A 53,527-nucleotide genomic window follows, 5' to 3' on the forward strand; every position below is an offset into this window, starting at 1 on the left:
CAGCTCGGGTTGCTCAGCTCTCCACCTGCGCGCACCAGCGGGGCGATCTCCGCGTCCAGCGCCTCGAGCTGGGCGCGCAAGGCCAGTGCGCGCGCGTGCAGCTCGCTCTCGGGGATGTCGGTGCGCGGGCCGTAGTGGTCGCGGCGCCGCTGCAGCTCGAGCCGCACCTGCGCGGCCTCCGCCTCCAGCCGCTCCTTCTGCTCCATCTTCTCCGCGATGCGCTGCTCGGTCGCGCGGAAGGCCGCGATGCTGCGCACCTCGTCCTCCAGCTCGCGCACGATCAGCGCCGTGCGCCAGCGCAGCACGTTCTTCGTCACGTGCACGTCGCCGAACATGTGGTCGCCCACGTAGAGGATCTCGTCCCCGCTCAGGCCGAGGGTGCGCTCGATCTCCACCGCGCTGCCGCCCAGGTACGGCACGCCGCTCTTGAGCGGCCCCTGGTGCGGGCGCAGGAGCCCCTCCTCCGTGGCCACCTCGAAGAGCGGCGAGCGCGTGGTGAAGAACTCCGGCTTGCGCGCGCTCACGATGACCACGTCGAACAGGTCCCTCCAGGTCATCCCCTTGGGCAGGAAGCGGTCGAAGCTGTAGCGCATCATCGGCGCGGTGTAGGCCCACTCGCTGTTGGTGATGAGCAGCAGCTTCTTGCCCGCGTGCTTCTGGTCCAGCAGCGCGAGCGGCACGTCCGGGTCCAGCAGCACGAAGCGGTCCGGGTCCGCGACGATCTCCGCCTTCAGCGCCCCCGCCATGTGCGTGGCGTCCAGGCTGCGGCGCACGTGCTCGTAGAGGTCCGCGTAGCCCATGGGGCTGCCAGGGAGCTTCCCCGCGTCCAGCAGCTCCACCAGCTGCGCGTAGAGGCAGCCCTCGGAGAGGCTGAACAGCGTGTTGAGGAACACCCAGCGCCGCTCCGCGAGGTCGATGAGCGTGCGCGAGTACTCCGTGCGCTGGCGCTCGAACTCCAGGGGCTTCGTCCCGTGCAGCGCGCGCTTCACGAAGCCGAAGCGGTTCGCCTTGAGCAGGTTGCCCTTGAGCGTGTCGATGATGAGCCCGCGCATCGCGAGCCCCGGGTCGAACTGCAGATGCCCCACGGGCCAGCCCTTGGCCACGAGCTGCTCGCGCATGTGCTCGTACGCGCGCTGCTCCCACGCCTCCACCCGGTAGTGGATGAGCGTGTAGTCCATGTCGTAGCCCACGGCCTTGATGGCCCGCATGTTGAGGGTGCGGTTGCAGAAGAGGCCGCGCTCGGGCGGAGGTGCGCTCGGGAGAGTCATGGGCTCTACCTGCCCATTCCCGCGCGCCCTGTCCACGCCCTCGTGCGGCTACAGGTCCAGCTCCAGGCGGCGCGAGCGCGCCCGGCTCACGCACACCAGGATGTTGCGAGAACGTTGCCCTGCCTCCAGGAAGCAGTCCCGGTGGTCCGGCTCGCCGCCCAGCAGCCCCGTGAGGCAGGTGCCGCAGCTGCCCGACTCGCAGTCGCTGGGCACCTGCACGCCGTGGGTGCGCAGCACGTTGAGGATGCTCATCCCCGGCGGCACGTGGAGCACGCGGTTGCTGCGCTTGAGCGCCACCTCGAAGGTGCCGTCCCCGGGGCGCTGGGTGAGCACGTTCGTGCCCTCCGCCGTGAACGCCTCGAAGTGCACCGTCTCCTGCGGCCAGCCGCCCACCTCCGCCGCGTCGCGCACGGCGCCCATCAGCGGCGCGGGGCCGCAGCAGTACAGGTGCGCGCCGCCGGGGCGCTCGGCGAGCAGCGCGCGCACGTCCAGCCCGCGTGCAGGGTCTCCGCCGTCGTGGTGCAGGTGCACCCGGCCGCGGAAGCGCGGCTCGCTCAGGCGCACGCGGAAGGCCGTGCGCGCGGGGCTGCGCGTGCAGTAGTGCAGCGCGAAGGGGGCGCCGGTGCGCGCGAGCTGCTCCGCCATGGCGAGCAGCGGCGTGATGCCGATGCCTCCCGCGACCAGCAGCGTGAAGGGCGCGGGCACCAGCGGGAACTGGTTGCGCGGGAGGCTGGTGAGCAGCGTGTCGTCCACCTGCACCCGCTCGTGCATCGCGCGCGAGCCGCCGCGGCCGTGGTGCTCGCGCTGCACCGCGATGACGTAGCGGTGCGTCTCCTGCGGGTCGTTGCACAGCGAGTACTGGCGCAAGGGGCCACCGGGCACGCGCACCTCCAGGTGCGCCCCGGCCTCGAAGGGCGGAAGGCGTGCAGTGGGAGGCGGCACCAGCTCGTAGGTGCGGATGTCCTCCGTCTCCGACTCGATGCGGCTGACCCGCAGGCGAAGTGTGTCCGAGAGCACGGCATGCCCCTCCTGGCGAAGGCGTGCACGCAGGCACGCCAGGTGGTCAGGGAAGGATGCGGTTGCACCTGCGTACCGGTGAGTGGGTCCGGCGCCGTGCATCCGTGGAGCGGGCGCGACACTCCCACACGACCCGGGGGCACGCGGGAGCCTGGCCGCCTGCACACCGGCCGGACGAGGCCCGCGCACCGCATGCTGGTCGCGCGTGCAGGCTGCGGCGCGCGGGTGGGCAAGGCACAGTGGTCCTGAACCCGGGCCAGACACAGGTGACAGGCGCACCATGAGCGAGAGGGCGACCGCGGACGCAGTGGAGACGTGGGTGCAGTGGCAGGGCGGAAGGGCCGCGCTGCTCAACGGAGACGACGCGCCGTGCCTCAGCACGGGGCTCGGGAACGGCGGCGGCCAGTGGCGCCCCGAGGAGCTGCTCATCGGCGCGGTGGAGCTGGGCGTGATGCTGCGCTTCCTCGCGCTCGCGGACCGGGACGGGCTGCGGCCCCTCTCCTACCAGAGCAGCGCATTGGGCCGCTTTCGCGGCCACGCCGAGGAGGGCTGCCAGCTCATCGACCTCATCGTGCGCCCGCGCGTGGGCGTCGCGCAGCCCGAGGAGATACCGCGCGCCGAGGCGCTGTTCGCGCAGCTCTCCCGCGAGCCGCCCGATGCCGGGCTGCTGCGCGTGACGCCGCGCGTGCAGCCCAGCGTGCAGTGGGAGAGCCTCGAGCCGCTCACGGCGCATTGAGGAAATGTCCCCTCTCCCAGGGGGAGAGGGAAGACTAGTGGCAGCGGCCCTTTGTGACGACGGCGCGCACCACGAGCACTACCGCCGCGAGCAGCGGCACCGCGCGCCTGAGGACGAAGCCCGCGAGCTTCGGCCCTCCGCGCTGCCACAGGCCCGCCTGCAGCTGCGCCCCGAGCAGCGCCGGGAGCCCCCCGAGCGCGAAGGCCCCCATCACCAGCGCCCCGCCCCCCACGCTGCCCGCCGCGAGCGCCGCGAGGTACACGCCGTACAGCAGCCCGCAGGGCAGCAGCGGGGTGAGCGCACCCATTGCACCGGCCCGCAGCGCCGGCGAAAACTTTGCGCCCACCCGCGCGAGCCCGCTCGCGAGCCGCGAGAGCCTGGGAAGGGGCCGCAGCCGCTTGCCCAGCTCCAGCGCGCTCGCCACCAGCGCCGCCGCCATGAGCCAGGGCAGGTAGGGGCGGGTGCTCACCGCGAGCGCCCGCGTGACGCCTCCTCCCAGCGCGCCCAGCAGCGCCCCCATCGAGGCGTACGCGAGCACGCGCCCTGCCTGGTAGGCGGCCATCGCCCTCGTGCGCCCCGCGCGCTGCACCGTGGGAAGGCTCGCGCAGGCGAGCGGTCCGCACATGAGGAGGCAGTGCACGCTGCCCGTCACGCCCACCATGAGCGCACCGGCAGCGCCCGCGAGCACGGGAGAGGAGAGGAGTGGGTCCATGCGGGGCTCTCTCGCAATGGGCATGCCGTTCGCAGTGGGCCCCCTCCACATGCACGCACCCGCCCCCTGTCTCCACTGTGGAAGCCCCGTGCCCGAGGGCGTCGTCCCCGCGCGCTTCTGCTGCGCCGGCTGTGAGTCCGTGTACGGCCTGCTGCAGGAGCAGGGGCTCACGCGCTACTACGCGCTCGCCGGAGGGCAGGGCGCGCCCGCGCTCGAGGTGCCCACCCAGCGCAGCCGCGCCTGGCTCGAGCCGCTGCTCGCGCGCGCCGAGGCCGACGGCGCGGGCTCCCTGTGCGCGCTGCAGTTGGACGTGCAGGGCCTGCACTGCGCCGCGTGCGTGTGGCTGATGGAGGAGCTGTTCCGCCGCCAGGGCGGAGGCGCCTCGCTCACGGTGAATCCGGCGCTGGGCACGCTGCGGCTGCGTTGGGCGCAGGGCCGCTTCGACGTGGGCGCCTACCTCACCAGCGTGGAGCGCTTCGGCTACCTCTTCGGCCCGCCGCGCAAGCGCCCCGGCGCCGCGAGCCGGGACCTGCCCGTGCGCCTCGGCGTGTGCGCGGCCCTCACCATGAACGTGATGATGTTCTCGGTCGCCTTCTACCTGGGGCTCTCCCCGGCGGAGGGGGACCTGTTCGCGCTCTTCACGCGGCTCTCCGTGCTGCTCTCCACCGCGGTGGTGCTGGTGGGCGGCTGGCCCTTCCTGCGCACCGCAGTGCAGGGCGTGCGACGCGGCGTGCTGCACCTGGACCTGCCCATCGCGGTGGGCATCCTGCTCGTGTACGCGACGAGCCTGTTGAAGGTGCGCGACGGACGCGGAGACCTCGCGTACTTCGACACGCTCAACACCTTCGTCACCCTGATGCTCGTGGGCCGCTGGCTGCAGCAGCGGGTCATCGAGCGCAACCGCCGCTTCCTCCTCGAGGACGACGGCGCGGACGGCCTCGTGGTGCGCCGCGAGGAGGGGGCCGCGCTCGCCACCGTGCGTGCCCCGCAGGTGCGCGAGGGCGACGTGATGGTGGTGGCGCCCGGAGACCTGGTCCCGGTGGACGCGGAGCTGCTCGAGGAGGCGGCCCGCTTCAGCACCGACTGGATTACGGGGGAGAGTGCGGCGAGGCAGCTCTCGCAGGGTGAGCGCGTGCCGGCGGGGGCCTTCAATGGCTCGGGCTCCGCGGTGCGGGTGCGCGCGCTGAGTGACTTCGCGGACTCGCCGCTCGTGGCCCTGCTGCGCCAGGCGCCCGAGGGCTCCGGCGGCGTGCCGCTGCACGCGCGCTTCTGGAATGCGCTCTCGCGCGGCTGGGCGGTGGCGGTGCTGGGGATTGCCGCCGCGGGCCTCGCGCTGTGGTGGCCCTCGGGGCCGCAGCGCGCGCTGGAGGTGGCCGTCGCGCTGCTCGTGGTCACCTGCCCGTGTGCGCTCGGGCTCGCGGTGCCGCTCGCGTACGAGCTCGCGCAGGCGCGGCTGCGGCGCATCGGGCTGTTCTCGCGGCGCGCGGACCTGCTCGACCGGCTTCCCCGCGTGCGCAGCGTGCTCTTCGACAAGACGGGGACGCTCACGCTCGGGCGGCTGGAGTTGGTGGACCCGCGGTGCGTGGAGGCACTGTCACACGAGGCCCGTGACGCGGCCTTCGACATGGTGAGCCGCAGCAACCATCCGGTGAGCCGGTGTCTGGCGGCGGCGCTGTCTCGGGTGGGGGCGCGGTACTCCGCGGGCGCGCGCGTGGTGGAGGTGGCCGGATGTGGACTGGAGATGGGGGCGTGGCGGCTGGGGAAGCGAGGCTGGTGCACGGCGCACATCCCTCACCCCGACCCTCTCCCAGGGGGAGAGGGGACAGTGCTCACCTTCAACGGCCAGGTCGTCGCGGTGTTCTCCCTTCGCGAGGCGGTGCGGGCGGACGCGCGGCGCGAGGTGGCCGCGCTGCAGAGTGAAGGCCTGGGCGTGTGGCTCATCTCCGGGGATGCCCCCGAGCGGGTGGGCGCGATGGCGCTCGCACTGGGCGTCCCGGCCGAGCATGCATTGGGCGGCCAGCGCCCCGAGGACAAGGCCGCGGCGGTGCGCCGCATCGACCGCCAGGACACGCTGTACCTGGGCGATGGCGTGAACGACAGCCTCGCCTTCGAGGCCGCCCTGTGCGCGGGCACCCCCGCCATCGACCGCCCCGTCATGCCGGGCAAGGCGGACTTCTTCCTCCTCGGCGAAGGACTTGCGCCGCTGCGCGAGGCTTTGGCCCTCTCGCGCAAATTACGCGCGGTGGTGCGGCGCACGCTGGCCCTCGCGCTCGCCTACAACGTGCTCGCCATCGCCACCTGCCTCGCGGGGCTGATGACGCCGCTCCGAGCGGCGGTGGCCATGCCGCTCAGCTCGCTCAGCCTGCTGCTGCTCACCGCCTACAGCCTCGCACCCGAGCGCGCGCGCCCTACGCCCTCGCTGGCGCAGGGGCTGCAAGAGGCGCGGGCATGAGCGTCGTCATCCTGCAGGTCTTCGTCAGCCTGATGCTGGTCGGCAGCAGCGTGCTGCTCTTCCTCGTGAGCGTGCGCCAGCGCGACCACGAGCACGCGGACCGCCTCAGCCTCATCCCGCTCGAGGACGAGCACCCCGCCGCCTCTCCCGCTGCCCCCGCCGAATCGAAGGAGCCCCTCTCGTGAGCCACGCAGCCTCCGCTCAGCAACAGCGCATCGTCTACGACGACGCCCCCACGCGCTGGTTCATCGCCGCCGCCATGCTCTTCGGCATCGTCGGCATGCTGGTGGGCCTGCTCTGCGCCGCGCAGCTCGCGTGGTGGAAGCTCAACTTCGGCACGCCCTGGCTGACCTTCAGCCGGCTGCGCCCGCTGCACACCAACGCGGTCATCTTCGCGTTCGTGGGCAACATGATGTTCGCCGGGGTCTACTACTCCACCCAGCGCCTGCTCAAAGCGCGCATGGCGAGCGACCTGCTCAGCCGCATCCACTTCTGGGGCTGGCAGGCCATCATCGTCGCGGCCGCCATCACGCTGCCCCTGGGCATCACCACCTCCAAGGAGTACGCGGAGCTGGAGTGGCCCATCGACATCGCCATCACGCTCGTGTGGGTCGTCTTCGCGATCAACTTCTTCTGGACCCTGGCGAAGCGCAACGAGAAGAACCTCTACGTCGCCATCTGGTTCTACATCGCGACCATCGTCACGGTGGCGGTGCTGCACATCGTGAACAGCCTCGCGCTGCCCCTGAGCCCCCTCAAGAGCTACTCGGTCTTCAGCGGGGTGCAGGACGCGCTGGTGCAGTGGTGGTACGGCCACAACGCCGTCGCCTTCTTCCTGACCACGCCCATCCTGGGCATCATGTACTACTACCTGCCCAAGGCGGCGGAGCGGCCGGTGTACTCGTACCGGCTCTCCATCATCCACTTCTGGGCCCTGGTGTTCATGTACATCTGGGCGGGGCCGCACCACCTGCTCTACACGGCGCTGCCGGACTGGGCGCAGTCGCTCGGCATGGTGTTCAGCGTGGCGCTGTGGGCGCCGAGCTGGGGCGGCATGCTCAACGGCGTGCTCACCCTGCGCGGCGCGTGGCACAAGCTGCGCGAGGACCCGGTCCTCAAGTTCTTCATCGCCGCGCTCACCTTCTACGGCATGGCGACCTTCGAGGGGCCGCTGCTCAGCATCAAGAGCGTGAGCAGCCTCGCGCACTACACCGACTGGATCATCGGCCACGTGCACGCGGGCGCGCTGGGGTGGAACGGGCTGATGGCCGCGGGCATGTTCTACTGGCTGATGCCCCGGCTCTACGGGACGAAGCTGTACAGCAAGCGCGCGGCGGACGCGCACTTCTGGATGGCCACCGTGGGCATCCTCCTCTACGTGGTCGCCATGTGGGTGAGCGGCGTGAACCAGGGCCTGCTCTGGCGCGCGACCAACCCCGACGGCACGCTGATGTACCCGAGCTTCGTGGAGACGCTGCTGGCCATCTGGCCCATGTACGTCCTGCGCGTGGTGGGCGGCGGGCTCTACCTCGTCGGCTTCTTCGTGATGACGTGGAACCTCTGGAAGACCGCGCGCTCGGGGCACCCCGTGAACGGCGAGGTGCTGGTGGTGGTGGAGGCGAAGGAGGAGGCGGCCGAGCCCGGCTGGGGCAGCATCCTCACCGGCTACCCGCTCGTCTTCGCGCTCGCCATCATCGCGGTGGCGGTGTTCCTCGGCTGGGCGAAGCCGGCGACCGCGGCGGTGCTGCTCGCGCTCATCCTCGCGCTGGGCACCGGCGCGGCCTTCTGGGCTCGCCGGGCCCGCGCGCGTGGCACGCCGAGCTGGTTCGCGCTCGTGGAGGGCCGCCCGCTCGCCTTCACCGCCTTCACCCTCATCGCGGTGCTGGTGGGTGGCGTCGCGGAGCTCCTGCCCACGGTGCTGGGCAAGCACGGGGCGAGCAACTCTCCCACCGCGCAGAAGCCCTACAGCGCGCTCGAGCTGCAGGGGCGTGACCTGTACGTGCGCGAGGGTTGCTACACCTGCCACTCGCAGATGATCCGCCCGATGCTCGCGGAGGTGCAGCGCTACGGCGAGGCGAGCCGCGCCGAGGAGAGCATCTACGACCACCCCTTCCAGTGGGGCAGCAAGCGCACGGGGCCGGACCTCGCGCGCGTGGGCGGCAAGTACCCGAACCTCTGGCACTACACGCACCTGATGGATCCGCGCGCGACGAGCCCCGGCTCCAACATGCCCAGCTTCGCGTGGCTCGCCGAGAACACGCTGGATGTGAAGCTCGCCCCGCAGAAGCTCGCGCTGATGCAGAAGCTGGGCGTCCCCTACACGAACGAGGACGTGGACTTCGCGCTGCAGGATCAGCAGGAGCAGGCGGAGGGCATCGCCGCGGACCTGGAGAAGCAGGGCGTGGAGGTGGCCTGGGACTCGGAGATGGTGGCCATCATCTCCTACCTGCAGCGCATCGGGCGCGGGCCGCAGTTCGTCCCCGAGGACCTGAAGCAGGACGCACCGGAGCAGCAGCCCAGCGCCTCGGTGAGCGGAGGGCAGCCCTGATGTGGAAGACCTTCTACGCAGGCATGGAGCACGTGCACCTGCCGCTCTTCAGCCTGCTGCTCTTCCTCGCCGTCTTCTTCGGCGTGGTGGCGTGGGTGTACGGCCTGCGCCGCCCCAGTGACTTCGACGCGCTCGCGGCCCTGCCCCTGAGCGACACGCCCCCCTCTTCTGGAGCCTCCAGCCATGAGCAGTGACGCGAAGCACGCGAGCAGCGAGAGCGGTGTCATCCACGTCTACGATGGCATCGAGGAGCAGGACAACCGGCTGCCCAACTGGTGGCTCGCCATCCTCTGGGGCACGCTCGTGTTCGGGCTGGGCTACTGGCTCTACTACGAGACCTTCGGTGCGGGCGTGTACCCGCGCGAGGCGCTGAAGGCGGACCTCGTGCAGCTCGCGAAGCTGCAGGCCGAGGCGGCGAAGGGCCCGCTCACCGATGACATGCTGGTGAAGCTCTCGCACGACGCGAAGGTGACGGCGGCGGGGCAGGCCGCGTTCCAGTCCACCTGCGCCGCCTGCCACGGCGCGAGCGGCGAGGGGCTCATCGGACCGAACCTCACGGACAAGTTCTGGCTGCACGGCGGCAAGCCGACGGACATCCACCACACCATCTCCGGCGGCGTGGTGGAGAAGGGCATGCCCGCATGGGAGCGCACCCTGGGCGCAGAGCGCGTGAAGCAGCTCGCCGCGTACGTGCTCACGCTCAAGGGCAAGGAGGTGGCCGGCAAGGCGCCGCAGGGTGAGCCCGAGTCGTGACGCCTGCACCGAGCTCCGCCTCGCTGCGCACCGACGGGCGCCGCGAGGCCATCCATCCCTCGGACGTGAAGGGGCGCTTCCTCACCCGCAGGCGCGCGCTCTTCGCCGGGCTGATGGCCTTCTACCTGCTGCTGCCGCTCTTGCGCGTGGGCGGCCACCCCGCGGTGTACCTGGACGTGACGGCGCGCCGCTTCTACCTCTTCGGCGCCACGTTCAACGCGCAGGACTTCTGGCTCGTCCTCTTCCTCGCCACGACGGCAGGCTTCGCGCTGCTCTTCGCCACCGCGTGGCTGGGGCGCGTGTGGTGCGGGTGGGCGTGCCCGCAGACCGTGTTCCTCGAGGGGCTGTACCGCCCCATCGAGCGCTGGGTGGACGGACCGCGCGAGCGGCGGCTCAAGATGGCCAAGGCGCCGTGGACGGCAGTGCGCGTGGGGCGCGCGGGGGTGAAACACGCGGCGTATTTGTTCGTCTCGCTCGCCATCAGCCACGTGGCCTTGAGCTTCTTCCTCTCCGCCGAGCAGCTGCTCGCGATGGTGCGTGAGGGCCCCGCGGCGCACCCGGTGCCCTTCGCGTGGGCGGTCGCCGTGACGGGGCTGCTGCACTTCAACTACGTGTGGTTTCGCGAGCAGCTGTGCGTGGCCTTCTGTCCCTACGGGCGCCTGCAGTCGGCGATGCAGGACGACGACTCGCTCATCGTGGGCTACGACGTGCGCCGCGGCGAGCCGCGCGGGCACCTGCGCAGGCCCGGAGTGGGTGAGGCCGCGAAGGTCGCGCTGCCGGTGCTCGGCGACTGCGTGGACTGCAACAAGTGCGTGACCGCGTGCCCCACGGGCATCGACATCCGCAACGGGCTGCAGCTCGAGTGCGTGGCGTGCGCGCTGTGCGCGGACGCGTGCGACGCGGTGATGGACAAGGTGGGGCGGCCGCGCGGGCTCATCCGCTACGACTCGCTCAACGGGCTCGCGGGGAAGAGGCGGCGCGTGCTGCGGCCGCGGCTCGTGGTGTACGGGGCGCTGCTGCTCGCGTCGGCCAGCGCGCTGGGGATGGGGCTCCTGCGCCGCAGCCCCTTCGAGGCGAACCTGCTGCGCTTCCGCGGCGCGCCCTACGTCGTCACGGACGGCAGCGTGCGCAACCAGTACGAGCTGCACCTGGTGAACAAGCACCCGGACGCGGCGACCTTCCGGGTGCGCGTGCACACGCCGGGCAAGACGCAGGTGTTGCTTCCCCAGGCGGAGGTGAAGCTTGCCTCGCTCGAGGGCTTCCGGCTGCCGCTCTTCGTGACGTCCGCGAAGGACGACTACGTGGGCCCCTTCGGCTTCACGCTCGAGGTCGAGGACGTGGAGGCGAAGGAGGTGCGCAGCATCCAGGCGCGCTTCCTCGGGCCGTCGTACTAGCGAGGGCGGAGTGTCCCCTCTCCCATGGGGAGAGGCGACACTCACGCGCTGCGCACGTGCACGGAGACCACGCCGGAGGTGGTCTCCAGCCCCTCCACCAGCTTGTCCGGCGTGACGGAGGCCGGAATCTGCGCGTCCAGGTTCAGCGTGGTGTGGCGCTCGCCGGAGAAGTGGCGCTCGTACTCCACGTCCAGCACCCGCACGCCGAGCGCACGCAGCATCTCGGTCACCGCGTGGATGCCGGTGCCCGCGGTGAGCACCAGCGCCACGCGCCGACGGATGAGCGCGTCGTTCTTGTCCTCGAAGCGGCGCAGGAAGGTGAGTGCGATGAGGCCGAGCAGGGTGACGAAGCAGGCCTCCGGGTACATGCCCGCGCCCGAGGAGAGGCCGATCGCCGTCACCAGCCACAGGCCGGCCGCCGTGGTGAGCCCCTGCACCGTGGCCCCCGTGCGCAGGATGGCGCCGCCCGCGAGGAAGCCCACCGCGCTGACCACCGAGGCCGCGATGCGCGAGGCGTCCACCTCCACCAGGTGCTCCGTCCCGAAGCCCTGGAAGAAGGCGAACTGGGAGGAGATGACCATGAAGGTGGCCGAGGCCATCGAGACGAGCAGGTGCGTGCGCAGGCCGACGGGGCGGCGGTGCCGGTTGCGCTCGTAGCCGATCGCCGCGCCGAGCACGGCGCCGACCGAGATGCGCACCAGCATGTCCAGGTGGGAGAGCATCGCGTAGCAGTACCGCCAAGCGCTCCCACTTGCACGCCTACACCGCCCGCACGCGCTCCAGCCCGAGGCCCCGCAGGAGCAGGCGCACCCGCACGCGCACTTCCTCGCGCACCTGCTGGGCCGCCTCGGGGGAGAGGCCCGTGAGCAGTGGCAGCTCCCAGTGCACGCGTTCGGCGTCCGTGAGCGCGCGCCACAGGTCCGCGGGGCCCAGCGTCACCAGAAGGTCCGCCTCCGCGAGCAGCGCCTCGTCCGGGAGCGGCTCTCCCTCGGCCGCCACCGCGCGCACGGCTGCCGCGTCCGCGAAGCGCTCCACCGCCTCCACCGCGAGCCGCGCGAGCGCGCCGCCCTCGGTGCAGGCGAAGACGAGCCGCGCCGGGCCCCGGCGCGGCTCCGCACCGCGCGCGGGCAGCAGCCAGCGGAACAGCAGTGCGCAGCAGGCCGCGCCCAGCAGCTGCGCGGAGAGGATGAGCGAGATGTCCGCCGGGTGGATGCTCGAGGAGGTGGCGGTGAGCCCCTTGGCCACCGTCACCGCGGGGTTCGCGAACGAGGTGGACTCGGTGAACCAGTAGAGCGCCGCGAGGTAGGCGCCCACCGCGAAGGAGGACACGCCCGCGCGCAGCCGCGCCCCGCCCGCCACGATGCACAGGAGGCCGAAGGTGGAGAGGAACTCCCCCGTCACCTCCGCCACCGTCGCGCGCGGCGGGTTGCTCCAGCTGAACACCGGGTGGCCGAAGATGAGCAGCGTGGCCCCCACGCCGAGGAAGGCGCCGGCCAGCTGCGCGAGCACCCGCAGCGCCGCCTCGCGCAGCGTGAGCCGCCCGCGCAGCAGCGCCCCGAAGGTGACGGCCGGGTTGAGCTGCGCGCTCGCCACGGGGGCGAACGCGAGCAGCAGCGCCACGGTGACCGACGCCGTGGCCAGGCTGTTGACGAGGAAGGTGAGCCCCACCACGCCGCCCGAGAGCCGCTCGCCCATCACGCGCGAGCCCACCACCGTGGCGAGCACCAGCGCCTTGCCCAGCAGCTCCACCACGAGGCGGCGGGCGAGTGGGGTGGAGGGGTCTCGAGAAGGAGGTGTCATGCGTGGCGTCACCCTTACGTCACGCGCGGGCTCGCGCGAAGGGGCTCGAGCGCTCTTCCCTCTCCCAGGGGGAGAGGAGACCTTCACGCGACTGACCTCGCCATGACATGCGGGGCGCACGGTAGGGCGCATGGGTACTGCCGCCGTCCCTGCTCCCGTTGCTGCTCCCGTCAAACCCCTGCTGCGCGGCGTGAGCCACCAGGCGGCCGCGTCGGTGGCGCTCGGCGCGGGCGCGGTGCTGGTCGCGCTCGCCCCCACGGCGCCCGCGCGGGCGGCAGCGCTCGTGTACGCGCTGAGCCTCGTGGCGATGTTCGCGGTGAGCGCGCTCTACCACCGCCCGACATGGAGCCCTCGCGCGAGGGCCCGGATGCGGCGGCTGGACCACGCCACCATCTTCGTGCTCATCGCGGGCACCTTCACCCCCTTCGCGGTGCTGGGCCTCGGCGGCAGCGCGGCCACCACGCTGCTCGCGGTGGCGTGGGGCGGCGCGCTGCTCGGCCTGCTGCAGTCGCTGTTCTGGGTGCACGCGCCCAAGCCCGTCTCGGCGCTGCTCTACCTCGCGCTGGGCTGGGCCATCTCGCCCTACTTCGGCGCGCTGCGTGCGGCGGTGGGCACGCGCGCGCTCGGGCTGCTGCTCGCGGGTGGGGTGGCCTACAGCGTGGGCGCGCTCGTGTACGCGCTGCGCCGACCCAACCCCTTCCCGCGCGTCTTCGGCTACCACGAGGTGTTCCACGCGCTCGTCATCGTGGCGAGCGTGTGCCACTTCGCCGCGGTGCTCGGCCTGGTGGTGCGCTAGCCCAGCCCCAGCAGCCGCAGCACCGCGGGGCCGCTCAGCGCCACCACGACGATGCCCAGGAGCATCAGCGGCAGGCCCAGCCCCGCGAGGTCTCCCGCGCTCACGCCGCCCTCGCCGCTCACCATCGCGTTGGGCGGCGTGCTGATGGCGAAGGGCATGCCCAGCGAGGCACCGATCGCCACGAGCACGGGCGCCACCGGGCTCGGGTCCAGCGCGGCCGCGAGCGGCAGCAGCAGCGCGGCGGTGCCGGTGTTGCTCATCAGCGCCGCCATCAGCGCGCTGGTGCCCACCAGGGTGAGGCGCACCAGGGGCAGGGGCAGGTGCGCGGCGTCCAGGCGCGCGAGCGGCCCGGACACCAGCCCCGCGCTCTCCACCACGTGCCCGAGCAGGATGCCGCCCGCGATGAGCAGCAGCGTGGCGCCGTCCACGCGCGCGAGGTCCTCGCGCGCGAGCAGCCCCAGCCCGAAGAGGGCCGCCACCGCGCCCAGCGCCACCACGGCGGAGGGCACGCGGTGCAGCGGCTCGCTCAGCCACAGCGCGACGCAGAGAAAGAACAGCGCCATCACCCGGTAGGCCCGCGGGCTCAGCGGCGCCGCGGGGCCGGAGGGGAGCGGCACCTGCCCGCGCACCCGGTAGCGCAGCGCGAGCAGCAGCAGGCCCGCGGCGAGCAGCCCCAGCGTGAGCGGCAGGGCGAACGCCATCCACCCCACGAAGGTGACGCTCCTGCGCCCCTCGAGCGCCGCGATGGCCAGCCCGTTGGGCCCCGTGCCGATGGGGGTGGCCATGCCGCCCACGTTCGCCCCCAGCGCCACCGAGAGCAGCATCGCGCGGCGGAAGGGGTCGCGCGGGGCGCTGCCCGAGAGCAGGGGGCGCAGCGCGGCGATCATCATCGCCGCGGCGGCGATGTTGGACATCCACATGGAGAGCACCGCCGTGACCCCCGCCCCCAGCGCGAGCAGCGCCGCGCGCCGGCCGCGGGCGAGGCGCACCACCCGCTGCGCGAGGAAGGCGTCGATGCCGTGGCGGCTCGCCGCGACGCTGAGCGCGAAGCCGCCGAAGAAGAGCGCGAGCACCGGGTCCGCCGCCTCGCGCAGCAGCGCGGGCAGCCGGTACTCCGGGCCGTAGCCCCCGAGCAGCAGCGGCGTCGCCACCAGCAGCAGCAGCGTGGGCACGAAGGCGGGCACGCTCTCGCTGAGCCACAGCAGCAGCACGCACCCCACCACCAGCGCCGCTCGCGCCTGCTCGGGGTCGGCGAGGCCCCCCAGCGCCGCCAGGCCGATGACCAGCAGCCCGCCCAGCGTCAGCGCGCGCCGCATCGCTAGCGCGCCGCGGTGCGCAGCACGAGCACGGGCCTGCGGCTGAGGGCGAGCACCTCCTGCGCCACCGAGCCGAGCACGGCGCGCGCGAGCGTGCCCCGCCCGCGCGAGCCGAGGCAGACGAGGTCTGCGTCCAGCCGCTCCGCCGCCTGGGTGAGCGCGAGCGCCGGGTCGTCTCCCCACAAGACTTCGACGAGCACCTCGCGCCCGTGCAGCCCCCAGGGCACGCGCTGGCGCAGCAGCCGCTCCGTGGCGCGGCGCTCGTCCACCGAGGGCTGCGCCCTCAGCACCGTCACCAGGTGCACCTGCGAGCCGGGCGGCGCGAGCGCCAGCGCGAGGGGCAGCGCCGCGTCGCCGGACTCGGTGAGGTCCGTGGCCACCAGCAGCCGCCGCACGGTGGGCAGGGGCAGCTCGCCGTGGGAGGCCGAGGCGCGCACCGGCACCGCCGCCACGGCCATGGGCGCGAGCCGCAGCGCGTGGTGCCCCACGCTCCAGAGCTTGCTCAAGGCCTTGTGCGGGTGGTGGCCCACGACGAGCAGGTCCGCCTGCTCCTCGCGCGCGAGCGCCACCACGTCGTCCGCCACGCGCCCCAGCCCCGCGCGCAGCCGCAGCGGCACGGGCCCGCCGTCCGGGCGCGGGCCGGCGAGCGCGCCCAGCTCGCGCTCGAGCGCCCGCTGCAGCTCCGGGGTCACCTCGTCGAAGGTGCGCGGCTGCGGGAGCCCGAGCCGGCGGGCCTCGTCGTGCGCGTGGAAGACGTGGCCCGCCACCACCTCCAGGGGCCCTGCCTCCTGCAGCTCGGCGAGCCACGCGCGCGCTGCCTGCGTGCCGCGCGAGCGGTCCACCCCCAGCAGCACCCGCAGCGGCCGGCTCGCGGAGAGCCAGGCCTCGAAGGGCGCGGGGTCCTCCACCCGCAGCAGGGGCAGCGCCGTGGCCTGCGCGATGCGGTCCAGGCTCCCGCCCACGCCCTCGAAGGGGGCCCGGCGCGCGGCCGCCCCCACCACCACCAGGCGCGCCGTGCGCTGCGCAGCGAAGGGCGCGAGCACCTGCTCGGGCGCGCCCTCCAGCAGCGCGGTGTGCACGTCCGCGTGCAGGTGGCGCAGGCGCGTGGCCTCCTCGCGCAGCAGGGCCTGCAGCCCCTCGCGCACGGGCTCGGCGGCGGCCGCGAGCGCCTCGGGGCTCGCGCAGTGCACGAGCCACAGCGCGAGGCGGCGGCGCGCGGCGAGCAGCGCCGCCACGGTGGCCGCCCCGGAGGCGCCGCGGGAGAAGTCGGTTGCGCACAGGATGCTCACGGCGCCGTGCCTCTCTCAGTGCACCACCAGCACCGGGCGCTTGCTCAGGCGCACGAGCCGGTCCGACGTGCTGCCCAGCAGCATCCGCCGCAGTGCTCCCTTGCCGTTGCTGCCCACCGCCACCAGGTCGAAGCCGCCGCGCTCGGCGGACTCCGCCAGCTCGAGCGGCGGGTTGCCGGTGAGCAGCAGCGTCTCCACCGCCAGGCCCTTGCCGCGCAGCCGCTCGGCGGCCGCGGACGTGACCGCCTCGGCCACGCGCCGCTCCTGCTGCGCCACCGCGGCGGTGACCTCCGGGTCCACCAGCGCCGCGGGGTAGGCGTCCAGCGGGTAGGCGAGCGGGTTGATGACGTGCGCCACCGTCACCTGCGCCTTCACCGGCCCGGCGAGCTCCGCCGCCAGCTCCACGGCCCGGTCCGAGGGCTCGGAGCCATCCACCCCTACGAGGATCCGCTTCATGTGCCGCCTCCTTGCGCGTCCTCCCCCGCCCATTGCATGCCGCGGGCCGGGTGTGACCCGGGCGCAGGTACACCCGGTCGCGCGCAGGATGTGCGCAGGCCGTGCCCTGCTGCGCAGCGCTTTCGCGGCGGCCCTAGCGCGGCGCGGCGGGCGTGGTCGCGGTCTCGGGCGGGCCCTTCTGCAGCTGCACGTCGCCGGTGCGCGGGTCCACGCGCAGGTCCAGCTGGGGCGCGCCCTGGTGCGCCGCGTAGCTCAGCCACCAGGCACCCTCGCGCATCTTCGCCATCACCAGCTCCACCTGGTAGCCGCGCGTCGCGAGGTACGCCCCGCCCAGGCGCACCGCCGTGTCGTAGCCCATGTTCAGTTCGGTGGAGGAGGCAGGCGGTGGAGGCGTCGGGGAGACGGGGCGCACGTCCTCGCCCTGGCTCGCGCAGCCGGCGGCGAGCAGTGCGGCGAGCAGGGTGGGGCGGGACAGCGCGGCGGGCGCTCCGGGAAAGGGGGCCCTGCACTTCGACGGCGGCGGGTACACCATGAGCCTGCTCCCCCACCCACCGGGCGCCCCGTGCTCGAGGACGAGGTGGCGCGCGCGCGGCGCTCGCGCAGGCGGGTGGTCAGGCTAAGAGTGCGCACTCACCTCTTTGGGAGCCATACGCCAGGAGTCATGCGGTGCTGACACAGGCAGAGCTGGACGTGACCACGCTGGGGGAGCGCACGCTGCCCTCGCCCCTGCACCTCGCCTCGAGCCATCCGGGCTACCCGTACGTCCCCGACGGCGCCCGCGTGCGCCTGCGGGTGGAGCTGCCCGAGGGGCCCGAGGCGGCGCTCAGCCTGGAGCGCGCGGGGCCTCGCGAGCGCCTCTTCTTCCGCCCCGCCTCCACGCGCGCGGCCCTGCTCACCACCGGCGGCCTGTGCCCCGGGCTCAACAACGTGGTGCGCTCCGCGGTGCTGGAGCTCCACTACCGCTACGGCGTGCGCGACATCCTCGGGGTGCGCTTCGGCTTCGAGGGGCTCAACCCCGAGGTGGGCCTGCCGCTCCTCCCGCTCGGCCCCCACGAGGTGACGGACATCCACCGCATGGGCGGCAGCTTCCTCGGCGTCTCGCGCGGACGGCAGGACGTCGGCGTGATGGCGGACACGCTGGAGCGCGCGCGCATCGACCTGCTGCTCGTCATCGGCGGGGACGGAACGCTCAAGGGCGCGCACGCGCTCGCGGCCGAGCTGCAGCGGCGCCGGGCGCGCATCGCCGTGGTCGGGGTGCCCAAGACCATCGACGCGGACGTGGGCTTCGTGGACAAGACCTTCGGCTTCGAGACCGCCGTGGAGCACGCGCGCATGGCGGTGGACGCGGTGCACGCCGAGGCCACCGGTGCGCGCAACGGCGTGGGGCTGGTGAAGCTGATGGGGCGCGACTCGGGCTTCGTCGCCGCCACCACGACGCTCGCCGCGGAGGACGTGAACTTCTGCCTCGTGCCCGAGGTGCCCTTCACCCTGGAGGGCGAGGGGGGCCTGCTCGCCGCGCTCGAGCGCCGCCTGCGCGCGCGCGGCCACGCCGTGGTGGTGGTGGCCGAGGGCTGCGGCGCGAGCCTCGCCGGCGCGGGCGCCGAGCGCGATGCCTCGGGCAACCTGCGCTACGCCTCGGCGGACGCGGACATCGGGCCCTACCTGCGCGACGCCATCCGCGCGCACCTGGAGCGGGTGGGGCTCCCCTCCACGGTGAAGTACATCGACCCGAGCTACATGATCCGCTCGGTGCGCGCGAGTGCCGCGGACGCCGTGTACGCGAGCGCGCTCGCCCGCCACGCCGTGCACGCGGCCATGGCCGGCTACACCGACCTGCTCATCGGCCGCATGCACCGCGTCTTCACCCACGTGCCGCTCGCGCTCGCCACCCGCGAGCGCAAGCGCATCGACCCGAACGGCGAGCTGTGGCACGCCGTGCTCGAGGCAACCGGCCAGCCGGCCTGACGCCCGGCCCCCGGCCCCCGCGCGCCGCATCGCCTGAAAGGGCGGGTTGGAGCCTCCCGCGCCGTGCGCAGCTTGCACGGCGTGATTGCCCCACGCATCCGAGCGCACCTCGAGCGGGCGCGCGTGCCCTTCCAGACCCACCGCCACCCGCGCGCCGTGGGGGCGCAGCAGGTGGCGTCCGCGCTGCACGTGACCGGCTACCAGGTGGCCAAGGGGGTGCTCGTCCAGGTGGACGGGAGGCCATGGATCGCCGCGCTGCGCGCGCCCGAGCGCGTGGATCCGGAGCGGCTCGCCCGGCTGCTCTCGGCGCGCAGCGTGCGCCTCCTGGAGGAGCGCGAGTTCGCCCCCCTCTTCCCCGACTGCGAGCCCGGCGCCGAGCCGCTGCTCGGCTCGCTCTACGGGCTGCGCCTCGCGCTCGACGCGGAGCTGCTGCGCGGCCCGCACCTGCTCTTCCACGCGGGCAGCCACGACGAGGTGGTGGAGCTGCGCGTCGAGGACCTGGTGGCGCTCGAGCACCCCCACGTGGGGCGCTTCGGCCGCGAGCCGCTCGACGCGGTTCCGCGCAGCACGCCGTACGAGGAGAGCGCGGGGGCGACCGGCGGCTGAGCCTGAAGAAGGAGGCAGACCATGGAACGCAGTGGCGAGCGCAGCAGCAGCGGCAACGGAGGAGCAGGTCAGGCCTGGATGGAGCAGCTGCAGGCCTCGCTCGGCGCGCAGCGCGTGTTCGGCGCGCCGGTGGAGCGCGAGGGCACCCTCATCCTGCCCGTGGCCAGCGTGCGCGGCGGGGGCGGGGGCGGCTCGGGGCCTGCGGCCGGGGGACAGGCGAGCAGCCAGGGCGCGGGCGGCGGCTTCGGGCTCTCGGCGAAGCCCGCCGGGGTGTTCGTCGTGCGCGAGGGGCGCGTGTCGTGGCGCCCCGCGGTGGATGCGAACCGCGTGCTGCTCGGCGTGCAGCTGCTGCTGGCGATGGGCTTCTGGGTGGGCGTGGCGCGGTGGCGGCGCAACGAGCGGGCCTCGCTGCGGCGCACGCTGCAGCGGCGGCTGATGGTGCGGGCGCTGCGGCGGCGCCTCGCGCGCGAGCGCTGATCAGGGCGTGCGCAGCTCGGAGGCGCCGAGCCAGCCCTGGGGTGCCGCGCGCGGCAGGGACACCGCGATGGAGGCGGCCCAGCGCTGGATGAAGGCGGGGTTTCTCCAGTCCCCCGCGTGCTGCCTCGCCATGGCGTGCGCGATGGGGCCCTTCGCGTCCGGCAGCAGCCGTCCGCCGAAGGTGACGTGCCCGCGCGCCCCGATGCGCGCGAGCAGCTTCTGCACGCCGGGCACCGCCGGGAGCTGCTCGCCGCGGGTCGCCGAGTCGTCGAGCGGGCCGCTGGAGAAGAGCCACACCGGCAGGGCGCGCAGCGCGGCCTCGTGCCGCAGGACGAAGCGGCGCGCGTCCCGGTGCCAGCGCCCCATGTACAGCGCTCCGCCCAGCACCACCGCGCCGTAGCCCTCGAGCGCGTCCACCTCGCTCGCCGCTCGCACGTCCACCGCGAAGCCGGCCAGGCGCAGCACCTCCGCCACCATCTGCGCGATGCCCTCCGTGCCTCCGCGCTCCGAGCCGTACGCGACCAGTATCCGCATGACGTCCTCCATCCTTCCGCGCTCGCACTGCATCGCGCGGACCAGCGCGCGCGGCCTCGCGGCCGGGGTCGCGTGCGCAGATCTTGCGCGGCACCGCGCGCGCCCAGGCCCTACCTTGAGAGGACCCACTGCCAGGGAGGTGTCCGCATGCTGCGCCCCACGGAGGTCCACGTCGGCGCGGACGCGCTCGAGCCCTTCGCCCACTACGTGAGCGAGGAGACGTGGAGCGCCTTCCAGCGCGTGCTCGCCGAGGCGCGCGCGCGCATGGTGGGGCGCACCTGGTGGAACGTGAGCTCCACCGCGCGCGGGGGCGGCGTGGCGGAGATGCTCGCCTCCCTGCTGCGCTACGGACGGGGCGCCGGCGTGGACGCCCGCTGGCTCGTCATCGAGGGCACCCCCGACTTCTTCCACGTCACCAAGCGGCTGCACCACGCACTGCACGGCTCGTCCGGGGACGGCTCGCCGCTGGGCCCCGTGGAGCACGCGCTGTACGACGAGGTGCTGCGCGACAACCTGGAGGAGATGGTCGCGCTGGTGCGCCCCGGAGACGTGGTGCTGCTGCACGACCCGCAGACGGCGGGGCTCGCGCCGGCGCTCTCCGCGCTCGGGGCCCAGGTGGCCTGGCGCTGCCATATCGGCAGCGACCGGGCAGACGCGGAGGTGGCGCGCGGCTGGAGCTTCCTCCTGCCGCCGCTCGCCGCCGCGCGCGCCACCGTCTTCACCCGCCCCGCCTACGTGCCCGCGGCGCTCGCCGCGCGCAGCGTCATCATCCGCCCCTCCATCGACATCTTCTCGGTGAAGAACCAGGACCTCGAGCCGCGCGCCGCGCTCGCCATCCTCGCGCACACGGGGCTCTTGCAGGTGCCCGGGGACGTGGGGCCTCCCTGCTACCGCCGCCACGACGGCGTGCTCGCGCGGGTGGACCGCTGCGCGGACCTGGTGCGCAACGGCCCCGCCCCCACCCCGGAGGCGCCGCTGGTGGTGCAGGTGTCGCGCTGGGACCCGCTCAAGGACCCCGCCGGCGTGATGGAGGGCTTCGCGCACCTGCTGCGGATGGCGCCCGGGCTCGGCGCGGGCGCGCATCTCGTGCTCGCCGGGCCCAGCGTGACGGCGGTGGCGGACGACCCGGAGGCCGCGGCCACCTTCGCCGACGTCACGGCGCGCTGGCAGCAGCTGCCGCACGCGGTGCGCGCCCGCGTGCACCTCGCCTGCCTCCCCATGGCGGACCTCGAGGAGAACGCCGCCATCGTGAACGCGCTGCAGCGCCGCGCCACCGTCATCGTCCAGAAGAGCCTGGAGGAGGGCTTCGGCCTCACCGTCACCGAGGCCATGTGGAAGGGGCGCCCCGTGGTGGCGAGCGCCGTGGGCGGCATCCAGGACCAGCTGGTGGACGGCGAGCACGGGCTGCTGCTGCAGGACCCGCGCGACCTGGAGGCCTTCGCGCGCGCCCTGCGCCGCCTCCTCGAGGACCCGCCCCTCGCCGAGCGCCTCGGCCAGGCTGCGCGCCGGCGCGTGCTCGACGAGTTCACCGTGCTGCGCCACTTCATCGACTACGCGCAGCTCCTCGTCCGACTGGACGCCGCGCCGCGCGAGGCGCCGCTGCACGAGGCCGCCGCGCCCTGAGCCCCGTGTAGGCAGGGGTGGGCAGACGGCGGTCCGCCCGGCCGGCCGCAAACCCTGCGCCTTCGCGCAAGGCTGAGCGAAAGCGCTGCGCGTCGGGAATGCGCCGCGCTCGGGGAGTGCCGCGGCACGACAAATGAAGTGGGGGAGGGGCGTGATGACGCTCCGCCCCGCCACCCTCCGCCGCGCCCTCCTCGCCGCCGCGATGGTGCTCGGCGCCCTGGCGCTCGCGGTGGCCCCGGTGGCGAGCGCGCAGCCCGCGGCGGCCGCGCGCCCCTTCGCCGCGGGCGAGGCGCTCCCCTACGACGTCTCGCTGGGCCGCTTCGGCAAGTGCGGCACCGGCTGGCTGCGCGTGGAGCGCGCGCCCGCGCTGCGCGGCGAGGCGGTGGAGTTGCTGCGCTTCGACTTCGAGGCGAAGGTGGGCCCCTTCCACGTGCAGCACCACTCGCGCTCGTGGCTGAGCCAGGGGCGCCTCGCCTCGCTGCGCTACTTCATCGACGAGCGCGCCCCCTTCCAGAAGCCCGTGCAGGACCTGGTGGAGCTGTACCCGGAGCAGCAGCGCTGGGAGGGCGCGCGCGCCCGCGGTGCGAGCACCACGCGCGAGCCGCTCGACGAGCTCTCCTTCCTCTACGCCGTGCGCACCCTCGCGCTCGAGCCCGGCGCGAGCCTGCGCCTCGACCGGCACTTCGACCCGCGCCGCAACCCCGTCAGCGTGCGCGTGCTCGGCCGCGAGCGGGTGCAGGTGCCCGCGGGCTCTTTCGATGCGCTCCTCGTGGAGCTCGAGGTGAAGGACCCCCAGCGCTACGGCGGCCGCGGCGTGCTGCGCATCCACCTCACCGACGACGCGCGCCGCCTGCCGGTGCGCATCGAGTCCGAGGTCCCCATCGCGGGCCACCTCGTGCTCGAGCTGCAGCGCCTTCCCGTCGCACCCGAAGAGGAGAGCTGACCCATGCGCAAGCGCTTCATCCCCCTGATTCTCGGCACCCTCGCCTGGGCGGGCACCGCCGCCGCGCAGGACATTCGCGTGGCTCCCGGCGCCAGCCTCGCCGTGGACGGCGACTCCACCGTGCGCGCCTTCAGCTGCAAGGCGCAGAAGCTGGACGTGAAGCTGCAGCAGGCCGAGGGCGCGAGCCTCGCCCCGGACGCGCTCGCCAGCGCCCTCACCGGGCTCTCCTTCGAGCTGCCCTTGGCGCAACTGGATTGCGCCAACGACACGATGAACGAGCACATGCGCAAGGCGATGCAGGCCGAGGCGCACCCCACCATCGGCTTCAAGATGAGCGGCTACACCGCCGGCGCGCCCCAGGCAGACGGCCGCCGCGTGCTGCGCATCCGCGGCGACCTCACGCTCGCCGGCAACACGCGGCCCGTGGAGCTCACCGGCATCGCCGCCTCCACCCCGCAGGGCCTGCGCGTGCAGGGCCGGCACGCGCTTCGCATGACGGAGTGGGGTGTGAAGCCGCCGAGCCTGATGCTCGGGACCATGAAGGTGCGCGAGGACGTGGTCATCCGCTTCGACGTCGCGCTCGAGCAGCAGCACTAGTCCCCTCTCCCTCCTGACCTCCCCAACCCCTTTCCCCCGCAGCACCGCAGCAACGAAGAGAGGCACACCGCCATGAAGCTCAAGAGCCTGTTCGCAGCAGCCGCAGTCCTCGCCGGAGTCCCGGGAGCGGCCCGCGCCGCCGAGGTGCTCAAGAACGACCACACCACGCTGGACGTGGGTGGCCGGCTCCAGCTGCTCGGCTTCGGGCAGAAGGTGGACGACGCGTACCGCAACGACGCGCGCATGTACCTGTTCCTCAAGCAGGCGCGCCTGCAGATGCAGGGCAACGTGGACGACTGGCGCTTCAAGCTCAGCCTCGCCATGGGCGGCGAGGTGGAGGTGAAGGCGCCCAGCCCCGGCGTGGCGCTGAACCTGCTCGACCTCTACGTGGACATCCCCACCTTCGTCCCCAACACCTACGTGCGCGCGGGCCAGTTCAAGGTGCCCTACAGCCGCGAGCGCCTCATCGACTCGGACAGCATCCTCTTCGCGGAGCGGTCGATCTCGAACCTCACCTTCCGCATGGGGCGTGACGTGGGCGCGGCCGCCTACACGAACCAGGGCCCCTTCGCCGCGGGCCTCGGCGTCTTCACCGCGGGCGGCGGCAGCGTGCCCCAGCGCTTCCTGCCGGAGAACCTCGGCATCCCGATGGTGGCGCTGCGCCTGGGCGTGGACAGCTCGGGGGTGGAGAACATCTTCGCGGAAGGGGTGCGCAGCGCGCAGGCGGAGAAGCCCGAGGGCGCCTTCTTCCTCAACGCCTTCTACGTGAAGGACTCGCAGGTGGGCCACTCGACCGTGTTCAACACGCGGCCGCAGGAGAAGAACCTGCTGCTCAACTCGAACTGGAACCCCTACCTCGCGCAGAGCCCCACGCAGCTGGGCCGGCTGTGGCAGGTGGGTGGCGACCTGAGCGGCCGCGCGCCGGCGGGCCCGGGCACCGTCTCGGGTGAGCTCGAGGGCAACTTCGCGGTGTACCAGAACACCTACGGCGACATCCGCGTGCCCGGCGCCCGCGCCCAGGTGGCCTACGCCTTCGAGGCCTTCCCGGTGACGGCGGCCCTGCGCTACGCGGCCATCCGCCCGGACAAGGACTTCCGCGTGGGCGCCTCGCAGGTGACGGGCACCCAGCTGATGCAGGAGGTGACGCCGAGCCTCCAGTACGTGTTCAAGGGCGCGCACGTGCGGCTCGTCGGCGACCTGCCGGTGCAGGTGAACGTGCCGGTGGTCACGGAGGAGAACATCGGCGCGTACCTGCTCACCGAGCAGCCGGACCAGAGCGCGCTGCTCGCGAAGAACATGCCGGTGGCTCGCCAGAACGTGGTCGAGGCCCGGCTGATGCTCCAGGCCAGCTTCTAGCGGGGTCTCGCTCCCACCCGTGGAAGCGCCCGCACGGCCTGCGCCCCCTCCCGGGCGCAGGCCGTGCGCCTTTGTGGGCGGTGCATGCGGGGTCCCTCCGTGCTTTGCTGCGCCGCCATGCGCCGGGGGGACTCGTTCTATCGGAAGCTCGCACTGCTGCTCGGCCTGGGCGCCCCGCTGGGGTGGCTCGTGCTGCAGGCGCTGCGCGCGAGGCTGCCGGGCGGCAGCGTGGCGGCGGAGCTGCGAGGGGACTGGGTGCTGTACCTGTACCTGTGGGTGGGCAGCACGCTGACGCTGGGGGCGCTGGGCTGGTTCGCGGATGCGCTGGCCCGCGCGAACTCGCAGCTGCGCGGGCTCGCGGTGACGGACGCCACCACCGGGCTGAAGAACACGCGCTACTTCCATGATCGCCTGCGCCGCGAGCTGGTGCGCGCGGGCCGAGAGGGCAGGCCGCTGTGCCTGGTGGCGGCGGACCTGGACCACTTCAAGCGGGTGAACGACGTGTACGGGCACGCCACGGGAGACCTGGTGCTCGCGCGCGTGGCGCAGGTGATGGAGGCGTGCCTGCGCGCGAGCGACGTGGCCTGCCGCGTGGGCGGCGAGGAGTTCAGCCTCATCCTCCCCGGCGCGCTCGAGCAGGACGCGCTGCGGGTGGCCGAGCGCATCCGGCTCGCGGTTGCGGGCCTGCGCATCGCGACGCCCAAGGGGCTGCTGCAGCTGTCGCTCTCGCTGGGCGTGAGCTGCTGCGCACCCGGAGAGACGGGCGAGTCGCTCGCGATGCGCGCGGACGCGGCCCTGTACGCGGCGAAGCGCGGCGGGCGCAACCGCGTGGAGCTCGCCGCGCCGCCTTCCTCCGGGTTGCAGCAGCCGGGTTGATGCGTGTCCCCTCTCCCCCTGGGAGAGGGTCAGGGTGAGGGAAGGGCGCTCCGATCCGCGAGCACGTCGACTCCCCTCTGCTCCCAGTACGCGTGCAGCGCTTCGAGCCCCCGCTCCTGCACGATGCGCCGCTCGGATTCCGGGATGGGCACGACGAAGAGCAGCTTCACGGGCTGCTCCGTCGTCTCGAAGGTGTCCCAGCCCTCGGAGCTGAAGCGCGGGTGCAGCAGCACCGAGCTGCAGTGAGGGAACGCAGGGATGCGTCCCGCGTTCTCCACCACCTGTCCCCAGTCGAGCGCGCGCAGGCTGCGCCACGGCTCTTGTGCGAGGCCCGCGAGGAAGCGGCACACGCGCTCGGTGGTCTCTGGGTCCACGCTACCGCGGACGCCGAGGTGCAGCTCCGCGCGCAGCGTGCTGCCGGGCATGGTGCGCTCGGACATCCCGGTCGTCATGAAGGTGGTGACGTCCACCTCGGCGTCTGCCGGCCACACGCGCACGAGCACGCTCTCGAGCGCGGTGAAGCCGTGCAAGGTGCTAGAGTCGAAGGTGAGCGCGTGCCCGGTGTCGCCGTAGCGCTCGGTCTGCTCACGGAAGACCTGCTTCACCAGGCGGGAGGGCGGGGACATGGGGCGAAGGTAGTCACGCCCTGCCGCGGCTTCCATCTCCCCGCGCGGGCGGGGCTCTCGAGAGGGACCTGCGCTATTCGAGAGTGTCTTCCCTCAGGGACGACGTGGAGCTCCCCTGCGCGTGCTCCACGGTCACGGTCAGATGCGGGCCGCGATGAGGCCACTGCGCGTACTCGGGGTCGAGCACGTGCGCAGGAATCGACGAGCGCCAGGGGGAAGCCGTGAGCACCGCCATCCAGCTCCCCAGCTCCAGGCGCACCTTGCGCGGCACGCTCGGACCGCGGGCGGAGATGACGAACGCGGGGGCAGCGTCCTTCGGGCTCGCCCAGCGCACGTCGGTGACGTCGAAGCCAAGGCTGCGTGCGTCCAGGGTGAAGCTCAGTGTGATCGGCACGTCCCGCTGGAAGTGAGGTGCGGCTGCGCGGGCGGGCGGAGGAGCCGAGGTCGGCACGGCGCGCGGTGCGCACGAGGCCAGGGTGAGCACGAGAAGCAGGTGGAACACAGCCATCTGCTTTCCACTGATGGAGACGTCGAAGCAGCGCATGCGCGGTCTCCTCTCGTTGCGCAGTGAAGGTGCTTCATCCCTCACCCTTTCCCTCTCCCAGGGGGAGAGGGGACATGCTCACGGCTTCGGCATGGCGACCGCAGAGAGCTTCGCGCGCTCCCTCGCCGCGAGCACGCCGGGCACCGCGAGCACCACCACCGCCGCCGTGACCAGCATCGCGCCCACGAGGTCGCGCGCTCCCACGCCCGGCAGTCCCAGCCACAGCGAGAGCGCGAGCGTCGCGCCCACGCCGGACAGCACGCTGGAGGCGCGGTTCACCGGCACGGTGAAGGTGTTCTCGCGCGAGTCGAGCAGCACCAGCCCGCCGAAGATTCCGCCCGCCTGCGAGAGCAGCCCCACCGCGAGCTCCACCCCCAGCGTGGGCCGCGAGAACATCCCCACGAAGCCCTCGCGCAGTTGCTCCGACGCACTGCCGATCCCGAAGAAGGCCCACGCCGCGAGCATCGCCACCAGCGTGGGCGTCGCCACCATCTGCTCCTCGGCGAAGTAGCGCTCGCGTGCCCCCGGAGCATCGCTCTTCGCGAGCCGGCTCATGAAGCGCAGCCGCACGAAGTAGCCCGCCAGGTACACCGCCACGTCCAGCGCGGCCGCGGCGCTGATGCGCAGCTCCGCGCCCGGCCCCGTGGCCGCCCCCAGCGCGAGCAGGCTCAGGCCCAGCGCCACACGCGAGGGCCAGGTCACGTGCCGCCCGCTCACCGCGTCCACCAGCGGCGCGAGCACCAGCACGCCGCCGCGCATCAGCAGCATCATGAAGACGATGGAGGTCCCGGAGAACGTGTACGCGAGCGTCGTGGTCGCGATGATGCCCGCGGTGCAGAGGCCGGAGAGGAAGGTCCACCGGCCCGGCCACGGGAGGCTCACCGGCCCCACGCGCAGCTGTCCTGCATCCCGGAAGCGCCCGCTCAGCAGCAGGTAGCCGTACATGCCCGCCAGCGTCGCGAGCGACGTCGAGGGCAGCAGCACGAAGCCGGGCACGCGCGCGAGCCCCGGCAGCGCGCCCAGGCTCAGCGCCTTGGTCAGGGCGCTGTAGGGCAGGTAGCTGGCGAAGTAGCCGAACGCGAGCCACCAGATGGAAGCGGCCGCACGCGGGGCACTCTGCGGGGCACTCATCGCTCGTCTCTCATGGAGCCCTCTGTATTTCAGGAACCGTGCCCGCTGTCCTCCCCACACGCGCGTAGGGCCATGTGCGCCCGCGGGGAAGCTTCCCTCCGGCCCCGCCCGTTCCCTCCGCAGAGGAGGCTGCTCCCATGCGCATCGCGTTCTTCGACACGCACCGCTTCGACCGCGCCGCCTTCGAGGAGGCGAACGCCGCCTTCGGCCACGCGCTCACCTTCTTGGAGCCGCGCCTCACGCTGCAGACGGCGGGGCTCGCCGCGGGCTTTCCCGGGGTGTGCGCCTTCGTGAACGACACGCTGGACGCGCCCTGCCTGCAGGCGCTCGGGGCCGGTGGTACGCGGCTGGTGGCGTTGCGCTCGGCAGGCTTCAACCAGGTGGACCTGCCGGAGGCCGCGCGCCTGGGCCTCTCCGTGTGCCGCGTGCCCGAGTACTCGCCGGAGGCGGTGGCCGAGCACGCTGCCGCGCTGGTGCTCACGCTGAACCGCAAGGTGCACCGTGCCTATGCGCGGGTGCGCGAGTGGAACTTCTCCCTCGACGGGCTGGTGGGCTTCGACCTGCACGGAAAGACGGTGGCGCTCATCGGGCTCGGGCGCATCGGCCGCGCGGCGGCGCGCATCTTCCGCGGCTTCGGCTGCCGGCTGCTCGGCGTGGACCCGCAGCTCTCGGCGGAGGACGCGCGCGAGCTCGCGCTGGAGCGCGTGGAGCTGGACGCGGCGCTGCGCCAGGCGGACATCGTGTCCCTGCACGTGCCGCTCACTCCCGCCACGCGCCACCTCATCGACGCGGCGGCGCTCGCGAAGCTGAAGCCCGGGGCGATGCTCATCAACACGGGCCGCGGTGCGCTCATCGACAGCCGCGCGCTGCTCGAGTCGCTCAAGAGCGGGCACCTGGGCGCGGCGGGGCTCGACGTCTACGAGGAGGAGGAGGGGGTCTTCTTCCAGGACCTCTCCGGGCAGATGCTGCAGGATGACGTGCTCGCGCGCCTGCTCACCTTCCCGAACGTGCTCGTCACCGCGCACCAGGCCTTCCTCACCCGCGAGGCCCTGCACGCGATTGCCCAGACCACGCTCGCCAGCGTGCAGCGCTTCGAGCGCGGCGAGCCGCTGGGGCCTACGGAGGTGCGGGCCGAGCAGGTGCTGGGTCCCAAGTGACGCGCGCTCCGCCCCGCTCCCTCACCCCGACCCTCTCCCAGGGGGAGAGGGAGCTATCCCGGGAAGCTGCGGCACGCGGCGTCGTACTCCTTCCACCAGCCCTCGAGCTTGGCGAGGTCCGTGGGGCGCGGCTCGTCTCCGGCGCCGGCCATCTTGAGGTAGCCGTGCAGCAGCGGCCGGAAGTGCGGGTGGGCGCAGCGGTCGATGATCTCCACCGCGCGCCGGCGCGCCGAGTGGATGCCCGGGTGCAGCGCGAAGCCCTGCTCGGTCACCACGCACTTGATGTCGTGCTCGGTGTGGTCGATGTGGCGCACGTACGGCATCACGCAGCTCACCGTGCGCCCGTCCTTCATGCGGCGCACGCTCGGCGTGTGCACGATGCTCAGGTAGGCGTTGCGGAAGAAGTCCCCGCTGCCGCCGAGCCCGTTCACGATGCGGCTGCCGTCGATGTGCGTGCTGTTCACGTGCCCGTAGATGTCCACCTCGATGGGGGTGTTCATCGCGATGACGAAGAGGCGGCTGATGAGCTCCGGGCTGTTGGACAGCCACATCGGGCGCAGCACGAGCTTGTCGCGGCAGCGCTCGAAGATCTCCCCGAAGCGCTGGCGCCCCTCTGCGCTGAAGGACACGGCGGTGGCGGACGCACACTCGAACTTCCGGTCGTCCATCACGTACTTGAGCATCCCGTCCTGGAACACCTCGGTCCAGAAGCGGATGCGCTCGACCGGGGAGTCGTAGAGCTCGCCGATGATGGCGTTGGCCACGTTGCCCACGCCGGACTGGATGGGCGGCAGGCGGCGGCTCCAGTCGAACTTGTCGCGGCAGTGCAGCAGCACGTCGATGACGTTGCGCGCGATGCCCCGGTCCATGTCCTCCACCGGCTTGAAGGACACCGGGTGGTCCGGCGTGCGGCTCTCGATGACGGCGACCACCTTGCGCAGGTCCAGTTCGATGTACGGCGTGCCGATGCGGTCGCGCACGTTCACCAGCGGCAGCGGCCAGCCCACGTGCGGGTGCACGGGCGGCAGCACGATGTCGTGGAAGCCGGTGAAGTCCGGCACCGCCGTGTTCACCTCGAGGATGACCTTCTTCGCGCGCGCGAGCGCCTCGGCGCTGATGCCCACGGACGAGGTGAGGATGACGCTGCCGTTGGGGCGGATGCGGCTCACCTCCACCACCGCCACGTCCACCTCGCCGTAGAAGCCGTACATCAGGTTCTTCGCGAAGGCGGACAGGTGCACGTCCGCGAAGTCCATGGTGCCCGCGTGGATGAGCTTGCGCGACGCGGACGAGGACATGTACGGCCCGCGCTTGGCGATGAAGGGCGCCATCGGCCCCTCCACGTCGTCCGAGAGCGAGGCGCCGGACAGCAGCGTGATGCGCGTCTGGGGCGCGGTCTCCGCCAGGTGCTTCGCGAGCGCGGGGAAAAAGGTCTTGGGCTCGCCGGACTTGGTGAAGCCGCTGATGGCGACCGTGGCTCCATCGGTCACGTGGCGCACCGCCTCCTCCACCGTCACCACCCTGTCCAGCAGCGCCTTGCACTCGATGCGGTCCTGCAGCGTCGTCATCTCTCCGGGTCCCTTCGCGTGTGACGTGAGTAGTGGACCTGCTCCAGTGCAACAGCCCTGCCGCGCTCCGTTCCTCCTCGGAGGCCGCGGCTGCCCGCCTGTCGGGGTGGGAGGCGCTGCGCAGAGGGAGGAGCGCGCTCCGGCGTGCTCCCGTGCGCCGCGCGCAAGCCTTGCGCGGGAGCGCCCGCGCGGGCTCGGGCGCGCAAGCCTTGCACCTGCCGGGCGGGCAGGGGCGGGGAATGCCGCGTGGCATGTGCTTCGCACAAGGGACTGCGGAGAACGCGGGCGCCTGTGCCCGGTCCAGCCCTCCGCCGAGGAGTCCCCGCCGTGAACCTGCCCTCTTCCCGCTCCCTGCTGCTCACCGCCGCTGCCGCTGCGGCGCTCGCCGCTGGCTGCCTCTCTCCGCCCGACACCTCCTCCGAGGCGCCGGCCACGCCGCAGCGCACCCAGCGCCGCACGCCCAAGGCCGCGCCGCTGCCGGACACGGGGGGCTCGGCGCACGGTGACTTCGGCCAGCCCGTGGGCCCGCCCATCAAGGCGCTGCTCACGGATGCGCCGCAGGTGCCTCCGCCCATCCACCGCACCAAGCCCGCGAAGGTCATCGTCGAGCTCGAGGTCATCGAGAAGGTGATGAAGCTCGCGGACGGCGTCGACTACACCTTCTGGACCTTCGGCGGGAAGGTGCCCGGCAAGTTCATCCGCATCCGCCAGGGCGACACGGTGGAGTTCCACTTGAGCAACAACGCGAGCAGCAAGATGCCGCACAACATCGACCTGCACGCGGTGACGGGCCCGGGCGGCGGTGCGGCGAGCTCCTTCACCTCTCCCGGCAAGAGCAGCCAGTTCACCTTCAAGGCGCTCAACCAGGGCCTCTTCGTCTACCACTGCGCCACGGCGCCGGTGGGCCTGCACGTGGCCAACGGCATGTACGGCCTCATCCTGGTGGAGCCGCCCGAGGGTCTGCCGCCGGTGGACCGCGAGCTGTACGTGATGCAGGGCGACTTCTACACCACGGGCAAGCACGGCGAGCGCGGCCTGCAGCCCTTCGACATGGAGAAGGCCATCGACGAGAAGCCCACCTACGTCGTGTTCAACGGCTCGGAGGGGGCGCTCACCAATTCCGGCGCGCTGAAGGCGAAGGTGGGTGAGAAGGTGCGCATCTTCTTCGGCAACGGTGGCCCCAACCTCACCAGCGGCTTCCACCTCATCGGCGAGGTCTTCGACCGCGTCTACACCGAGGGTGGCAGCCGCTATCAGGAGAACGTGCAGACCACCGTGGTGCCGCCGGGCGGCTCTGCCATCGTGGAGTTCGCCACCGAGGTGCCGGGCAACTACGTGCTCGTGGACCACGCGCTGTTCCGCGCCTTCAACAAGGGCGCGCTGGGCATCATGAGCATCGAGGGCCCGGACGCGAAGGACGTGTACTCGGGCAAGCAGGGCGAGGGCGCCGCGCTCGCCAGCGCCGCTCCCGAGGAGCCCGCGGCGCGCCCGGTGGAGGCCGCCGCCAAGGGGCCGATGACCGCCGAGGCGCTCCGGGCGCAGGGCGAGAAGGTGTTCTCCACCACCTGCGTGAGCTGCCACCAGTCCACGGGCATGGGGCTCCCGGGCGTGTTCCCGCCGCTCGCCAAGAGCGACTTCCTCATGGCGAACAAGACGCGCTCGGTGGAGATCGTGACGCGCGGCCTCACGGGCGCCGTCACGGTGAACGGCACCCAGTACAACTCGGTGATGCCCGCGCAGACGCAGCTGAGCGACGAGGACGTGGCCGCGGTGCTCACCTTCGTGCGCAGCAGCTGGGGCAACAAGGGCGACGCGGTGAGCCCGGTCGAGGTGCAGAAGGTGCGCTCCGCCGGGAGCGCCACGGCCGCCGCCGGGGGGCGCTAGCCATGAAGCGCGGGTACGGCGGGAAGGCAGCAGCGTCCGTTCTCGGGGTGTTCCTCACGCTGGGCACCTCCACCCCCTTCGCGTCCGGCCTCCAGACGGACGCGGCCAAGGTGGGACCGGGGGTGCTGCGCCCGCTGTACCCGTCCTCTCCTGACGAGGCGGAGGTGGCCGTGCAGGCCTTCCTGCTCGACCGCACGCCCGTCACCAACGCGCAGTACCTGGCCTTCGTGCGCAGCAATCCCCGCTGGCAGAAGGGCCAGGTGCCGCGCCTCTTCGTGGACGAGAACTACCTGGCCCTGTGGGCCTCGCCCACGAAGCTCGGGCCCCGCGCGGCGCCCAACGCACCGGTGGTGCACGTGAGCTGGTTCGCGGCGAAGGCCTACTGCGAGGCCCGCGGCGCGCGCCTGCCCACGGAGAACGAGTGGGAGCTCGCGGCGGCCGCGAGCGAGACGCAGCCGGACGCGAGCCGCGACCCGGCCTTCCTCGCGCGCATCCTCGCCTGGTACAGCCGGCCCACGCCGGAGCGGCTGCCGGAGGTGGCGCAGGGCCGGGCGAACTACTGGGGCGTGCAGGACCTGCACGGGCTGGTGTGGGAGTGGGTGCTGGACTTCGGCAACGCGCTGGTGAGCGGCGACAGCCGCGAGAGCGGGGACCCGGACACGATGCGCTTCTGCGGCGCGGGCGCGCTGAGCGCGAAGGACCGCGAGGACTACGCGAGCTTCATGCGGCTCGCGTTCCGCTCCTCGCTGCAGCCCGCCTACACGACGGCGAACCTGGGCTTCCGCTGCGCCCGCTCGCCCGGAGGTGTGCCGTGAAGACTGCGCTGCTGGCCCTGCTGGTTTCCCTCTCTTCTCTGGCGAGCCCTCCCCCGGGCCCTTCGCACGAGACGCTGCCGGCCGCGGCGCCGGCGACGGAGAGCGGCTCGCTCTACCAGCTGCAGGCGCGGCTGGAGGGGAGTGACGGAAAGGTGCTCGCGCTGGACGCGTTTCGCGGTCAGCCGGTGCTGATCAGCCTCTTCTACGGGCGCTGCCCCGCGGCGTGCCCGATGCTCATCGCGCAGCTCAAGCGCATCGAGAAGGCCCTGAGCCCGGAGGCCCGCGCGCAGACGCACGTGGTGCTGGTGAGCCTGGACCCGCAGCAGGACACGCGGGAGATCCTCGCGGGCCTCACGAAGGCTCATCGCCTGGACGCGAGCCGCTGGCACCTGGTGCGCACGGACGAGGGCAAGGTGCAGGAGCTCGCGGCGGTGCTGGGCGTGCGCTACCGCAAGCTCGCGAGCGGGATGATCAACCACTCTACTGTGGTGACGCTGCTGGACCGCGGCGGGAATCCCGTGGCCCGCGTGGACGGGCTCAACCAGCCGCTCGAGGACATCGTCGCGGCGACCGAGGCCGTGGCGAAGCAGCCCGTGAAGTCCGCGCGCCGCTGAGTCAGCGTCCCCTCTCCCTCTGGGCAGGGCAAACGCATCTCAGGTCGAGGGAAGTCCGCCCTTTAGCAGGTGCAGCAGGTAGGCGTCGTTGCGGGCCGCGTGCGCGCGTTTGAGGGCGACGCCGAGGCGCACGCTCTTGTCCTGCTTGAGCAGGACGAGGGCGAGGCGGGTGAGGAGGGCGAGGTTCTCAGCCGCCCGGGCCTCGCGCACGCGCCTGCGGTCCTCACCCATCTGCGCGTCGAGGCTCCAGTGCAGGCCATTCTCCACGCCCCAGTGCCGGCGGATGGCGTGGGCGAGGCGCTTGGCGTGAGGGGGCAGGCTGCTGACGTACGTGTGCCAGGCCACCTCCACGCGTCCGTCCTTCAGGTGCCGCTCGCGGCGCACCAGCACCAGCGTCCTGAGGCCGGGCCAGCTGCAGGGCCAGGCCCTGGGCGACAGCGCCCACGCCTCGCGCACCTCAAAGCGCCCGTGCCGCCAGCCCTCCTCGCGCCGCATGCGGCGCACGCCCTGCTGCGGAAGCCCTCCCTGCCACGCGAGGAGAATGAAGAGGCCTGCGGCAAAGCGGCGCAAGGGGCCGCGGTTGCCCTTGAGGCACAGCACGTAGTCGGCCCGCGCGCGAGTGCACGCGGCCGCGACGCCCTCGGTGCACCCGTTGGCATCCGCCGTCACCACTGCGCCCTCGAGGGCGAGCGCGTCGATGAGCTCCACGAGGCCCGCCACCTCCCCCGGCGCCCCTTCGACGCGTGCTTGCGCAAGCAGCAGGCGCTGCTCGGCGGCCCATGCGTGCACCAGGTACAGCGGGCCTCCTGCCGGCTGCAACGCGCCGCGCACCGCCTTGCCGTCGAAGGCCACCACCTGGCCCCGCAGGGACTCGGAGAGCTGCTGGATGAAGAGGCGAAACGCGCGCTCGAAGCCCTGCGGACACAGCGCCGCGAAGACGCGCCGGAAGGTGTCGGCGCACGGGGTGCCCTCGCCGAAGTCCGCCCCCAGCCACTCCTCGAAGAGGGCGCGCCTGTCCGCGACGAAGAGGGCCATGGCCTTGAAGCCGTCGGCCCCCATCAGCACACTGCACAGCGCCATCGCCAGCACGTGCTGCAGGGCGTACTTGCGCGTGCGTGCACTGCGCGGGTCTCGCAGGCCCGCGAAGTGGCGGAGGATGAGGCGGACGACAAGCTGGCCGGTTGCTTCTTTTCCCATCCCCGGCCAACAGCTAACCGCCTGTTATTGCCTCCCTCAAGATGCGTTTGCCCTGCCCTCTGGGAGAGGGTGAGGGAAAAGGCCTTCTCGCCGTAGGCCCACGTGTCTCCGAGCCCGCTCAGTCGTCGTAGTCCTGTGCATGAGGTACGGTTTCAGCCTGTTGATGGCCTCCTCCCAGCTGGTCGCGCGTGGCACGCCCGCATGCCGCAGCAGTTTCTCCAGCCGACCTCTCAGCCCCTCCCAGGAGAATGAGCGCATCACGAGCGTGTGCGTGATGAAGCGCCCCTCGTCATCGGGAAGTGCCGAAGGAGCCGAACAGACGGTGAGCCGAATACCTCTGTGCCCTCGTGTCCCCGCTCGCCCAGAGCGACCTGCACGAAGAGTCTGTAGTTCTCGGGATCGCTCGGCCTGTCCTCTGGCGGAGGACTCGAGTCCGGGCTCCAGAGGCTTCGAATCTCCAGCTCCATGGGCTGCCATCATGCGCCTCTCGGCGGTCTTTCCGGCGCCACATTTGGACTCTGTCCGTGGCTGGCCTTGCCCCGATTCGGTCGACAGGGTGGTTACGGCTCTTCGGTCAGCCACACCTGCGTGCCGACAGGCACTTCGTGCTTCGTGAGGCCGAGCAACTGCAACTCGTGGCCGCGCACCTTGTCCGGCTGCCTCGGCACGGAGAAGACGTAGCTGGCAATGGCCTGGGCGGCGAGGCGCTGCCCATCTGGGCGCTGCAGTTCGACGACGATGCGTTGCGGTGCTGTCTGCGTACGCAGCTGTACTTCCGGCAGGATGGTGACGCCACCTGGACGCACGTCGAAGGCGCCCTCCACAGTTATCAGGAGCCGGCCGGGCTTCGTGGCGCCGCTCGCGCTGCCGCCTTGACCAATGTGGCCTTCGCCTCGAACGCGGGCGGGCTGACGTAGCCCAGGCGCCGAGAACGCCTCCAAGCTGAGGTCGATTCGCAGGGCCGCGAGCTGTTCGAGCAGGTCGGAGCCGAACACGTCACCGGCGCTGCCGGCGCAGGTCAGCGTCACGTAGTACTCGACCTTGCCACCTGCTCGCCTCACCGCTGCGAAGAAGCGCTGGTGCTTCTCGAGCCGGCGCACGTCTCGGGAGAGCAACTGTGTCGGCGGCATTCCGGGAGGGTGGGGCCTCGGAAAGCAGCAGTACGTCTTCGCATACACGCCCGAGAGCGGGGTGCCCTTGGGCGTTCGCCGCTGCTCCCCGACCGACTGGGAGAACTCGGGCTTCAGACGAAGACGCGCCACGACGTCGCTCGCACTCATTCGCGGGTGCCAGACGCGAAGGCTGACGCTGTAGGCCGGTGGATACACACCTTGCGCTGTAGCCCGCGTGGGGCGTGCCCACAAGGTAGCCCCACACCATGCTCCGCGCTGCTGCTCACGGATGGGTCCGCTACGGCAGCCCCGCCACCCAGCGCACGATGTCGCTGGTGGAGAGCACGCCGCGCAGCGCGCCCGAGCGCGAAACGACCGGGAGCCGGTGTACGCCAGCCTCCGCCATGCGGCGTGCGGCCTCGGAGAGGGGTGTCGCGGTGGAGATGGCGAGCACGTGCGGCGTCATCAGGTCGTCCACGGTGGTGCCGTTCAGTTCGTGCTGGCCGTAGGGCAGGGGGCTGATGGTCTCGGTGTCCACGCAGTTCTGAGCGCGCACCAGGTCGGTCTTGGAGACCATGCCCACCAGGTGGCCGGCCTCGTCCACCACGGGCAGCCCGGAGATGTGGTGCTCGAGCATCAGCGCAGCGAGCGTCTCCGCGGAGGTGTCCGGCCGCACGCTCACCACGTTGCGCGTCATCACCTCGTCCACGGTGCACAGGGCAGGGGCGGGCAGCAGGTCCTCCTCGCTCGCGGTGACGTCGGTGAAGGGGAAGGGCAGGACGTTCATGGGGCTCTCCAGGTGAGTGACTGCGTGTCACTCCCGTACAAGGCATGAAGCGTGCCGGAGCCCTCTCCCCGGAGCGTAGGAAGCCCGGCGAAAAGCCTGCGTCTCCAGCGGCTTTGCGCGCACGCGCTGCGGGCTGCGGGCGAGGTTCCAGGGGCACCGTGCTGGCAGGGCCTTTGCTCCTGAAGAGTCCGCATGCACTCCCGCATGCCCGAGTGGAGACCCTGGTCATGCATCAGATGCCGGAGAGCCTGTACGACAACGCCGTCCTCAACATGAGCCCCGTGGTGGCCGCCTACATGGTGGGCCTGCTCGCGCTGTTGCTCACGTACATGCAGGGCTAGCTGCGCGCCGGAGAAGCCCGTCGAAGTTCGGCAAGCAGCGCCAGTTCGTCAGCGGGGTCCCGCGCTGGCAGCTCGCGGGGCTCTGGTAAGTATCCGTGTGTGGAGCTCCGCGACTACAACGGGACAGGGCGATGGTCGCGCGACAGCATCATCGCCCGCTACCGGCAGTACTGCCGGGACCTCGGAGTGCCCGAGCAGACGGACATCACACCGCCGGAGCAATCGGAAGGCGACGTCCGATGGGTCTATCCGATGATGCACGAGGTGATCCGAGGCATCGAGGCCGGTGACCGCGCCTGCATCGCCCTGGGCCTCGACTTCATCGAGGAGGACCAGCACTTCCCCTTCGGAAGAACGATCAAGTCCGACGTGGCACGCGCCCTGCGGCGCGCAGAGCTGGACGAGGGCCAGAAGGAGCGCGCGCGGAGACGCATCGTCTCCATGCTCATCCAGGGCAAGGTCCCTCACGAGTACAAGCAGTACGCGAAGCTGCTCCGGCGCGTCGGCGTGGGAGAGCACTGGCCCGAGGTGGAAGCCCGGGTCTCGCGTGAGAACCCCTACGTGATGCGCTGGTTCAGGTACTTCCGCCAGGCCTTCGGCAGGTAGCTCAGCTCGCCTCGCCGTCCGGACTGGCGATGACGACGACGTAGCCGTCCAGGTCCTCGAGCCACATCTCCCGGTGCTGGGGCGCCGGGTTGACGTGCGGCTCCTCGATTACCCGCGCGCCCAGGCGCCTCGCGCGCTCCACCGCCGCATCGAAGTCGTCGACCTCGAACCACAGGAGCACGCCGTGGCCGTGCGGCGCGCGATCCGCACCCACCAGGTTCGGATGGTCCTCGGCATCCCAGCGATGCAGCTGGAGCACGAGGCTCTCTCCACTCCAGAGCCGGTCGTAGAAGAGCCGGTGCGGGTGGTCCGCGTCACCGCCGTGCACCTGCAGCAGCGTCTGGTACCACGCGCTGCTGGCCTTCACGTCCTTTACCGCGATGAGCGGCTGCGGCCGTACCGTGGGTCGACTGGAGGAGAGCATGGAGAGCTCGAGCCTAGCACCCGGACGGAGCTGCGATTCCAGGCCCCCAGCCCGCGGCGCTCCTCAGACCAGGCGGTGGCCGCCGTCCACCGAGAGCACCTCTCCGGTAGTGAACCCGTTGCTCAGCAGGAAGAGCGCCGCGTGGCCCAGGTCGGCCGTCGTCCCGATGCGGCGTGCGGGCAGGCGCTGGGCCTGCTGGGCGAAGCGCTCGTCGCGCGCTGCGGGTGTGGCGAGGCGGTCCCACAACGGCGTCTCCACCCAGCCGGGGGAGAGCGCATTGACGCGCACCGGTGCAAGCTCGAGCGCCAGCGCACGGGTCAGGGAGTGGAGCGCGCCGTTGGCCGCGGCCACCACCGCGCCGCTCGGCCCGGGCCGGTCGGAGGCCACCCCGGTGACGAAGAGCAGGGAGCCACCGGCCTGCAGCCGTGCATGCTTGGCCACCCGCAGCGCGACGCCCAGCTTCGAGTCGAGCACGCGCTGCGCCGCCGCCAGGTCGAGCTGGTGCACCCCTTGCGCCTCCACGTGCACCGTCGTGGTGACCACGTGGTCCACGGGCCCCGCCGTCTCGAAGAGGCGGCGCACCGCCTCCTCGTGCGTCGCGTCCGCGGCGAAGGTGGCCACCCGGGCCGGTGCGTCCAGGTCCCGTGCGGCCGAGGCGAGCCGCTCCTCCGAGCGTCCGCAGAGTGTGACGCGAGCTCCCGCGCCGAGGGCTGCCCGGGCGATGCCCAGGCCGATGCCGGAGGAGCCACCGATGACGACGACGTGACGAGCGTTCAAGTTCATGGGGGAGGAGATACGCCTCGCGGCGCCTCCCGGCGACGGGACGAAATGAGATGCACCATCCCATTGATGCAATGATGCCGCTCTCCGCAGGGCGTGCGGACGTGGCAGCCTCGCGGCCATGACCGGACTTCCCCCGTCGGAGGACCTGCAGCTGTTCGTCGCTGTCGCGCGCCACCTGAGCTTCGTGGAGGCGTCGCGCCGCACCGGCGTGCCCACGAGCTCGGTGAGCCGGCGCGTGGTGCGCCTGGAGGAGGCGCTCGGCGTCCGGCTGCTGCAGCGCACCTCGCGCCAGGTGGCGCTGACGCAGGAGGGCGCGCGGCTGCTCGAGCGCGCCGCGCCCCTGGTGGATGGCCTCGCCGTGGCGCTGCAGTCGACGGCCGAGCGCGAGGCAGAGCCGGCCGGACGCCTGCGTGTGACGGCGCCGGTGATGACGGGCGCACGCCGCGTGGCGCCTGCCCTCTTCGCCTTCGTCGCGCGCCATCCGCGCGTCACGCTGGAGCTCGACCTGAGCAACGCCGTCGTCCCCCTGGTGGAGGCGGGCGTCGACCTCGCCTTCCGCGCGGGGCCCGTGCGGGACGCGGAGCTCGTCGCGCGTCACCTCTGGTCGGTCCCCTTCACGCTCGCTGCGGCCCCCGCCCTCGTGCGCGAGGCGCTCGGAGGCCGCACGCGCGTGTCGCGCGACGTCCTCGGCACACTGCCCGCCGTCTTCAGCCGGCCAGGTGGCTGGAGGTTGCGCCGCCGCGACGGCTCGCTGGACGTGGTGCGGCCGCGCGAGCGGGTCACGGTCAACGACCCGCGCGTCGCGCTCGACGCGGCCCTGCGCGGGCTCGGGGTGGTATGCGCCCCACTCGAGGACGTGGAGGCGCAGGGCGGTGCGCTCCAGCAGCTGACGGTCCCGGGCCGCAGCGTGGAGTCGCGCGAGCTGTACGCCGTCTATCCCTCGCGGCGCCTGCTCCCTGCGCGCGTGCGCCTCGCGCTCGAGTGGGTGCGCACGCAGGCCTGAGCTTCCAGAGCGCGCGGCGCTACCGCTGTTCGAGCGCGTACTCGAACGACTCCAGCCGCGCGCGCCAGTAGAGCTGCAGGCCCTCGGGCAGCTCCCAGCCGACCTCGGCCCCGCGCGGCACCTGCATCCCGTCGACGCGCTCGTAGCTCCAGAAGCGTCCCTTCCAGGGCGTGAGCACGGGCCTGCCATCCACGTCGCGGTAGCGCAGCGCGGAGACCTCGACGATCTCCCCCTGCGCGCCGAAGCGGAAGTCCGCCGATGCGGAGACGCCCGAGTCCTGCACCGTCACGCGCGCCGTGTGCGCATCGAGGGCTGACCAGGTGAGCCCCTCGCGCGGGAGCAGGGCGGTGGGAAGCCACACGGTCTCGGCGAGCCAGCGCTGCAGCGAGGCCTCCGCCATCTCGCGCGTGCCGTGCTGATCCACCACGGGCACCAGCGCCTCTACCTTGCCCAGCATCCGTCCCTCGCCGCGCAGGTAGCTGTCGCGCACGCGCACCGTGAGCAGTGGATTCATCCGGATGGAGGCGTCCCACACGAAGCCCGGCGTGCCCCCGGAGAAGTGCTGCTCGGCGCGCATGGGGCTCCAGGTGCCGGGGCGCAGGAGGAACTCGCCCCGCTGCACCTCGTGCGCGCCGCGGATGGGCGCCTGACCTGCGGGCAGCGCGAAGGCGAAGTAGCGGGCCACGGGCGCGGGGAGCTCCGCGGAAACGGTACGCCCCGCGGGCTCGAGGCGCTCCAGCTGGACGACCGCCCACGCCGTGTCCCGCCGCCAGCGCGCGTGCGCGAGTGCCACGGCGCCCACTGCACCGCCCACCACCAGCAGCCCGATACCCGACCACGGCCTCATGGTGCGACCTCCTCCACGTCCTGCGCGGCCCTGCGCCGCGCGAGTCTCCGCTCAGCCAGCCTCCGCGCGCGGAGGCGCACTCCGCAGCCGAGGCACCACCAGCGCGGCCCACAGCGCGAGCGCGCCGAGGAAGCACGCGGCCGCGCCCGCGAGCCACCCGCGGAAGTGCGCCGGGTCCAGCGACACGAGCCCGCGCAGCAGGAGCGCACTCAAGCTCAGCGCGCCGCAGCCCGCCACGTGCCACGGGCTCGCGCGCAGCAGGCCTCCATAGCCGCCGTGCGCGAGCACCACGTGCGTGCTGATGGACAGGGTGATCAGCGCGAGCCCTCCGATGAACACCACGTGCTCGCCCGCCACCCGGTGCGCGGGGAACAGCGCCACGAGCGCGTAGCCCACGGGAAGGAGCCACGCGCTGAGCCACACGAAGCGCCGGTGCAGGCCGCGCTCGGTGGGCGCGCGCCACAGGCCCATGGGGCCCACGAGCAGGCCCGCGCACACCGCCGCGCGCAGCGCGTAGCCCAGCTGCGTGGAGCGCGCCGCTTCCAGCCAGAAGCTCGCGATGAAGAGCAGCGCCGCGCCCAGGTGCAGCAGGCCCGTGACGCCGAGCAGGTGGTCTCCGGGATTCGCCGGCGGCCGCGCGTAGAGCAGCACGGGCAGCAGCAGCGTGCCCACGCCCAGCACCAGCCCGGTGAGCATGCCTTGCGTGAGCAGCCCCTGGCCCATCAGGTGCCCCATCGGCAGCAGCTCGGCGGGCGCCGCGGTGAGCAGCGAGCCCACGAGCCCCATCACCAGCGACACCGGCAGCCACGCGAAGCCGCCGGGCACCTGCTTCTGCGGCCGCAGCGCGCGCGCCCCCACGAAGCCCACCAGCATGAGCAACAGCAGCACCCACAGCGCCTGGCTCAGCGCGAGCTGTCCCATCCACGCGGCCCCCGTGAGGGCGACGGGCAGCAGCAGCGCGAGCCCCATCTGCCAGGCCGCGGGCGCGCGCGTGGCGGTGCGCCTCGGCACGAAGGTGAAGAGGAAGCCCAGCACGTAGGAGGCGAGGAAGCCCTGCACCAGCGCGAGCGCGTGGAAGACGGGGTCGTAGCGCAGGCTCGCGCCCAGCCCGAAGAGCAGCCAGGGGAGCACGCCCGCCACCCCCAGCAGCGCGCCGAGAGGGAAGAGGAGGCGGTAGGGCTCGCGCCGCCAGGTGGGGGCGGAGAGGAAGGTGGTCGTCATGGGGTGGACCAGATGCATGGGCTGCGCCCGCTTCCCTCACCCCGTCCCTCTCCCAGGGGGAGAGGGGACAGCTGCGCCCGTTTTGCGCTTCTAGAACCGGCGCCGCGCAAAGGTTGCGCGCCCGGGGGCGCCGCTGCCCCGCGTGAAGGCTGGCACGGGGATTGGAATCACCCGGCCTCATGAGCCTCACCTCCTTCGAAGTGCCCACGCCGTCCGAAGCGCTGATGCGCCGCTACGCGGTCGCGGGGCCCCGCTACACCAGCTATCCCACCGCGCCCGAGTGGCACGACTCCTTCGGGGCGGAGGCCTTCGGTGAGCGCCTGGACGCGGCGGCGCACATGGGCGAGGACGCGCCGCTCTCGCTCTACGTGCACCTGCCCTTCTGCAAGAGCCTGTGCTGGTACTGCGGCTGCAACGTGGTCATCTCGAAGGAGCAGGGCGCGGCGGACCGCTACCTGGACCACCTGGAGCTCGAGCTCGCGATGGTGGCCGAGCGCCTGGGCGCGCGCCGCAGCCTCTCGCAGATCCACTGGGGCGGCGGCACGCCCACCTTCCTCTCCGAGGCGCAGATCGAGCGGCTGTGGGCGGCCATCACCCGCCACTTCCGCCCGCAGGCGGACGCCGAGGTGGCCATCGAGATCCACCCCGCGCTCACCACCCGCTCGCAGCTCGCGCTGCTGCGCCGGCTCGGCTTCAACCGCCTCTCCATGGGGCTGCAGGACTTCGACCCGCTGGTGCAGGAGGCGACGAACCGCCTGCAGACCCCCGAGCAGACGCGCTCGCTGCTCGACTACGGGCGCAGCCTCGGCTTCGGCGGCGTGAACTTCGACCTCATCTACGGCCTGCCGCACCAGAACCCGGAGCGCTGGGCGCGCACGCTGGAGCTGGTGCGCGGCATGGCCCCGGACCGGCTCGCCGTCTACTCGTTCGCGTACATGCCGGACGTGCTCAAGCACCAGAAGCGCATGCCGGCGGAAGCCCTACCGGTGACGCGGGTGAAGCTGGACCTGTTCCGCTCCGCGTACCGCTCCTTCGTTGAGGCAGGCTACCGGCCCATCGGAATGGACCACTTCGCCCTGCCCACCGACGAGCTCGCGCGCGCGCAGGAGCGGCGCACGCTGGGGCGCAACTTCCAGGGCTACACGGTGAAGGCCGCGCCGGACGTGGTGGCGGTGGGCAGCACCGGCATCAGCGACGTGGGCGGCGCCTACGCCCAGAACGTGCGCGCGCTGCCCTACTACTACGAGCGCATCGCGGGCGGCCGCTTCGCCACCGAGCGCGGCCTGCGCCTGAGCGCGGACGACCAGCGCCGCCGCGCCCTCATCACCCAGGTGATGTGCAACTTCTGGGTGGACCTGGGCGAGGACGCGCCCGAGTACTTCGCCCCCGAGCTGGAGCGGCTGCGCGCCTTCGAGGAGGACGGGCTTCTGGTGCGCGACGGCACCCAGCTGCAGCTCACGGCACTCGGGCGGCTCTTCGTGCGCAACGTGGCGATGGTGTTCGACTCCTACCTCGCGCGCGCCGAGCGCCCGCGCTTCAGCCAGACGGTGTAGCCATGCACGTGCTGCAGCTGCTGCAGGCGGAGCACGGAGACATCGAGCGGGCGCTCGGGCTGCTCGAGCGCGCGTGCGCCGCGGCGAGGGCCGGCCGCCCGTCGCCGCCCGAGGCCTTCGCGCAGCTCGCGCGCTTCTTCCTCGCGCACGCCGAGGGCAGCCATCACGAGAAGGAGAGCGCCCTCTTCGCGGTGATGGCGATGCAGGCACTGCCAGTCGGCGACGCGCTGCTGCCCCACCTGGGCTTCGCGCACGCGCTGGGCCACGCGCTCGCCGAGGACCTGGAGACCGCCGTGCAGGCGTGGACCGCGGGGGGCGAGCAGGAGCCGGTGCTCGAGGCCGCGGCGCGCTACGTGCGCCACCAGCGCGCGCACGCGGCGGACGAGGAGGGCAAGGTGTTCCCGCTCGTGCAGCGCCTGCTCCCGGCGCACCTGCTCGAGCCGGTGCGCCACCGCTTCGCGCGCACGGAGCTCGGGCACGGGCGGCTCTCGGATGCGCTGCAGCTGCTGCGGCGCGAGCTCGAGCGGCTCAGCGCGGAGGCCTGAACGCGAGGCAGCGCAGCACGTCCAGCGTGGAGACGATGCCCACCAGGCGCCCCGCCTCGTCCACCACCGGCACGCGGTGCACCGCGTAGCTGCCCATCAGCAGGGCTGCCTCGCCCACGCTCGCAGTCTCCGGCAGGGTGAGCGCGTGCCCGGTCATCACGTCGCGCACGCGCACCGGCTGGGCGCCCGCGCCCACCCGCAGCGTGTCCAGCTGCTCCTCCAGCACGTCTGCGCGCGAGAGCATCCCCACGGGCCGGTGCTCGGCGTCCACCACCGGCAGGCCGCTCACGGTGTTCTCCACGAGCAGCTGCAGCGCCTCGTCCACCGGTTGCTCGGGCCGCACGCTCACCACGGCGCGCGTCATCACGTCGCGCAGCGGCGTGGCGTCTCCGACTCCCGCGGGTGCCCCGGCCTTCATGCGGCCGACCCGCGCGCGGTGACGGCCCCTGCGCGCTGCGGCGCCGAGGCCGAGGCCCGCGCCTCCACTGCGCCCAGCATCACCCCGAGCGCGAAGAGCGCCACCAGCGCCGCCACCATCAGGCGCCAGGCGCGCTCCGGCTCCACGCCCTCGATCCAACCGGTCACCACGTCCGTCCGCTGCATTCCGTGCTCCTTCTCTTCACAGGGGGGGCGCGCAGCCACTGCGCACCCACAGCCCCGCTCACGCAAACTCTGCGCGCGGGGACGGGGGCTCCTGCCCCTCGGGAGGGGAGACTGCAACCGCCCTGCCACGCGCCCAGGGCAGCGCGAGCGCGAAGCCCGCGAGCACCACCCCGGCGCCACCGGCCGCCGCGAGCACCAGCCCCGCGCGCAGCAGCTGCGTGCCGAAGCCGAGCAGCCCCTGCATCCCTGCACCCGTGAGCGCGAGCCCCGCGGCCATCAGCGCGAGCCCCGCGTGGTGCAGGTGCAGCGCGCCGGGGCGCCGCCCCAGCTGCAGCAGCAGGGGGAGCAGGAGCCCGCCCGTCACCACGCCCAGCAGGAGCACGTGCAGGTAGAGGATGGCGGGGTGGTGCAGCCGCGTCGCCCACTCGGAGAGCCCCAGCGCGCCGGCCGCCTCCATGCCGCCCTCGAGCAGCGCCCACAGCGCGACCCAGCGCAGCAGCCCGCGCAGCGAGCCCTGCGTGGAGCGCGAGGCGCGCCAGAGGGTGCGCACCCAGAGGAAGCCCGGGTAGGCGAGCGCGAGCGCCGCCGCGCGCGCCGCCCACCCCAGCGCACCGCTGCTCCCGCCCGGCACGCCGAGCGGGAAGGTGAGCCAGGCGAGCAGCACCTTCCAGCGCAGCAAGCGGCGCAGCGGCGCCTCCTCGAAGCGCACGCCGAGCTCCGCGGCGTGCAGCACCAGCAGCCCCATCAGCCCGAGCACGAAGAAGCCCGCGAAGCAGTGCAGGAAGGCGAAGACGGCGAGCTGGCCCAGGTGCGCGTCCTTCACGTGCGCCGCGAGCAGCACCACGCGCCCGACGGCACCGAGCATCGCGAGCACGAGGTAGGCGAGCGCGCCGCGCAGGAAGCCGTACGCCACGCCCGTGCGCCCGCGCAGCCGCAGCGCGAGGCGGGCCGCGGCGTAGAGCCACACGAAGAGCGAGCTCGCCGAGACGATGACGCCCGGCCGCCCGTACCCGGAGTGCAGGAAGGCGACGAAGGTCGCGAGCGAGACGAGGTGGATGAGGGTGAGGGCCGCGCGGTCCGCGCGCGCGAGCGGGGCGCCGGGCGCCCCGAGGCGCTCGAAGGCGAGCGCGAAGAGGGCGAGCCCCACCCAGCCGAAGTACAGCGTGTGCGAGTGCGCGTGCAGCGCGTTGCCGAAGGGCAGCCACGCGAGCAGGGGGCTCACGAAGGCGAGGCGCAGCAGGAGCCCCAGCGAGGTGGCGAGCAGGTAGTAGCCGAGCGCGAGGCGCAGGTAGCCGCGCGGCTCGGCGGGGCTGAAGAGGGAGCGGAGGAGCGCGCGCACGGCCATCAGCACTCGTACTCCGCCGCCTCGCTGCGCCGGTCGAGCCCGACCACCAGCTCGCCGCAGAAGCGCACCAGGTCCGACTCGGTGACGATGCCCACCAGGCTCCCCGCGGCGTCGACGACGGGCAGGCAGCCGAACTTGTTCTTCAGCATCAGCTCGAGCGCCTCGCGCAGCGAGGTCTCCGGGCGCACGGTCCTCACGTCGCGGGTCATCGCGTCGATCGCCCACACGGCGGGCTCGGTCGCCGCGCCGCCTCCGCGCGCGAGCGCCGCGAGCAGGTCGCGGTGGGTGACCAGGCCCACCAGCCGCCCGCCGTCCACCACCGGCAGGTGGCGCACGCGGCCGCGGCGCAGCAGCGCCTCCACGCGGCGCAGGTTCTCCATCGGCCGCAGGGTGATGACATCGCGGGTCATGAGGTCTTGAACCTGCAGCATGGTGCGCTCCCGGGTGAGGTGTTCCCCCCTGCGCTAATGCATCCGCAGGGCCAGCGCATCGGCCGAGGCTCCAGGTCCCGTGGGGCGCAGCGGCTGCGCCCGGTGGCCGCAACGCGCGCAGGGATTGCGCGCCGCACCCCGTGCCGCACCCGTGGCGCGCTCCGGTACGCCCGATGCACACGCAGGCTCCCCGGACACTCCTGGGCTCGGGGCGGGAAGCGCTCGCGGGGCCGGGCTTCAGGCGCTCGGGCGCAGCACTGCGCCCCACGCGCGCCGTACCGACGAGAGGAGCAGAGCGTGAGAAAGCTGTGGATGGCCTTCGCGGCCGTGCTGTTGGCTTCGTTCTCCGTGCTGGGCTGGGTGGGCCTGCGCATCTACCAGCAGGCCCCACCGGTGCCCGAGCACGTGGTCACCACCGAGGGCCGCACGCTCTTCGGCCCTGGCGAGCTGCAGGCGGGCCAGAACGTGTGGCAGTCCCTGGGCGGCATGGAGGTGGGCAGCATCTGGGGCCACGGCAGCTACGTGGCGCCGGACTGGACGGCGGACTGGCTGCACCGCGAGTCGCTCTTCATCCTGCAGGCGTGGGCGCGCGAGGACCACGGCGCGGACTACGACACGCTGCCCGCCCCGCAGCAGGCCGCGCTGCAGCGGCGGCTGCAGGAGCTGATGCGCAAGAACACCTATGACCCGGCCACCGGTACGCTGACGCTCGCGCCGGTGCGCGCGCGCGCCTTCGAGGCGAACCTCGCCTACTACAGCGACGTGTTCGGCCGCGGGCGCGACGCGTACGCGATGCCCGCGGGCACGCTGAGCGACCCCGCGCAGCTGCGCCTGCTCTCGGGCTTCTTCTTCTGGAGCAGCTGGGCCGCGTCCACCGAGCGCCCCGGCGACACCATCAGCTACACCAACAACTGGCCGCACGAGGCGCTGGTGGGCAACGTGCCCTCGGGCGACACGGTGGTGTGGACGGGCGTGAGCATCATCGTGCTGCTCGCGGGCCTGGGCGCCATGGCCTTCTATTACGCCACGCGGCCGAAGGAGGAGTTGCACGGCGACGTGCCCGCGCACGACCCGCTGCTCTCCGCGCGCGCCACGCCCTCGCAGCGCGCGGTGGTGAAGTACTTCTGGGTGGTGAGCGGGCTGCTGCTCCTGCAGATCATCCTGGGCGTGGTGACGGCGCACTACGGAGTGGAGGGCGGCGCCTTCTATGGCTTCCCGCTCGCCGAGTACCTGCCCTACGTGGTGACCCGCACCTGGCACACGCAGCTGGGCATCTTCTGGATTGCGACCGCGTGGCTCGCGGCGGGGCTCTACATCGGCCCGGCGGTGGGCGGCGAGGAGCCGCGCTACCAGCGCGCCGGCGTCAACGTGCTCTTCGGCGCGCTGCTGGTGGTGGTGCTCGGCAGCATGGCGGGCCAGTGGCTCAGCGTGATGCACAAGCTGGGCGTGGGCGACCTCTGGTTCTACTTCGGCCACAGCGGCTACGAGTACATCGACCTGGGGCGCGCCTTCCAGATTGCCTTGCTGGTGGGGCTCTTCCTCTGGCTCTTCCTCGTGGCGCGCGCCATCTGGCCCGCGCTCAAGCGCAAGGACGAGCAGCGCACGGTGCTCACGCTCTTCCTCATCTCCTCCTTCGCCATCGCGGGCTTCTACGGCGCGGCGCTGGGGGCGGGGCGGCACACCAACCTCGCCGTCGCAGAGTACTGGCGCTGGTGGGTGGTGCACCTGTGGGTGGAGGGCTTCTTCGAGGTCTTCGCCACGGTGGTCATCGCCTTCCTCTTCGCGCGCCTCAAGCTGCTCTCCCTGCGCACGGCCGGCGAGGCCACGGTGCTCAGCGCCACCATCTTCCTCGCGGGCGGCGTCATCGGCACGCTGCACCACCTGTACTTCTCCGGCACGCCCACGGTGGTGCTCGCGCTGGGCTCGGTGTTCAGCGCGCTCGAGGTCGTGCCGCTGCTCTTCGTGGGCTACGAGGCCTGGCACAACTACCAGCTCAGCCACGCGAAGCCCTGGGTGCGCAACTACAAGTGGCCCATCTACTTCTTCATCTCGGTGGCCTTCTGGAACCTGGTGGGCGCGGGGCTCTTCGGCTTCATGATCAACCCGCCCATCGCGCTCTATTACATGCAGGGGCTCAACACGACGCCGGTACACGGCCACGCCGCGCTCTTCGGCGTGTACGGGATGCTGGGCATCGGGCTGATGCTCTTCTGCCTGCGCGCCATGGACCCGCGCCTGGTCTGGAAGGAGCGGCTGGTGCGCTTCGCCTTCTGGTCCATCAACGGCGGCCTGATGATCATGGTGGTGGGCAGCCTGCTGCCGGTGGGCCTGCTGCAGACCTGGGCCTCGGTGGAGCACGGCTACTGGTACGCGCGCAGCGCCGAGTTCCTCCAGACGCCGCTGATGAACACGCTGCGCTGGCTGCGCGTGCCCGGTGACTCGCTCTTCGCGCTGGGCGCCATCGCGCTGGTGCTCTTCGTGCTGCAGCTGGGCCGCGCCCGTCCGGTGGCCCGCGCGGAGCAGCGCGAGGGCGTCGTGCCCGCGCCCAGCCTCGAGCCGTAGCGCGCTGTACGCCGCTGGCTCGAGCCCCCGCCCCGTCCCCCCTCCCCCTGGGAGAGGGTCGGGGTGAGGGATGACCAACCCGGCGCCTCAGTGCACGACGAGCACGGGGCGCCGGCACAGCTTCACGAGCTGGCTGGAGGTACTCCCCAGCAGCGCCCGTGCAAGCGCGCCTTGCCCGCGGCTGCCCACCGCGACCAGGTCGCAGTCCTGCGCCTCCGCGGCCCGGGCAAGCGCCTCGGCGGGCGCCTCGCCGCTGAGCACGGACCACACCGCGTCCGGCGCACCGAGCGCTTTCGCGCGCTCTGCCGCCCGCTGCGCGAGCACGCTCTCTGGCAGCTCGGGCGCAGGCTCCACCACCGCACCCACGTCGCCCTCCAGCGGGTGCACCGCCGGGGGCGCCACGTGCGTCACCGCCACCTGCGCGCCCTCGAGACGGGCCAGCTTCACCGCGAGCTCGAGCGCCCGTCCGGACGCCTCGGAGCCATCCACACACACCAGGATCCGCTTCATCGTCATGCCCTCCGCCTGCAGCGCGCGGGAGGCGCGCCGCCCTGGCTCCTGGGAATGCATGGCGCGCGCCCGGGCTGCGGGCGCTGGCCGGAACTTTGCTCCTCACACGGGGTGAGGCCCGCACCCGGGCCCCGAGCCCGAGGAGGCCCGCCATGACCGAGTCCATCCGTCACTTCATGACCCACCCGGTGCACGCCATCGGCGCGCAGCAGCCGCTCGCCGAGGCCCACCGCCTGATGAACGCGCACGGCGTGCGCCACCTCCCGGTGCGCAGCGGCGGCCAGCTGGTGGGGCTGGTCTCGCAGCGCGACCTGCACCTCATCGAGACCCTGCGCGACGTGGACCCCGAGGGCGTGGCCGTGGAGGAGGCGATGACCCAGGACCTGTTCAGCGTGGAGGCGGACGTGCCGCTGCAGCAGGTGGTGCACGAGATGGCCGCGCGCAAGCTGGGCAGCGCCCTGGTGCTGGAGGACGGCGAGCTGGTGGGCATCTTCACCACGGTGGACGCGCTGCACGCGCTGGAGCAGCTGTGCGCGCGCCCCGCTCCGGCGCGCCGCCGCAGCCCGAGGGCGAGCGCCACGCGGCGCGAGCGCTGAGACGGCTCAGCGCGCGGGCAGCTGCGCGTGCAGCGTGGCGCTGAGCGTCTGGGCGAAGGCCTGGATGAAGTCCACCCTGCCGCGGCGCTGCGCGAGGAAGGGGTCCATGATGGTGCAGCGCAGCACCGCGAGGCCGCCCGCGCGCTCGAAGTCCCGGGCGCCGAAGCCCAGCTCCAGGAGCAGCGGCTCCACCGCGCCGCCGTACTCCTCGGCCCGCAGCGTGGTGCGGGTGACGAAGAAGTCGAGCCGGCGCGCCGAGCGCCCGCCGCCCGCGCTCAGCGCGCCGTGCACGCGCGCCGTGAAGGCGTTCACGTCCTCGAGCGTGCGCAGCTGCGGGTGGGCGAGCGCGAAGCAGACGATGTTCAGGTCGCTCGCGGGCAGGGGCAGCACGCGGAAGGGCGCCCAGTCTCCCGTCGCGAGCCGCCGGTGCAGGGCGCGGGCACCGCGCGCGGTGTCGGTGACGAGCCGCCCGTAGCCCGAGGCGTCCAGCGGCAGCACCTGGTGGCTCATCCACACGGCGGCCGCCGCCGCGCCCGGCTTGCTGCCCTCCACGATGTAGCGCCCCAGGCCCGCGGCCTCGTCGCCCCTCGCGCCCGCGTCCACGCCGGCTGCGCCGTGGAAGACGTAGGGCGCCTCCACCGCGACGAGCTCGCGCACGCGCCGGTCGCGGAAGGAGACGGCGCCGGCGGGGTAGGGGATGAAGCCCAGCTTGTGCGGGTCGATGGTGACGGAGTCGGTCTGCTCGAGCGCGACGAGCGCGCGGTACACGCCCTCGTCCGGCCAGGCCTCCGGCGCGGCGTCCGCGAGCGCGTCCTCGTGCGAGCGCCTCGCCCCCTGCGCATCGCGGGTGATGGCGGCCGCGTAGCCGCCCCACGCCGCGTCCGCGTGCAGCGCGAAGGCGAGCCCGAGCTCGCGCCCCACGCGCTCGCGCAGCTGCGCCACGCGGTCCAGCCGGTCCACCGCGCCCTCCTCGGTGGTGCCCACCACGCTGACGCAGGCGAGCACCGGCTGCTGCCTTGCGGCGAGCCTCCCCAGCGTGTCCTCGAGCGCGTCCAGCGACATGCGGAAGTGCCCGTCCACCGGCACCTTCACCAGCTGGCCGCTCCCGATGCCCAGCACCCGGCACACCTTCTCCCACGAGTAGTGCGCGGTGGAGGGCACGAGCACGACGGCGGGCGGCAGCGCGTCGCGGAACTGCTGCGCGAGCCGGCTGCCGAACTCCTGGTAGCCCAGGCCCCCGAGCGAGTGGCGCTGCAGCAGCGCCGCCGCCCGCGCCCCGTCGCCCACCGCGGCGCGAAACGCGTCCGCCAGGTCCAGCGCGTGCGCGGGCGCCACGTTGAGCAGCTCCCACAGGGAGAGCGCCTGCAGGGGCGCGCGCTGCCCGCGGGCCCCCACCACCTGCAGCTGCGCGAGCCCCGCCTCCTCGGCGGCCCAGCGCAGCGCCACCGGCAGGTAGCGCACGTTGCGCGCCACCCACAGGGCCTCGAGGTTCGCCACGCTGCCGCCCGAGGTGAGGTGGCCCCACTGCCGCTCGGGCGCGTAGCCCACCATGTGCGCGAGCTGCGCGGCCACCTGCAGCTCCAGCCGGGTGGTGACGGGGCTGGCCTCGGCGCTCACGTTGTTGGGGTTGTAGAGCAGCGCGGCGAAGTAGCCCACGAGGCTCGCCAGGGTGAGGTCCGAGCACATGTGGCCCACGTAGCGCGGGCTGAAGAAGGGCACGCCCTCCTTGAGCGCGCCGAGCAGCCCCATCAGCTCGGTCTGCAGCCGCGCCATCGCGCCCTCGTACGCGGGCGCGCGCCGCTCGGACTCCTGCACGAGGAAGCCGTCCTCGGGGTGGAAGTTGCGCCGCCAGAAGACGTGGTCGCGCAGCGCCTCGAGCAGCAGGCGCTCCAGCACGTCCGCGTTCTCTCCCTTGGGGCCGAGGAACAGCGAGGCCAGGTCCAGCCCGCCGCCGCCGCTCACGCGCCACCGGCCGGGGCCAGGGCGCGCCGCGCCTTCATCTCCTCCACCATCGGCGCCTGCTCGGCGAGCGGCACCTGCGCATCCAGCGCGGGGAGGATGACGCGCTCCTCCAGCTCCAGGTGCGCGAGCAGCGCCTCCTCCAGCCGCACCGAGGCCGCGAGCAGCGTGCGCGCGCGCGCCGCGAGCTGCGCGGGCTCGTGCTGCAGGGCGTCCCAGGCGTCCAAGAGCGCAGGCAGCGCCGCGTCGATGTCGCGGTGCTCGCGCTCCATGCGCTCGAGCGCCTCGCGCACCTCGGGCCCCGCGTCGGCCGCCAGCAGCCGGGGCAGCACGGTGCCGTCCTCGTCCGCCACGTGCAGCGGCAGCGCGGTGGCGAAGTAGCGCTGCAGCTGGCGCGCGGCGTCCACCACCTCCGCGGGCTTCACGGCCGGGGCGGCGCCCGCCAGGCGCACCGCCATGGCGCAGAAGCGCCGGATGCGCTCGTGGCACTCGCGCAGGCGCGCCGCCACGGGGCCGCCGCCCGCGGCGGGAGAGGGGGAAGCGCCGAAGTGCAGGTTGATCAGCATGCGCCGCGGCCTTCGCAAGTGGCATGCCGCCCGGGCCCCTCCCGGGCAGCCCTGCCCCGAGGCGCAGCGCTTGCGCGGGCGCGGGCCGCGGCGCGCAGGGTTTGCGGCGGGGCTCCCCACGCACCGCCGCGCCCACCCGGGCACGCTTCGTGAAGAAGAGCGCGTCCATGAGCCCCTTCCGGAGCCCCCTCCGGGCCCACGACCCGATGACGAGCCAGGCGCGCCAGATGCTGCAGCGCCGCCGCGACACCCTGCGCCTGCTGCTGCTGCACGCGCCCGCGCCGGGCGCCCTGCCGGTGCGCCAGGAGCGCGAGGAGCTGGACGAGGTGGAGGCGGCGCTCGCGCGCATCGAGGCGGGGCGCTTCGGCACCTGCGAGCACTGTGGCGGGGCGGTGGGCCGCCAGCGCCTGCGCGCGGTGCCCGAGGCGCGCCACTGCCTCGGCTGCGCCGCCGAGCGCCGCGCCGCGCTCTCCGTGCCCTGAGCCCCCGCCCCGGGGGTGTGCGACCAGGCGTGCATTTCACCAACCCGGCGCCCACATGCGCCCGCGGCCGCGGCGCGTCCTTTGCTAATCAGGGGGCATGGCCAAAGAACGCATCCTGGTGGTGGACGACGAGGCGAACGCGCGGCGCGCCATCGCCACCATTCTCGCGGAGGAGGGCTACGAGGTGCAGGAGGCCGCGGA

Annotated in this window: 56 protein-coding genes (2 of these 56 running past the window's edge); 28 read left to right on the forward strand and 28 right to left on the reverse strand. The window is 73.0% G+C overall.

The window, feature by feature from the left end; genetic code table 11:
- Positions 1-1,268, reverse strand: partial view of an HAD-IG family 5'-nucleotidase gene (locus tag FGE12_RS24995; protein WP_153869119.1) — the 5' portion only. It extends 205 nt beyond the left edge of the window; 1,268 of the gene's 1,473 nt are visible here — the first part of the coding sequence; it begins with the start codon at positions 1,266-1,268; the stop codon falls past the left edge of the window.
- Between the two features lie 48 nt (positions 1,269-1,316).
- A complete protein-coding gene (locus tag FGE12_RS25000; protein ID WP_370459139.1) occupies positions 1,317-2,285 on the reverse strand; it encodes a 2Fe-2S iron-sulfur cluster-binding protein in 969 nt (322 codons plus the stop codon).
- 280 nt (positions 2,286-2,565) lie between these two features.
- Between FGE12_RS25000 and FGE12_RS25005 the strand changes: the two genes are divergently transcribed.
- The gene (locus FGE12_RS25005) at positions 2,566-3,021 is read left to right on the forward strand and encodes a hypothetical protein (RefSeq protein WP_153869121.1); all 456 of its coding nucleotides are present in this window, start codon (positions 2,566-2,568) and stop codon (positions 3,019-3,021) included.
- A 34-nt stretch (positions 3,022-3,055) separates the two neighbouring features.
- Here the strand turns inward: FGE12_RS25005 and FGE12_RS25010 are convergent, their stop codons facing one another.
- Entirely contained in the window at positions 3,056-3,733 is a 678-nt protein-coding gene (locus tag FGE12_RS25010) for a sulfite exporter TauE/SafE family protein (RefSeq protein WP_228531080.1), read from the reverse strand.
- A 49-nt stretch (positions 3,734-3,782) separates the two neighbouring features.
- Here FGE12_RS25010 and FGE12_RS25015 point away from each other — a divergent pair, with 49 nt between their 5' ends.
- Genes FGE12_RS25015 through ccoG form a run of 6 tightly spaced genes read left to right on the forward strand, consistent with a single transcriptional unit; the run spans position 3,783 to position 10,880 of the window.
- Entirely contained in the window at positions 3,783-6,185 is a 2,403-nt protein-coding gene (locus FGE12_RS25015; protein WP_153869123.1) for a heavy metal translocating P-type ATPase, read from the forward strand.
- The gene (locus tag FGE12_RS25020) at positions 6,182-6,370 is read left to right on the forward strand and encodes a cytochrome oxidase (protein WP_153869124.1); all 189 of its coding nucleotides are present in this window, start codon (positions 6,182-6,184) and stop codon (positions 6,368-6,370) included. The genes FGE12_RS25015 and FGE12_RS25020 overlap by 4 nt, the downstream gene beginning before the upstream one ends.
- Positions 6,367-8,733, forward strand: a complete 2,367-nt coding sequence (ccoN, locus tag FGE12_RS25025) for a cytochrome-c oxidase, cbb3-type subunit I (protein ID WP_194798249.1) — start codon at positions 6,367-6,369, stop codon at positions 8,731-8,733. The genes FGE12_RS25020 and ccoN overlap by 4 nt, the downstream gene beginning before the upstream one ends.
- Positions 8,733-8,927 carry a CcoQ/FixQ family Cbb3-type cytochrome c oxidase assembly chaperone gene (locus tag FGE12_RS25030; protein ID WP_153869125.1) on the forward strand — a complete coding sequence of 65 codons (195 nt, stop codon included), beginning with the start codon at positions 8,733-8,735 and terminating at the stop codon, positions 8,925-8,927. The genes ccoN and FGE12_RS25030 overlap by 1 nt, the downstream gene beginning before the upstream one ends.
- A complete protein-coding gene (locus FGE12_RS25035) occupies positions 8,917-9,486 on the forward strand; it encodes a cbb3-type cytochrome c oxidase N-terminal domain-containing protein (protein WP_153869126.1) in 570 nt (189 codons plus the stop codon). The genes FGE12_RS25030 and FGE12_RS25035 overlap by 11 nt, the downstream gene beginning before the upstream one ends.
- Entirely contained in the window at positions 9,483-10,880 is a 1,398-nt protein-coding gene (gene ccoG, locus FGE12_RS25040; RefSeq protein WP_194798250.1) for a cytochrome c oxidase accessory protein CcoG, read from the forward strand. Before FGE12_RS25035 ends, ccoG begins: the two co-directional genes overlap by 4 nt.
- 41 nt (positions 10,881-10,921) lie before the next feature.
- Here ccoG and FGE12_RS25045 read toward each other — a convergent pair whose 3' ends face one another.
- Complete coding sequence (locus FGE12_RS25045; RefSeq protein WP_153869127.1) at positions 10,922-11,602, reverse strand: MgtC/SapB family protein; 681 nt, start codon at positions 11,600-11,602, stop codon at positions 10,922-10,924.
- A 37-nt stretch (positions 11,603-11,639) separates the two neighbouring features.
- A complete protein-coding gene (locus FGE12_RS25050) occupies positions 11,640-12,680 on the reverse strand; it encodes an aquaporin (RefSeq protein WP_194798251.1) in 1,041 nt (346 codons plus the stop codon).
- Positions 12,681-12,810: 130 nt separating this feature from the next.
- Here FGE12_RS25050 and FGE12_RS25055 point away from each other — a divergent pair, with 130 nt between their 5' ends.
- The gene (locus FGE12_RS25055; RefSeq protein ID WP_153869128.1) at positions 12,811-13,476 is read left to right on the forward strand and encodes a hemolysin III family protein; all 666 of its coding nucleotides are present in this window, start codon (positions 12,811-12,813) and stop codon (positions 13,474-13,476) included.
- On the opposite strand, the gene FGE12_RS25060 is transcribed toward FGE12_RS25055, so the two are convergent.
- The 4 genes from FGE12_RS25060 to FGE12_RS25075 form a co-directional block, all read right to left on the reverse strand.
- Positions 13,473-14,792: an SLC13 family permease gene (locus tag FGE12_RS25060; RefSeq protein ID WP_153869129.1), complete on the reverse strand. Its 1,320-nt coding sequence runs from the start codon at positions 14,790-14,792 to the stop codon at positions 13,473-13,475. The genes FGE12_RS25055 and FGE12_RS25060 overlap by 4 nt on opposite strands.
- A gap of 2 nt (positions 14,793-14,794) precedes the next feature.
- The gene (locus tag FGE12_RS25065) at positions 14,795-16,081 is read right to left on the reverse strand and encodes a universal stress protein (RefSeq protein ID WP_153869130.1); all 1,287 of its coding nucleotides are present in this window, start codon (positions 16,079-16,081) and stop codon (positions 14,795-14,797) included.
- A 15-nt stretch (positions 16,082-16,096) separates the two neighbouring features.
- Complete coding sequence (locus tag FGE12_RS25070) at positions 16,097-16,537, reverse strand: universal stress protein (RefSeq protein WP_194798252.1); 441 nt, start codon at positions 16,535-16,537, stop codon at positions 16,097-16,099.
- A gap of 133 nt (positions 16,538-16,670) precedes the next feature.
- A complete protein-coding gene (locus tag FGE12_RS25075; RefSeq protein WP_153869132.1) occupies positions 16,671-17,069 on the reverse strand; it encodes a hypothetical protein in 399 nt (132 codons plus the stop codon).
- A gap of 134 nt (positions 17,070-17,203) precedes the next feature.
- On the opposite strand from FGE12_RS25075, the gene FGE12_RS25080 reads away from it, so the two are divergent.
- The 3 genes from FGE12_RS25080 to FGE12_RS25090 all read left to right on the forward strand — a co-directional run bounded on the left by FGE12_RS25080 (position 17,204) and on the right by FGE12_RS25090 (position 19,585).
- Entirely contained in the window at positions 17,204-18,502 is a 1,299-nt protein-coding gene (locus tag FGE12_RS25080) for an ATP-dependent 6-phosphofructokinase (RefSeq protein WP_370459141.1), read from the forward strand.
- Positions 18,503-18,565: 63 nt separating this feature from the next.
- The gene (locus tag FGE12_RS25085; protein WP_194798253.1) at positions 18,566-19,108 is read left to right on the forward strand and encodes a YbaK/EbsC family protein; all 543 of its coding nucleotides are present in this window, start codon (positions 18,566-18,568) and stop codon (positions 19,106-19,108) included.
- A gap of 21 nt (positions 19,109-19,129) precedes the next feature.
- The gene (locus FGE12_RS25090) at positions 19,130-19,585 is read left to right on the forward strand and encodes a spore germination protein GerW family protein (RefSeq protein ID WP_228531081.1); all 456 of its coding nucleotides are present in this window, start codon (positions 19,130-19,132) and stop codon (positions 19,583-19,585) included.
- Here FGE12_RS25090 and FGE12_RS25095 read toward each other — a convergent pair whose 3' ends face one another.
- A complete protein-coding gene (locus tag FGE12_RS25095) occupies positions 19,586-20,119 on the reverse strand; it encodes a flavodoxin domain-containing protein (RefSeq protein WP_228531082.1) in 534 nt (177 codons plus the stop codon).
- Positions 20,120-20,266: 147 nt separating this feature from the next.
- Here FGE12_RS25095 and FGE12_RS25100 point away from each other — a divergent pair, with 147 nt between their 5' ends.
- From FGE12_RS25100 to FGE12_RS25120, 5 genes are all read left to right on the forward strand, one after another.
- On the forward strand, positions 20,267-21,742 hold the full coding sequence (locus FGE12_RS25100) for a glycosyltransferase (RefSeq protein WP_153869135.1): 1,476 nt from the start codon (positions 20,267-20,269) through the stop codon (positions 21,740-21,742).
- Positions 21,743-21,896: 154 nt separating this feature from the next.
- Entirely contained in the window at positions 21,897-22,685 is a 789-nt protein-coding gene (locus FGE12_RS25105) for a DUF3108 domain-containing protein (RefSeq protein ID WP_194798254.1), read from the forward strand.
- A gap of 3 nt (positions 22,686-22,688) precedes the next feature.
- Complete coding sequence (locus FGE12_RS25110; RefSeq protein WP_153869137.1) at positions 22,689-23,282, forward strand: YceI family protein; 594 nt, start codon at positions 22,689-22,691, stop codon at positions 23,280-23,282.
- A 72-nt stretch (positions 23,283-23,354) separates the two neighbouring features.
- Positions 23,355-24,638 (forward strand): porin, encoded by a 1,284-nt coding sequence (locus FGE12_RS25115; protein WP_153869138.1) that lies wholly within the window; start codon positions 23,355-23,357, stop codon positions 24,636-24,638.
- Between the two features lie 117 nt (positions 24,639-24,755).
- Positions 24,756-25,514 (forward strand): GGDEF domain-containing protein, encoded by a 759-nt coding sequence (locus FGE12_RS25120; RefSeq protein WP_194798255.1) that lies wholly within the window; start codon positions 24,756-24,758, stop codon positions 25,512-25,514.
- Positions 25,515-25,543: 29 nt separating this feature from the next.
- Here FGE12_RS25120 and FGE12_RS25125 read toward each other — a convergent pair whose 3' ends face one another.
- The 3 genes from FGE12_RS25125 to FGE12_RS25135 all read right to left on the reverse strand — a co-directional run bounded on the left by FGE12_RS25125 (position 25,544) and on the right by FGE12_RS25135 (position 27,815).
- Entirely contained in the window at positions 25,544-26,140 is a 597-nt protein-coding gene (locus FGE12_RS25125) for a suppressor of fused domain protein (RefSeq protein ID WP_194798256.1), read from the reverse strand.
- 73 nt (positions 26,141-26,213) lie between these two features.
- Entirely contained in the window at positions 26,214-26,684 is a 471-nt protein-coding gene (locus FGE12_RS25130; protein ID WP_153869141.1) for a hypothetical protein, read from the reverse strand.
- A gap of 78 nt (positions 26,685-26,762) precedes the next feature.
- The gene (locus tag FGE12_RS25135; RefSeq protein WP_153869142.1) at positions 26,763-27,815 is read right to left on the reverse strand and encodes a hypothetical protein; all 1,053 of its coding nucleotides are present in this window, start codon (positions 27,813-27,815) and stop codon (positions 26,763-26,765) included.
- A gap of 137 nt (positions 27,816-27,952) precedes the next feature.
- Between FGE12_RS25135 and FGE12_RS25140 the strand changes: the two genes are divergently transcribed.
- On the forward strand, positions 27,953-28,972 hold the full coding sequence (locus FGE12_RS25140) for a 2-hydroxyacid dehydrogenase (protein ID WP_153869143.1): 1,020 nt from the start codon (positions 27,953-27,955) through the stop codon (positions 28,970-28,972).
- Positions 28,973-29,025: 53 nt separating this feature from the next.
- On the opposite strand, the gene FGE12_RS25145 is transcribed toward FGE12_RS25140, so the two are convergent.
- Positions 29,026-30,540 (reverse strand): acetyl-CoA hydrolase/transferase C-terminal domain-containing protein, encoded by a 1,515-nt coding sequence (locus FGE12_RS25145; RefSeq protein WP_153869144.1) that lies wholly within the window; start codon positions 30,538-30,540, stop codon positions 29,026-29,028.
- A gap of 327 nt (positions 30,541-30,867) precedes the next feature.
- Between FGE12_RS25145 and nirK the strand changes: the two genes are divergently transcribed.
- The 3 genes from nirK to FGE12_RS25160 are packed head-to-tail and all read left to right on the forward strand — an operon-like array spanning position 30,868 to position 33,853.
- Entirely contained in the window at positions 30,868-32,424 is a 1,557-nt protein-coding gene (gene nirK / locus FGE12_RS25150; RefSeq protein WP_370459142.1) for a copper-containing nitrite reductase, read from the forward strand.
- Positions 32,425-32,426: 2 nt separating this feature from the next.
- Entirely contained in the window at positions 32,427-33,239 is an 813-nt protein-coding gene (locus FGE12_RS25155; RefSeq protein WP_153869145.1) for a formylglycine-generating enzyme family protein, read from the forward strand.
- A complete protein-coding gene (locus FGE12_RS25160; protein ID WP_194798257.1) occupies positions 33,236-33,853 on the forward strand; it encodes an SCO family protein in 618 nt (205 codons plus the stop codon). Before FGE12_RS25155 ends, FGE12_RS25160 begins: the two co-directional genes overlap by 4 nt.
- A 39-nt stretch (positions 33,854-33,892) precedes the next feature.
- Here FGE12_RS25160 and FGE12_RS25165 read toward each other — a convergent pair whose 3' ends face one another.
- The 3 genes from FGE12_RS25165 to FGE12_RS25175 form a co-directional block, all read right to left on the reverse strand.
- Positions 33,893-35,050, reverse strand: coding sequence for an ISAs1 family transposase (locus FGE12_RS25165; RefSeq protein ID WP_153869147.1), 1,158 nt, complete (start codon positions 35,048-35,050; stop codon positions 33,893-33,895).
- 560 nt (positions 35,051-35,610) lie between these two features.
- On the reverse strand, positions 35,611-36,150 hold the full coding sequence (locus FGE12_RS25170; protein WP_153869148.1) for a hypothetical protein: 540 nt from the start codon (positions 36,148-36,150) through the stop codon (positions 35,611-35,613).
- Positions 36,151-36,460: 310 nt separating this feature from the next.
- Positions 36,461-36,949: an HPP family protein gene (locus FGE12_RS25175; RefSeq protein WP_153869149.1), complete on the reverse strand. Its 489-nt coding sequence runs from the start codon at positions 36,947-36,949 to the stop codon at positions 36,461-36,463.
- A gap of 605 nt (positions 36,950-37,554) precedes the next feature.
- Between FGE12_RS25175 and FGE12_RS25180 the strand changes: the two genes are divergently transcribed.
- Entirely contained in the window at positions 37,555-37,896 is a 342-nt protein-coding gene (locus FGE12_RS25180; protein WP_228531083.1) for a hypothetical protein, read from the forward strand.
- 1 nt (position 37,897) lies between these two features.
- Here the strand turns inward: FGE12_RS25180 and FGE12_RS25185 are convergent, their stop codons facing one another.
- On the reverse strand, positions 37,898-38,320 hold the full coding sequence (locus tag FGE12_RS25185) for a VOC family protein (protein WP_153869150.1): 423 nt from the start codon (positions 38,318-38,320) through the stop codon (positions 37,898-37,900).
- A gap of 63 nt (positions 38,321-38,383) precedes the next feature.
- A complete protein-coding gene (locus tag FGE12_RS25190; RefSeq protein WP_153869151.1) occupies positions 38,384-39,103 on the reverse strand; it encodes an SDR family oxidoreductase in 720 nt (239 codons plus the stop codon).
- A gap of 118 nt (positions 39,104-39,221) precedes the next feature.
- On the opposite strand from FGE12_RS25190, the gene FGE12_RS25195 reads away from it, so the two are divergent.
- On the forward strand, positions 39,222-40,106 hold the full coding sequence (locus tag FGE12_RS25195; RefSeq protein WP_153869152.1) for a LysR family transcriptional regulator: 885 nt from the start codon (positions 39,222-39,224) through the stop codon (positions 40,104-40,106).
- 19 nt (positions 40,107-40,125) lie between these two features.
- On the opposite strand, the gene FGE12_RS25200 is transcribed toward FGE12_RS25195, so the two are convergent.
- Together FGE12_RS25200 and FGE12_RS25205 are read right to left on the reverse strand one after the other, a co-directional pair.
- Positions 40,126-40,953 (reverse strand): DUF6544 family protein, encoded by an 828-nt coding sequence (locus FGE12_RS25200; protein WP_153869153.1) that lies wholly within the window; start codon positions 40,951-40,953, stop codon positions 40,126-40,128.
- A 51-nt stretch (positions 40,954-41,004) separates the two neighbouring features.
- Entirely contained in the window at positions 41,005-42,174 is a 1,170-nt protein-coding gene (locus FGE12_RS25205; protein ID WP_194798258.1) for an NnrS family protein, read from the reverse strand.
- Positions 42,175-42,353: 179 nt separating this feature from the next.
- Between FGE12_RS25205 and hemN the strand changes: the two genes are divergently transcribed.
- Entirely contained in the window at positions 42,354-43,727 is a 1,374-nt protein-coding gene (gene hemN, locus FGE12_RS25210) for an oxygen-independent coproporphyrinogen III oxidase (protein WP_153869155.1), read from the forward strand.
- A 2-nt stretch (positions 43,728-43,729) separates the two neighbouring features.
- Positions 43,730-44,272, forward strand: a complete 543-nt coding sequence (locus FGE12_RS25215; protein WP_153869156.1) for a hemerythrin domain-containing protein — start codon at positions 43,730-43,732, stop codon at positions 44,270-44,272.
- Here FGE12_RS25215 and FGE12_RS25220 read toward each other — a convergent pair.
- Genes FGE12_RS25220 through FGE12_RS25235 form a run of 4 tightly spaced genes read right to left on the reverse strand, consistent with a single transcriptional unit; the run spans position 44,256 to position 46,651 of the window.
- On the reverse strand, positions 44,256-44,690 hold the full coding sequence (locus FGE12_RS25220; RefSeq protein WP_153869157.1) for an HPP family protein: 435 nt from the start codon (positions 44,688-44,690) through the stop codon (positions 44,256-44,258). The two genes, FGE12_RS25215 and FGE12_RS25220, sit on opposite strands and share 17 nt — an antisense overlap.
- Complete coding sequence (locus tag FGE12_RS25225; protein ID WP_153869158.1) at positions 44,687-44,875, reverse strand: hypothetical protein; 189 nt, start codon at positions 44,873-44,875, stop codon at positions 44,687-44,689. The genes FGE12_RS25220 and FGE12_RS25225 overlap by 4 nt, the downstream gene beginning before the upstream one ends.
- Before the next feature lie 58 nt (positions 44,876-44,933).
- Entirely contained in the window at positions 44,934-46,214 is a 1,281-nt protein-coding gene (locus FGE12_RS25230; protein ID WP_153869159.1) for a hypothetical protein, read from the reverse strand.
- Between the two features lie 5 nt (positions 46,215-46,219).
- Positions 46,220-46,651 carry a CBS domain-containing protein gene (locus FGE12_RS25235; RefSeq protein WP_153869160.1) on the reverse strand — a complete coding sequence of 144 codons (432 nt, stop codon included), beginning with the start codon at positions 46,649-46,651 and terminating at the stop codon, positions 46,220-46,222.
- 297 nt (positions 46,652-46,948) lie between these two features.
- Between FGE12_RS25235 and FGE12_RS25240 the strand changes: the two genes are divergently transcribed.
- A complete protein-coding gene (locus tag FGE12_RS25240; protein ID WP_370459143.1) occupies positions 46,949-49,213 on the forward strand; it encodes a nitric-oxide reductase large subunit in 2,265 nt (754 codons plus the stop codon).
- A gap of 87 nt (positions 49,214-49,300) precedes the next feature.
- Here FGE12_RS25240 and FGE12_RS25245 read toward each other — a convergent pair whose 3' ends face one another.
- Positions 49,301-49,729, reverse strand: a complete 429-nt coding sequence (locus FGE12_RS25245; RefSeq protein ID WP_194798259.1) for a universal stress protein — start codon at positions 49,727-49,729, stop codon at positions 49,301-49,303.
- A gap of 146 nt (positions 49,730-49,875) precedes the next feature.
- On the opposite strand from FGE12_RS25245, the gene FGE12_RS25250 reads away from it, so the two are divergent.
- On the forward strand, positions 49,876-50,319 hold the full coding sequence (locus tag FGE12_RS25250; RefSeq protein WP_228531084.1) for a CBS domain-containing protein: 444 nt from the start codon (positions 49,876-49,878) through the stop codon (positions 50,317-50,319).
- A gap of 6 nt (positions 50,320-50,325) precedes the next feature.
- Here the strand turns inward: FGE12_RS25250 and FGE12_RS25255 are convergent, their stop codons facing one another.
- Together FGE12_RS25255 and FGE12_RS25260 are read right to left on the reverse strand one after the other, a co-directional pair.
- On the reverse strand, positions 50,326-52,281 hold the full coding sequence (locus FGE12_RS25255; protein WP_153869162.1) for a pyridoxal-dependent decarboxylase: 1,956 nt from the start codon (positions 52,279-52,281) through the stop codon (positions 50,326-50,328).
- On the reverse strand, positions 52,278-52,844 hold the full coding sequence (locus FGE12_RS25260) for a hemerythrin domain-containing protein (RefSeq protein WP_153869163.1): 567 nt from the start codon (positions 52,842-52,844) through the stop codon (positions 52,278-52,280). The genes FGE12_RS25255 and FGE12_RS25260 overlap by 4 nt, the downstream gene beginning before the upstream one ends.
- Positions 52,845-53,011: 167 nt before the next feature.
- On the opposite strand from FGE12_RS25260, the gene FGE12_RS25265 reads away from it, so the two are divergent.
- Positions 53,012-53,326 carry a TraR/DksA C4-type zinc finger protein gene (locus FGE12_RS25265; RefSeq protein ID WP_153869164.1) on the forward strand — a complete coding sequence of 105 codons (315 nt, stop codon included), beginning with the start codon at positions 53,012-53,014 and terminating at the stop codon, positions 53,324-53,326.
- 97 nt (positions 53,327-53,423) lie between these two features.
- Positions 53,424-53,527 carry the beginning of a sigma-54 dependent transcriptional regulator gene (locus FGE12_RS25270; protein WP_153869165.1) on the forward strand. Its footprint extends 1,288 nt past the window's final position, so the window shows 104 of its 1,392 coding nt (coding positions 1-104); the start codon lies at positions 53,424-53,426; its stop codon lies beyond the right edge, outside the window.

The sequence above is a fragment of the Aggregicoccus sp. 17bor-14 genome, from assembly GCF_009659535.1.
Taxonomy (GTDB): Bacteria; Myxococcota; Myxococcia; order Myxococcales; family Myxococcaceae; genus Aggregicoccus.

What these genes read in the sequence shown, in the direction of transcription:
- FGE12_RS25260 (WP_153869163.1), bottom strand. Translation starts at nt 52,844, where the DNA reads ATGCTGATCAACCTGCACTTCGGCGCTTCCCCCTCTCCCGCCGCGGGC.
- FGE12_RS25135 (WP_153869142.1), bottom strand. Translation starts at nt 27,815, where the DNA reads ATGAGTGCCCCGCAGAGTGCCCCGCGTGCGGCCGCTTCCATCTGGTGG.
- FGE12_RS25075 (WP_153869132.1), bottom strand. Translation starts at nt 17,069, where the DNA reads ATGGTGTACCCGCCGCCGTCGAAGTGCAGGGCCCCCTTTCCCGGAGCG.
- FGE12_RS25195 (WP_153869152.1), top strand. Translation starts at nt 39,222, where the DNA reads ATGACCGGACTTCCCCCGTCGGAGGACCTGCAGCTGTTCGTCGCTGTC.
- FGE12_RS25145 (WP_153869144.1), bottom strand. Translation starts at nt 30,540, where the DNA reads ATGACGACGCTGCAGGACCGCATCGAGTGCAAGGCGCTGCTGGACAGG.
- FGE12_RS25095 (WP_228531082.1), bottom strand. Translation starts at nt 20,119, where the DNA reads ATGCGGATACTGGTCGCGTACGGCTCGGAGCGCGGAGGCACGGAGGGC.
- FGE12_RS25115 (WP_153869138.1), top strand. Translation starts at nt 23,355, where the DNA reads ATGAAGCTCAAGAGCCTGTTCGCAGCAGCCGCAGTCCTCGCCGGAGTC.
- FGE12_RS25155 (WP_153869145.1), top strand. Translation starts at nt 32,427, where the DNA reads ATGAAGCGCGGGTACGGCGGGAAGGCAGCAGCGTCCGTTCTCGGGGTG.
- FGE12_RS25235 (WP_153869160.1), bottom strand. Translation starts at nt 46,651, where the DNA reads ATGCTGCAGGTTCAAGACCTCATGACCCGCGATGTCATCACCCTGCGG.
- FGE12_RS25030 (WP_153869125.1), top strand. Translation starts at nt 8,733, where the DNA reads ATGTGGAAGACCTTCTACGCAGGCATGGAGCACGTGCACCTGCCGCTC.
- hemN (WP_153869155.1), top strand. Translation starts at nt 42,354, where the DNA reads ATGAGCCTCACCTCCTTCGAAGTGCCCACGCCGTCCGAAGCGCTGATG.
- FGE12_RS25245 (WP_194798259.1), bottom strand. Translation starts at nt 49,729, where the DNA reads ATGACGATGAAGCGGATCCTGGTGTGTGTGGATGGCTCCGAGGCGTCC.
- FGE12_RS25055 (WP_153869128.1), top strand. Translation starts at nt 12,811, where the DNA reads ATGGGTACTGCCGCCGTCCCTGCTCCCGTTGCTGCTCCCGTCAAACCC.
- FGE12_RS25205 (WP_194798258.1), bottom strand. Translation starts at nt 42,174, where the DNA reads ATGACGACCACCTTCCTCTCCGCCCCCACCTGGCGGCGCGAGCCCTAC.
- FGE12_RS25035 (WP_153869126.1), top strand. Translation starts at nt 8,917, where the DNA reads ATGAGCAGTGACGCGAAGCACGCGAGCAGCGAGAGCGGTGTCATCCAC.
- FGE12_RS25010 (WP_228531080.1), bottom strand. Translation starts at nt 3,733, where the DNA reads ATGGACCCACTCCTCTCCTCTCCCGTGCTCGCGGGCGCTGCCGGTGCG.
- FGE12_RS25165 (WP_153869147.1), bottom strand. Translation starts at nt 35,050, where the DNA reads ATGGGAAAAGAAGCAACCGGCCAGCTTGTCGTCCGCCTCATCCTCCGC.
- FGE12_RS25265 (WP_153869164.1), top strand. Translation starts at nt 53,012, where the DNA reads ATGAGCCCCTTCCGGAGCCCCCTCCGGGCCCACGACCCGATGACGAGC.
- FGE12_RS25250 (WP_228531084.1), top strand. Translation starts at nt 49,876, where the DNA reads ATGACCGAGTCCATCCGTCACTTCATGACCCACCCGGTGCACGCCATC.
- FGE12_RS25140 (WP_153869143.1), top strand. Translation starts at nt 27,953, where the DNA reads ATGCGCATCGCGTTCTTCGACACGCACCGCTTCGACCGCGCCGCCTTC.
- FGE12_RS25045 (WP_153869127.1), bottom strand. Translation starts at nt 11,602, where the DNA reads ATGCTCTCCCACCTGGACATGCTGGTGCGCATCTCGGTCGGCGCCGTG.
- FGE12_RS25120 (WP_194798255.1), top strand. Translation starts at nt 24,756, where the DNA reads ATGCGCCGGGGGGACTCGTTCTATCGGAAGCTCGCACTGCTGCTCGGC.
- FGE12_RS25090 (WP_228531081.1), top strand. Translation starts at nt 19,130, where the DNA reads ATGGAACGCAGTGGCGAGCGCAGCAGCAGCGGCAACGGAGGAGCAGGT.
- FGE12_RS25185 (WP_153869150.1), bottom strand. Translation starts at nt 38,320, where the DNA reads ATGCTCTCCTCCAGTCGACCCACGGTACGGCCGCAGCCGCTCATCGCG.
- FGE12_RS25125 (WP_194798256.1), bottom strand. Translation starts at nt 26,140, where the DNA reads ATGTCCCCGCCCTCCCGCCTGGTGAAGCAGGTCTTCCGTGAGCAGACC.
- FGE12_RS25225 (WP_153869158.1), bottom strand. Translation starts at nt 44,875, where the DNA reads ATGCAGCGGACGGACGTGGTGACCGGTTGGATCGAGGGCGTGGAGCCG.
- FGE12_RS25130 (WP_153869141.1), bottom strand. Translation starts at nt 26,684, where the DNA reads ATGCGCTGCTTCGACGTCTCCATCAGTGGAAAGCAGATGGCTGTGTTC.
- FGE12_RS25105 (WP_194798254.1), top strand. Translation starts at nt 21,897, where the DNA reads ATGACGCTCCGCCCCGCCACCCTCCGCCGCGCCCTCCTCGCCGCCGCG.
- FGE12_RS25175 (WP_153869149.1), bottom strand. Translation starts at nt 36,949, where the DNA reads ATGAACGTCCTGCCCTTCCCCTTCACCGACGTCACCGCGAGCGAGGAG.
- FGE12_RS25005 (WP_153869121.1), top strand. Translation starts at nt 2,566, where the DNA reads ATGAGCGAGAGGGCGACCGCGGACGCAGTGGAGACGTGGGTGCAGTGG.
- FGE12_RS25190 (WP_153869151.1), bottom strand. Translation starts at nt 39,103, where the DNA reads ATGAACTTGAACGCTCGTCACGTCGTCGTCATCGGTGGCTCCTCCGGC.
- FGE12_RS25050 (WP_194798251.1), bottom strand. Translation starts at nt 12,680, where the DNA reads ATGACACCTCCTTCTCGAGACCCCTCCACCCCACTCGCCCGCCGCCTC.
- FGE12_RS25100 (WP_153869135.1), top strand. Translation starts at nt 20,267, where the DNA reads ATGCTGCGCCCCACGGAGGTCCACGTCGGCGCGGACGCGCTCGAGCCC.
- FGE12_RS25200 (WP_153869153.1), bottom strand. Translation starts at nt 40,953, where the DNA reads ATGAGGCCGTGGTCGGGTATCGGGCTGCTGGTGGTGGGCGGTGCAGTG.
- FGE12_RS25060 (WP_153869129.1), bottom strand. Translation starts at nt 14,792, where the DNA reads ATGCGGCGCGCGCTGACGCTGGGCGGGCTGCTGGTCATCGGCCTGGCG.
- FGE12_RS25020 (WP_153869124.1), top strand. Translation starts at nt 6,182, where the DNA reads ATGAGCGTCGTCATCCTGCAGGTCTTCGTCAGCCTGATGCTGGTCGGC.
- FGE12_RS25220 (WP_153869157.1), bottom strand. Translation starts at nt 44,690, where the DNA reads ATGAAGGCCGGGGCACCCGCGGGAGTCGGAGACGCCACGCCGCTGCGC.
- FGE12_RS25070 (WP_194798252.1), bottom strand. Translation starts at nt 16,537, where the DNA reads ATGAAGCGGATCCTCGTAGGGGTGGATGGCTCCGAGCCCTCGGACCGG.
- FGE12_RS25015 (WP_153869123.1), top strand. Translation starts at nt 3,783, where the DNA reads ATGCACGCACCCGCCCCCTGTCTCCACTGTGGAAGCCCCGTGCCCGAG.
- FGE12_RS25110 (WP_153869137.1), top strand. Translation starts at nt 22,689, where the DNA reads ATGCGCAAGCGCTTCATCCCCCTGATTCTCGGCACCCTCGCCTGGGCG.
- FGE12_RS25215 (WP_153869156.1), top strand. Translation starts at nt 43,730, where the DNA reads ATGCACGTGCTGCAGCTGCTGCAGGCGGAGCACGGAGACATCGAGCGG.